Annotated in this window: 49 protein-coding genes and 2 tRNA genes (1 of these 51 cut by a window edge); 20 read left to right on the top strand and 31 right to left on the bottom strand. The window is 64.5% G+C overall.

Annotation, left to right across the window (positions count from 1 at the left end):
- The 7 genes in view from ACNSTU_RS14310 to ACNSTU_RS14340 are tightly spaced (at most 54 nt apart) and all read right to left on the bottom strand, a layout consistent with a single transcriptional unit that may run on beyond the window.
- Positions 1–411 carry the beginning of a type VI secretion system domain-containing protein gene (locus ACNSTU_RS14310; RefSeq protein ID WP_418212519.1) on the bottom strand. The gene continues 1,065 nt to the left of window position 1, outside the view, so only the first 411 of its 1,476 coding nucleotides appear in the window; its start codon is at positions 409–411; the stop codon falls past the left edge of the window.
- On the bottom strand, positions 408–1,382 hold the full coding sequence (gene tagF / locus ACNSTU_RS14315) for a type VI secretion system-associated protein TagF (RefSeq protein WP_290635676.1): 975 nt from the start codon (positions 1,380–1,382) through the stop codon (positions 408–410). The genes ACNSTU_RS14310 and tagF overlap by 4 nt, the downstream gene beginning before the upstream one ends.
- Before the next feature lie 54 nt (positions 1,383–1,436).
- Complete coding sequence (tssM, locus tag ACNSTU_RS14320) at positions 1,437–4,985, bottom strand: type VI secretion system membrane subunit TssM (protein ID WP_418212520.1); 3,549 nt, start codon at positions 4,983–4,985, stop codon at positions 1,437–1,439.
- A gap of 16 nt (positions 4,986–5,001) precedes the next feature.
- Complete coding sequence (gene icmH / locus ACNSTU_RS14325; RefSeq protein ID WP_290636892.1) at positions 5,002–5,721, bottom strand: type IVB secretion system protein IcmH/DotU; 720 nt, start codon at positions 5,719–5,721, stop codon at positions 5,002–5,004.
- Between the two features lie 17 nt (positions 5,722–5,738).
- On the bottom strand, positions 5,739–7,091 hold the full coding sequence (gene tssK / locus ACNSTU_RS14330; RefSeq protein ID WP_418212521.1) for a type VI secretion system baseplate subunit TssK: 1,353 nt from the start codon (positions 7,089–7,091) through the stop codon (positions 5,739–5,741).
- Positions 7,091–7,648 carry a type VI secretion system lipoprotein TssJ gene (tssJ, locus tag ACNSTU_RS14335; RefSeq protein ID WP_290636780.1) on the bottom strand — a complete coding sequence of 186 codons (558 nt, stop codon included), beginning with the start codon at positions 7,646–7,648 and terminating at the stop codon, positions 7,091–7,093. The genes tssK and tssJ overlap by 1 nt, the downstream gene beginning before the upstream one ends.
- Complete coding sequence (locus ACNSTU_RS14340) at positions 7,645–8,226, bottom strand: hypothetical protein (protein WP_290635463.1); 582 nt, start codon at positions 8,224–8,226, stop codon at positions 7,645–7,647. The genes tssJ and ACNSTU_RS14340 overlap by 4 nt, the downstream gene beginning before the upstream one ends.
- Positions 8,227–8,488: 262 nt before the next feature.
- Here ACNSTU_RS14340 and soxR point away from each other — a divergent pair, with 262 nt between their 5' ends.
- The 3 genes from soxR to phbB all read left to right on the top strand — a co-directional run bounded on the left by soxR (position 8,489) and on the right by phbB (position 10,583).
- Positions 8,489–8,959: a redox-sensitive transcriptional activator SoxR gene (soxR, locus tag ACNSTU_RS14345; RefSeq protein ID WP_290635461.1), complete on the top strand. Its 471-nt coding sequence runs from the start codon at positions 8,489–8,491 to the stop codon at positions 8,957–8,959.
- Between the two features lie 161 nt (positions 8,960–9,120).
- Positions 9,121–9,852, top strand: a complete 732-nt coding sequence (locus ACNSTU_RS14350) for a Crp/Fnr family transcriptional regulator (protein ID WP_290635459.1) — start codon at positions 9,121–9,123, stop codon at positions 9,850–9,852.
- An 8-nt stretch (positions 9,853–9,860) separates the two neighbouring features.
- Positions 9,861–10,583: an acetoacetyl-CoA reductase gene (gene phbB / locus ACNSTU_RS14355; protein WP_290635469.1), complete on the top strand. Its 723-nt coding sequence runs from the start codon at positions 9,861–9,863 to the stop codon at positions 10,581–10,583.
- Positions 10,584–10,654: 71 nt separating this feature from the next.
- On the opposite strand, the gene ACNSTU_RS14360 is transcribed toward phbB, so the two are convergent.
- Entirely contained in the window at positions 10,655–11,086 is a 432-nt protein-coding gene (locus ACNSTU_RS14360) for a phasin family protein (protein WP_290636781.1), read from the bottom strand.
- A gap of 212 nt (positions 11,087–11,298) precedes the next feature.
- Here ACNSTU_RS14360 and ACNSTU_RS14365 point away from each other — a divergent pair, with 212 nt between their 5' ends.
- The 3 genes from ACNSTU_RS14365 to ACNSTU_RS14375 all read left to right on the top strand — a co-directional run bounded on the left by ACNSTU_RS14365 (position 11,299) and on the right by ACNSTU_RS14375 (position 13,884).
- Positions 11,299–12,798, top strand: a complete 1,500-nt coding sequence (locus ACNSTU_RS14365) for a PAS domain S-box protein (protein ID WP_418212522.1) — start codon at positions 11,299–11,301, stop codon at positions 12,796–12,798.
- Positions 12,795–13,403: a response regulator transcription factor gene (locus ACNSTU_RS14370; RefSeq protein ID WP_290637001.1), complete on the top strand. Its 609-nt coding sequence runs from the start codon at positions 12,795–12,797 to the stop codon at positions 13,401–13,403. The genes ACNSTU_RS14365 and ACNSTU_RS14370 overlap by 4 nt, the downstream gene beginning before the upstream one ends.
- A 106-nt stretch (positions 13,404–13,509) precedes the next feature.
- Positions 13,510–13,884 carry a response regulator transcription factor gene (locus ACNSTU_RS14375; protein WP_290635315.1) on the top strand — a complete coding sequence of 125 codons (375 nt, stop codon included), beginning with the start codon at positions 13,510–13,512 and terminating at the stop codon, positions 13,882–13,884.
- A 56-nt stretch (positions 13,885–13,940) separates the two neighbouring features.
- Here the strand turns inward: ACNSTU_RS14375 and ACNSTU_RS14380 are convergent, their stop codons facing one another.
- Together ACNSTU_RS14380 and ACNSTU_RS14385 are read right to left on the bottom strand one after the other, a co-directional pair.
- On the bottom strand, positions 13,941–15,971 hold the full coding sequence (locus tag ACNSTU_RS14380; RefSeq protein WP_290635313.1) for a CocE/NonD family hydrolase: 2,031 nt from the start codon (positions 15,969–15,971) through the stop codon (positions 13,941–13,943).
- On the bottom strand, positions 15,968–17,278 hold the full coding sequence (locus ACNSTU_RS14385; protein WP_418212523.1) for an ATP-grasp domain-containing protein: 1,311 nt from the start codon (positions 17,276–17,278) through the stop codon (positions 15,968–15,970). Before ACNSTU_RS14385 ends, ACNSTU_RS14380 begins: the two co-directional genes overlap by 4 nt.
- Positions 17,279–17,493: 215 nt before the next feature.
- Between ACNSTU_RS14385 and ACNSTU_RS14390 the strand changes: the two genes are divergently transcribed.
- Entirely contained in the window at positions 17,494–18,522 is a 1,029-nt protein-coding gene (locus tag ACNSTU_RS14390; RefSeq protein ID WP_290637003.1) for a D-alanine--D-alanine ligase family protein, read from the top strand.
- A gap of 19 nt (positions 18,523–18,541) precedes the next feature.
- On the opposite strand, the gene ACNSTU_RS14395 is transcribed toward ACNSTU_RS14390, so the two are convergent.
- Together ACNSTU_RS14395 and ACNSTU_RS14400 are read right to left on the bottom strand one after the other, a co-directional pair.
- Positions 18,542–19,309 (bottom strand): gamma-glutamyl-gamma-aminobutyrate hydrolase family protein, encoded by a 768-nt coding sequence (locus ACNSTU_RS14395; RefSeq protein ID WP_418212524.1) that lies wholly within the window; start codon positions 19,307–19,309, stop codon positions 18,542–18,544.
- Between the two features lie 57 nt (positions 19,310–19,366).
- Positions 19,367–21,211: an AMP-dependent synthetase/ligase gene (locus tag ACNSTU_RS14400; protein WP_418212525.1), complete on the bottom strand. Its 1,845-nt coding sequence runs from the start codon at positions 21,209–21,211 to the stop codon at positions 19,367–19,369.
- A 138-nt stretch (positions 21,212–21,349) separates the two neighbouring features.
- Here ACNSTU_RS14400 and ACNSTU_RS14405 point away from each other — a divergent pair, with 138 nt between their 5' ends.
- The gene (locus ACNSTU_RS14405; RefSeq protein ID WP_290638042.1) at positions 21,350–24,232 is read left to right on the top strand and encodes an AMP-binding protein; all 2,883 of its coding nucleotides are present in this window, start codon (positions 21,350–21,352) and stop codon (positions 24,230–24,232) included.
- A gap of 63 nt (positions 24,233–24,295) precedes the next feature.
- Here the strand turns inward: ACNSTU_RS14405 and ACNSTU_RS14410 are convergent, their stop codons facing one another.
- The gene (locus ACNSTU_RS14410; RefSeq protein ID WP_418212526.1) at positions 24,296–24,967 is read right to left on the bottom strand and encodes a TVP38/TMEM64 family protein; all 672 of its coding nucleotides are present in this window, start codon (positions 24,965–24,967) and stop codon (positions 24,296–24,298) included.
- 265 nt (positions 24,968–25,232) lie between these two features.
- Here ACNSTU_RS14410 and gabT point away from each other — a divergent pair, with 265 nt between their 5' ends.
- Entirely contained in the window at positions 25,233–26,522 is a 1,290-nt protein-coding gene (gabT, locus tag ACNSTU_RS14415; protein ID WP_418212527.1) for a 4-aminobutyrate--2-oxoglutarate transaminase, read from the top strand.
- A gap of 17 nt (positions 26,523–26,539) precedes the next feature.
- A complete protein-coding gene (locus ACNSTU_RS14420) occupies positions 26,540–27,220 on the top strand; it encodes a SagB/ThcOx family dehydrogenase (protein WP_418212528.1) in 681 nt (226 codons plus the stop codon).
- Positions 27,221–27,227: 7 nt separating this feature from the next.
- On the opposite strand, the gene ACNSTU_RS14425 is transcribed toward ACNSTU_RS14420, so the two are convergent.
- From ACNSTU_RS14425 to ACNSTU_RS14455, 7 genes are all read right to left on the bottom strand, one after another.
- Positions 27,228–28,472, bottom strand: coding sequence for a thioredoxin (locus ACNSTU_RS14425; RefSeq protein ID WP_418212529.1), 1,245 nt, complete (start codon positions 28,470–28,472; stop codon positions 27,228–27,230).
- Positions 28,473–28,562: 90 nt separating this feature from the next.
- The gene (locus tag ACNSTU_RS14430; protein WP_290633197.1) at positions 28,563–29,456 is read right to left on the bottom strand and encodes an MBL fold metallo-hydrolase; all 894 of its coding nucleotides are present in this window, start codon (positions 29,454–29,456) and stop codon (positions 28,563–28,565) included.
- Positions 29,457–29,575: 119 nt separating this feature from the next.
- The gene (locus ACNSTU_RS14435) at positions 29,576–31,006 is read right to left on the bottom strand and encodes an RtcB family protein (protein WP_290637268.1); all 1,431 of its coding nucleotides are present in this window, start codon (positions 31,004–31,006) and stop codon (positions 29,576–29,578) included.
- A 5-nt stretch (positions 31,007–31,011) separates the two neighbouring features.
- Positions 31,012–31,449 (bottom strand): archease, encoded by a 438-nt coding sequence (locus tag ACNSTU_RS14440; RefSeq protein ID WP_290633201.1) that lies wholly within the window; start codon positions 31,447–31,449, stop codon positions 31,012–31,014.
- Between the two features lie 44 nt (positions 31,450–31,493).
- Complete coding sequence (locus ACNSTU_RS14445) at positions 31,494–31,961, bottom strand: CBS domain-containing protein (RefSeq protein WP_290633203.1); 468 nt, start codon at positions 31,959–31,961, stop codon at positions 31,494–31,496.
- Between the two features lie 35 nt (positions 31,962–31,996).
- On the bottom strand, positions 31,997–32,563 hold the full coding sequence (locus ACNSTU_RS14450) for an HPF/RaiA family ribosome-associated protein (protein WP_418212530.1): 567 nt from the start codon (positions 32,561–32,563) through the stop codon (positions 31,997–31,999).
- 92 nt (positions 32,564–32,655) lie between these two features.
- On the bottom strand, positions 32,656–34,530 hold the full coding sequence (locus ACNSTU_RS14455; protein WP_418212531.1) for an adenosylcobalamin-dependent ribonucleoside-diphosphate reductase: 1,875 nt from the start codon (positions 34,528–34,530) through the stop codon (positions 32,656–32,658).
- Positions 34,531–34,717: 187 nt separating this feature from the next.
- On the opposite strand from ACNSTU_RS14455, the gene ACNSTU_RS14460 reads away from it, so the two are divergent.
- Positions 34,718–35,167, top strand: coding sequence for a host attachment protein (locus tag ACNSTU_RS14460; RefSeq protein ID WP_418212532.1), 450 nt, complete (start codon positions 34,718–34,720; stop codon positions 35,165–35,167).
- A gap of 76 nt (positions 35,168–35,243) precedes the next feature.
- Here ACNSTU_RS14460 and groL read toward each other — a convergent pair whose 3' ends face one another.
- From groL to ACNSTU_RS14495, 7 genes are all read right to left on the bottom strand, one after another.
- Positions 35,244–36,863 (bottom strand): chaperonin GroEL, encoded by a 1,620-nt coding sequence (groL, locus tag ACNSTU_RS14465; RefSeq protein ID WP_290633673.1) that lies wholly within the window; start codon positions 36,861–36,863, stop codon positions 35,244–35,246.
- Positions 36,864–36,920: 57 nt separating this feature from the next.
- Entirely contained in the window at positions 36,921–37,427 is a 507-nt protein-coding gene (locus ACNSTU_RS14470; protein WP_290633672.1) for an Hsp20/alpha crystallin family protein, read from the bottom strand.
- Between the two features lie 152 nt (positions 37,428–37,579).
- The gene (locus ACNSTU_RS14475) at positions 37,580–38,479 is read right to left on the bottom strand and encodes a universal stress protein (protein ID WP_290633671.1); all 900 of its coding nucleotides are present in this window, start codon (positions 38,477–38,479) and stop codon (positions 37,580–37,582) included.
- On the bottom strand, positions 38,463–40,883 hold the full coding sequence (locus ACNSTU_RS14480) for a Lon protease family protein (protein ID WP_290636806.1): 2,421 nt from the start codon (positions 40,881–40,883) through the stop codon (positions 38,463–38,465). The genes ACNSTU_RS14475 and ACNSTU_RS14480 overlap by 17 nt, the downstream gene beginning before the upstream one ends.
- Positions 40,873–41,325: a hypothetical protein gene (locus tag ACNSTU_RS14485; RefSeq protein ID WP_418212533.1), complete on the bottom strand. Its 453-nt coding sequence runs from the start codon at positions 41,323–41,325 to the stop codon at positions 40,873–40,875. The genes ACNSTU_RS14480 and ACNSTU_RS14485 overlap by 11 nt, the downstream gene beginning before the upstream one ends.
- Positions 41,326–41,463: 138 nt before the next feature.
- Positions 41,464–42,117, bottom strand: a complete 654-nt coding sequence (locus ACNSTU_RS14490; RefSeq protein ID WP_290633669.1) for a VTT domain-containing protein — start codon at positions 42,115–42,117, stop codon at positions 41,464–41,466.
- A gap of 44 nt (positions 42,118–42,161) precedes the next feature.
- A complete protein-coding gene (locus tag ACNSTU_RS14495) occupies positions 42,162–45,257 on the bottom strand; it encodes a hypothetical protein (protein WP_418212534.1) in 3,096 nt (1,031 codons plus the stop codon).
- A 321-nt stretch (positions 45,258–45,578) separates the two neighbouring features.
- Here ACNSTU_RS14495 and ACNSTU_RS14500 point away from each other — a divergent pair, with 321 nt between their 5' ends.
- The gene (locus ACNSTU_RS14500) at positions 45,579–47,354 is read left to right on the top strand and encodes a hypothetical protein (RefSeq protein ID WP_290636804.1); all 1,776 of its coding nucleotides are present in this window, start codon (positions 45,579–45,581) and stop codon (positions 47,352–47,354) included.
- Positions 47,355–47,530: 176 nt separating this feature from the next.
- Here ACNSTU_RS14500 and ACNSTU_RS14505 read toward each other — a convergent pair.
- A tRNA-Ala gene (locus ACNSTU_RS14505) sits at positions 47,531–47,606 on the bottom strand.
- Between the two features lie 43 nt (positions 47,607–47,649).
- The gene (gene gltX, locus ACNSTU_RS14510; RefSeq protein ID WP_418212535.1) at positions 47,650–49,062 is read right to left on the bottom strand and encodes a glutamate--tRNA ligase; all 1,413 of its coding nucleotides are present in this window, start codon (positions 49,060–49,062) and stop codon (positions 47,650–47,652) included.
- Between the two features lie 125 nt (positions 49,063–49,187).
- Between gltX and ACNSTU_RS14515 the strand changes: the two genes are divergently transcribed.
- Positions 49,188–49,262: transfer RNA gene (locus tag ACNSTU_RS14515), tRNA-Val, on the top strand.
- A 156-nt stretch (positions 49,263–49,418) separates the two neighbouring features.
- A complete protein-coding gene (locus ACNSTU_RS14520) occupies positions 49,419–50,537 on the top strand; it encodes a tyrosine-type recombinase/integrase (protein ID WP_418212536.1) in 1,119 nt (372 codons plus the stop codon).
- 285 nt (positions 50,538–50,822) lie between these two features.
- Here the strand turns inward: ACNSTU_RS14520 and ACNSTU_RS14525 are convergent, their stop codons facing one another.
- Positions 50,823–51,011 (bottom strand): ribbon-helix-helix domain-containing protein, encoded by a 189-nt coding sequence (locus ACNSTU_RS14525; RefSeq protein ID WP_418212537.1) that lies wholly within the window; start codon positions 51,009–51,011, stop codon positions 50,823–50,825.
- A 175-nt stretch (positions 51,012–51,186) separates the two neighbouring features.
- Between ACNSTU_RS14525 and ACNSTU_RS14530 the strand changes: the two genes are divergently transcribed.
- From ACNSTU_RS14530 to ACNSTU_RS14555, 6 genes are all read left to right on the top strand, one after another.
- Positions 51,187–52,338, top strand: a complete 1,152-nt coding sequence (locus ACNSTU_RS14530) for a tyrosine-type recombinase/integrase (RefSeq protein ID WP_418212538.1) — start codon at positions 51,187–51,189, stop codon at positions 52,336–52,338.
- Entirely contained in the window at positions 52,331–52,615 is a 285-nt protein-coding gene (locus ACNSTU_RS14535) for a hypothetical protein (RefSeq protein WP_418212539.1), read from the top strand. The genes ACNSTU_RS14530 and ACNSTU_RS14535 overlap by 8 nt, the downstream gene beginning before the upstream one ends.
- Positions 52,606–53,553 (top strand): TraI domain-containing protein, encoded by a 948-nt coding sequence (locus tag ACNSTU_RS14540; RefSeq protein ID WP_418212540.1) that lies wholly within the window; start codon positions 52,606–52,608, stop codon positions 53,551–53,553. Before ACNSTU_RS14535 ends, ACNSTU_RS14540 begins: the two co-directional genes overlap by 10 nt.
- 290 nt (positions 53,554–53,843) lie before the next feature.
- Entirely contained in the window at positions 53,844–54,257 is a 414-nt protein-coding gene (locus ACNSTU_RS14545) for a hypothetical protein (RefSeq protein WP_418212541.1), read from the top strand.
- A 27-nt stretch (positions 54,258–54,284) separates the two neighbouring features.
- The gene (locus tag ACNSTU_RS14550; protein ID WP_418212542.1) at positions 54,285–54,908 is read left to right on the top strand and encodes a hypothetical protein; all 624 of its coding nucleotides are present in this window, start codon (positions 54,285–54,287) and stop codon (positions 54,906–54,908) included.
- 335 nt (positions 54,909–55,243) lie between these two features.
- Positions 55,244–55,708 (top strand): hypothetical protein, encoded by a 465-nt coding sequence (locus ACNSTU_RS14555; RefSeq protein WP_418212543.1) that lies wholly within the window; start codon positions 55,244–55,246, stop codon positions 55,706–55,708.
- A gap of 302 nt (positions 55,709–56,010) precedes the next feature.
- On the opposite strand, the gene ACNSTU_RS14560 is transcribed toward ACNSTU_RS14555, so the two are convergent.
- Entirely contained in the window at positions 56,011–56,442 is a 432-nt protein-coding gene (locus tag ACNSTU_RS14560; protein WP_418212544.1) for a PIN domain-containing protein, read from the bottom strand.
- Between the last annotated feature and the right edge of the window lie 225 nt (positions 56,443–56,667).

Below are 56,667 nucleotides of genomic sequence, written 5' to 3' on the forward strand. Positions count from 1 at the left end.
CCGGTCGCCAGCGAGGTCGAGGAACGCCACCATGCGATCGTGGGCCAGCCACTCCAGTGCCGACACACGCCCCTGGAGCCGCTGTGGGTGAATGGTCTCCCAGTACTGGTTCACGGCCGCGTGCACCGCACCCAGCCCCTCCCGCAAACCGGCAAGCCCCCGCTGGTGGAGCTCAGCCAGGCAAAGGTAACCGAGCACCCGCAGGTCTTTCCCTTCGTGCGCCAGCCGCTCCGCGGCGAGTTCACTGACCCGCTCGTAGTCATTGCCGCTAAGCTTCTGCACTTCCTCTTTCAGCGCGGCGAACCGGATGCCGTGCTTTGGATCATCACCGGCATCACCGGAGTCATGATCCGGCAGCGGGGCAAGCACCCGGGCCGACAGCCTTTCCACGTCTTCGCGGGCGTCTGTCACGACGCACTCCTTGTGCTCTGCAGCACGGCGAGCAGCCCGGACAGGGTGTCCGGCGCACGCAGCGAGGCGACGCGCTGTGCCGGAACCCCGTCGGGCAGCAATGAGGCGAGGGGCGTCAACGACAAGGCCTCCGCGCGCTGCTCCGGATCGAGAAGGTGGGTCATACAGGTCGTCGGCGGCAGACCGACGAACGCCGCGATGGCAACGTCATCCGCGGAGCCGTGCGGCACCATTGGCCAGACCAGACTCAGTGGCGGACACCGGTCCTCGCCGGAGACGGCCTCAATGGCCCGGACCCAGAACAGTGCGCCGGTCTCGGCACCTGCGGACGTCGCGGGCAAGGCCAGCCCGCCCCGCCGGCGAACCATGGCAGTATCGCGCAGGAGGTCGAGCCGCCGGCGCAGGTCCTCCATCAGAGCCTGACCACCATTGGCGGCCCCGGCGCCGCTCAGGGAAGCACTGACGTCAGCGAGGGGACGATCCGCGAGCGCACGCCGCCAGTTTCCGCGCACGGGCCGCTGACCTGGAGTCAGCGCCTCCAGCTCCCGACGGACCCCGTCGGCATCCAGGGTGGCGGTGGCCGCCTCGGCGAGCCCGGACAGGGCAGGGAAGAAGTCCAGTTGCGCCCCAAGGATCTCGGATGGCAGATAACCGGACCCCTGACCGGGAACCACCCGAAACACGACAAAGGGGTACTCGCGCCCGGTGCGATCCACTCCTGCACGCAACAGGCCGAGCACGCTCTCGCCGGTGTCCCGTGGCGACATCAGGAAGCACACCGGCTGGCAACGCCCGAGCACGGCGCCACCGTCACCCGCGGCGGCGGAACGAAAGCCCTGCTCGAACCAGCGCTCGACGGCGGTCACGGCAGCGCCAACCACGTTCCAGCGAACGAAGTCACCGTGCGAGGGCAGTTTCCCGAAGTAGCCCGTGGTCACACTCTGCGGGCCATTCGCCGATCCGTGGCTCAATGGAGTCATTCCCTATTACACTCCCTTGCCCATCAAATGGCCCACTCCAGGGCCTTACCGTGTCATGTTCCCCGGAAGATCGAAGCGCGACAGATCGCCCCAGTGCAGGACCGGGCTTCGCCGCTGAGTGCGTATCTCCAGTTCGAACGGGCGGTGCTCGGCTGCGTTGTCGTCATGCAGATTCCACTGCCCCACGAACTCGGAACCGCTTTCCCGCTCCAGACTGTCTGCCTCGACAAGCAGCCGGAACAGCGCCCAGTTACCGCGGAAACGCAGCTCGGCCGACTCACCGGTGACACCGGATACCACGGCAAGCCGGGCGCCACGATGGTCGCCGTTCCCCGGCCACTCGAACGCGTGCCAGGACTCCGGCTCGTTGCGATACCGCAGCTGGTGGCCATTGGCGTGCAGCCGCATGTCGGTGAGGTCGGGGTTCGACCCTGGCAATACCGTGTACGACAGATTCAAGTGCGGCTCATCGCCGAACAGCGTCTCTGTGATGTCCTCCGCCTGGGTCAGGCTATACAGGAACCGGGAGGAGAACCCGAGCCCCTGCCCAAGCCACGTCCGGCCCTGCCAGCCTCCCCCGCTCCGACGCACGAACGCATCCAGATCATCTTCGACGAACGCCCAGAGCACGCCGTCACCGGGCCGGAAGAATGATTCGAAGTCGCCGGTGGCGACGTCCGAGCCCTCGCGACTCAGCGGGAACCGGTTCTGCAGATCACTGCGGTAACGCGCGACCACCTGCTGCTGCCACCGGTCCTCCAGGTGACTCCGGGACTGCGCCAGAACGCGACGCCATGTGCGCTCCAGGGGCATGATCAGGGCCGGTTGCATCGCCACCCGCACATCGTGGGACACGTCGGCCAGAATCCGCCCGGTTTCACGGTAGGCATCGTATACCCCGAGGCCGACCCCGTTACCGGCAATCACATTCGCCGCGTACTCGGCGCTATCCTCCCCGGGATCCGAGGCGACCGAGAGCACCTCGACCTCTTCCTGCAACGATTCCACGCCCGGGGCATAGCGACCCAGCGCCTCGGGCATGCCGTGATCCTCGTTCTCGCGCAGCAGACGCAGCATCTCCATGCCGCGCATGTCGTGGCGGAACCGGCCCGTTGCTTCCATGCCTGCCGCATCGGCAGACACTTCCGCGAGCCCGGAGGGCCCATGGTTGGCGACATGCTGGTAAATGCCCTGGTACAGCGCAGCCAACGGACCATCGTCACGTGACAGACGGTCCAGCCGGGAGGCGACATCCCGCAACGATCCGAAGCCACTTGGCGCGACACTCTCGATGAAATCCAGCCACGCGCTGACGAAATCCTCGATGTAAAGCGCCTCGATGGACTCACGGATGTCGTCTCGGCGGGCACGGCTCATCTCGCCGGCATCATCGCGGGCGGTCACCCAGTCGCGCTCGGCCTGGTCACTCAGGAGTTCGTCAATGCGCGCTTCGAAGAAGTCATCCCAGACCCCGCCCGCGAACGCCCCTGAGACCCGCTCGTCGGCGTCCCAGAACGCCCTGCTGCGGCCGTCGACCAGGTCATGCAGGCCCACCGGGTCGTGCCGGTTCCCCGCCTCCCCGAGAATGCGGTGGTAGAGGTCCCCCGCCCGGGTGCGCACGGCCAGGTCACGCCGTGCATCATCGACAAGGGCCTCGTCTGCCGCCATCCAGCCTTCGCCCGTCACTGCATCAAGCAAACCACCTTCGAGCGTGAGCACGAGGCTGTCCTCCAGCGCCCGCAGCTGTGACCGGCGCAGTTCGAAACCCCGGCTTGCCGCCCAGTAGACGGCCAGGCGTGGGCCGGCCAGGTCGGGGTCGAGCCGCTTGGGCTCCGAGGACATCATGAGATGGGCGGCGAGCGTGTCACGGTAGCGTTCCCTGACCGCTTCCCGGCCGCTGTCATCGAGCGTGCCCCAGCGGTCGTTGAGTCGGCCGATGCCGGCAACCAGCTCCGCAGTCGCGTCGTCGAGGATGACGTCGACCACCATCCGCCGCATGAACGGCTCCAGGGTGGCGAGCTGCCGCTCCAGTGTCCCGGCGCGCAAGCGGTCCCGCCAGCGCGGTTCATCCCGCAGCGACCGCAGCTCCGCCCAGTGGCTGTGCAGCCCCGCCAGCGCCGCCATGACTTGGCGTTCGCTGGCCTGTTCATCCAGCATTACCTCACGCGCCTCCTCGACCCGTTCGCGGCCGACCTCCGTCATGGCTGCATCGCGCTCCGCGGCCACGGCGAACAGACCGAGAGCGCCTGCGACCACCGCACCGCAGGCACAGAGCGTGGCCCCCTTGAGGCTGCGCTGGGTCAGAAGACGGCGCCGGTCAGGGCGAACCAGATTGGCAAGCGGCAGCACGGCATCGGTGAGCAGCCCCTTGATGAAATACGCGCGGGTATCGTTGTCGGCCCGTTCAACGGTCTCGTCGGCATCCTCCATGAAGGCGGATTGCAGGCGCCCGTGGATTCGGCGCAACGGGGCTCCACCCTGGGTGCCGCTGGTGAGGTATACGCCCTCGAAGTGCGGGACCTCGCGGTACGGATCCTCGCGCACCAGGAGGTCCAGCAGTTCGCCGAGCGGGGCGCAGGCGGACCGGAACTGAGCCGGGAACCCGAAGGTGTCGATCCGGCGCGCCAGATTCCGTTGCATCGACACCTTGCGAAGGCGCAGCGCACATAACCGCCTGTGCAGAGCGCCAAGCACGGCGCCGACCGCAGACTGGCGATCCGCGCTCTCGCCCGGTGCGTGCGAGAGAGACACGCCCCAGGCCTGAGCGCGCTCCTCCTCGGACAGATCCTCGAAGAAGGGCTCAAAGCCCTCGATGCGGTCCGCCTGCGTCAGGACCAGATACACGGGGAAACGCACCCGCAGCGACCGGGTCAACTCATCCAGCCGATCCCGCATGATGGTCGCATGCCGCCGGATCCCGTCGCCGTCGGCAGTCAGCAGATCGGGCAGCGGCAGCGTCAGCAACACCCCGTTGATCGGCCTCCTGGGGCGGTGCTGGCGCAGCAGATCGAGAAAGGCAAACCACTCCGGGCGATCATCCGGCTCCGAAGTGTAACGGCCGGCGGTATCCAGAAAGATCGCCTGATCGGACAACCACCAGTCACAGTTGCGCGTCCCGCCGAACCCGCGCTGGCGCAGGGCCTCCTGGTCGTCGTAGGGGAAATGCAGGCCGGACTCCCGGATCAGCGTGCTCTTGCCCGCCGCCGGTGGGCCGATGACCAGATACCATGGCAGCGTATACAGCCCTTTGGCCCAACCGGAGGTGCCGAGGCGGCTGGCTTTCAGTGCCTGAACACGCTCGTCCACCTGCCGGGACAACAGTTCGATGTCCGCTTCCTGCTGGGACGGTGCCTGCTCGCCCATGGCGTCGACCATGCGTCGCCCACGGCGGTGTTTGACCAGAGCAACGATGCCGGCGATGACCGCCCCGGTCACCAGGACGACAGCCACGATCACACCCCGCTCCACCAGGCCGGGGAATCCCGCATGGGGGAGGACGAACCACAGGAGCAGACCCGCGAGCACGAGCGCGATCAACACGCTGCCGGCCGCCGAGAGGAGAAACTTCTTCAGATTGCGTGCGATCCATGCCATGACGTTTCACCGGCGCTCAGCCGTCCTCCCCGCGCCCGAAGAGTTCAATGTGCGTTTCGCGGATGTCCTGTGCCGCCGCCTCCACTTCACTGGCCGTGGCACCCAGGTAGTAGAGATGGCTCAGCCCGACTGCCGCCACGGTCGCCACGGCGATGGCCCAGTACGGCACCCGTGCGCCCGCCCGCCCCACTTTCTGGGTGAACGTGAGCCGTTCCGGGGACAGGCGGGGATCCGGTTGCCCACGGACGTCTTCGATCTGTGCGTGCAGATCCATCTGCAGCACCATCAGCCGTTCCGGCTCCTGAAACGCGTAGGCGCCCTCGAAACCAAGGTGCAGACACGCGCAGTAGACCTCGATGAGAGCAATGTTGCGCTCGGGCTCGCGCCGTAGTTCGCCCAACCGGTCGAAGAACTTCTGCCCGGCCGTCTGCTCGCCGAACAGTTCCAGCTGCAGGGGGTGAGCCATCCATTCGGCGCGCCCGTCCCACTCCGAGGCGATCACCGCCTCATCGACATATGCCACCACCGCGAAACGCGCAGACTCGACATCCGCGAGCGCAAGCCTGTTTTCGAGCCCGCAGCGGTCAAGGCCATGGAGTGCCTCCACCACGGACGCACGAAAGGCATCAAACGGGCCGGCCCGATCCGGCCGCGTGCGCAGCGGCGCCACCATGGCGAACACGTCGCTGGCCGCGTCGAGCAGCGGATTCACCGCGTCCCGATCCTGCTGGTTCATGGTCACCTCTCCGTGGTCTAGCCTTCGTGCACCGACACCATCTCGACCCGCGCATCACGAAACGCTGCGGGCATGTAAAGTGCGAGGGAACCGGCCTCCCTGGCCCGCCCCCAGAACTCGCCGGATTTATCCAGGCGGAAATACTCGTACCCGGTCTTCACCGGCAGCCGGTTGGGGGGGCGCTGAACGTGGATCAGTTGCACGCCCGGCAATGCGGACGCAACGATGCGCTCCAACTCCGCCCGCGCCCCGACCTTGACCTGACGTGGCAGATCGTCGATCCAGGTCATGGAGGTGGCGGCGTCAAAGCGCACCGCCAGGAACAGCGTCTGCTCGTCAAGCAGGCGGGACTCCACGCCTTCGACCTGAAGAATGGACTCGGACTCCCGCACCAGCTGGATCGACGCCAGGTGCTGCGGCAGCGCCGTGCCGATGAGGTCGTCCACTGCACGATCCAGCGCCTGCATCACGGCGTGCAGGTCACCATGGTCGTACACGGGCGGCTCGGGCACGGCGTTATCATCATCCATATCGGAGAAGATGCGCAGCCCCGCGACCAGGCGGGACAGTACGTCGTACGCCTGCGAAGGGTGGCTCCCGGGGTTCGCCCGTAGCGACCGCAGCGCCGCCGCGGCCGGCTCCAGGGTCTGCAGAAGCAGAAGACTGGCCACCTCACTGGGCCCGAACTCCTGCACACGCCCGGCCGACGCCTGCTGACGGCGCACCACGGACACGCGGGCCGAGACGCGCTCGAGATTCCGCTCGACGAGATCCATGAGCGCCGGCGCCGCACCAATACGGCAGACCGTGGGCACGAACCGCGCCGACAGTCGAAAGGCCCTGTCGTCCAGGCGCTCCACTTCGGCAATCTTCACGCTGACCGCCCCCGACTCCGGTGGCTCGCCCGCGCGCAGACTGGCATTGGGGCTGCCAAGCATGACCTCGCGGCTGCGTTCGCCGTCGTGGGCATCCGCCATGTCCACGAACCGCGGCCGCCACCCTGCACCCGTACCCGCTGACGCATACCCGGGCAGGTCCTGGGCCTGGTCGTTGGCGGGCATTGCCAGATGGATATCGCCGCCACGCGCGGGGAGTCCCGTCAGGTCCGCTTCGACCGCACCGTCGACGCGCTCGTCCAGCACGATCAGGCGGCCGTCCGGGAGGACGGCTTCACAGTACGTCAGTCGACACGTTCCCAGTGCCAGCGCCTCGGAATCGATAACCAGCGTCAGCAGGCCCCACAGGTGCGGGGAGACGGCCGAGGCGCGCAACACCTGGGCCGCCTCGTTGTACCGGTCCCACGCCTGGAAGTGCTGCTGCCCGAGTAGTACGCCCTCGGCCCACAGGGGCCTATCCGCTCTGCGCTCCATCACCGCCACCCCCCGCGTCCGCGCGGCTGGTTCCTTTGTGGGGTCGGGCGATCTTCCACAAAGCGCATGTGTACGGCGTCCGCGTCATCCCCTTCCAGCAGCGCATTGCCCGAGAGGCCGAGCCGCAGCCCGGAGGAACCGCGGAGGCCGAAAAAATCCCCGGGCAGCGCCTCAATGACCCGCCAACGATCGCTGTCCGGCCGGCGATAGAGCACGGCCACGGCGGCGTGGGTCGCGTCTTCTTCCATGTCCACGGTGACGTTCTTCTGCTCATCGGGGCGAACCACGTATTCCTCGCGCGCCAGCATGGCGTCACCGAGGGCGTCTTCGTCGCCGGCGAGCAGATCGTCGAAGTCCGCTTCAAGGAAAGGGGTGTCATCATCGAGCTGGTACAGCCGTACAACCACCGACAGCGGATCACCGGAGGGCGCCGGATTGATCTCCGGGGTTGCCGCCATGGAGAGGTCCACCCGCGGGGAGCAGCCCGCCAGCGCGACCAGCAGCACCACCGTGGCGACCACCAAGGGCATGCGACCGGGAAAGGAGGAGGTCATCATTGCTGCGCATCCCCTGCCTGCGCCATGTCTGTTTGCGGTGCGGACGGGCCAACCGGACCGGACTGCCGGGGGGCCTGCGTTACCGATGCAAGTGTCGCCGCCGTGGGACGGTGTCGCAGGTAGGACCAGACGTACACTGGCACGGCGATTTCGAGTAGCTGCCGCGCCTTGGCCGGACGGCGGAACCAGGCCACAAGACCGCGCCAACGGCCTCTCAGACGCCGGCCGGCAGGCCACCGTCTGGCCGCAGCGGGCAGGCGCCCTTGCACGGCCGCGTCGCTGGCGTCATCCAGCGCCATGACCATGGCGGCGTGGTCCCGTGCGAGCAGTTGCAGAAACGCGCGCAGGCGTTCGGCCCCGTCCGGGGACGCGGCGAGCCATTCGTGAAAGGTCTCTTGCGGGGAATTGGCGTCGAGAAGCTCAGGACATTCGGCAAACACCTGCCGCAGCGGCAGACCGAATTCCTCAGCGAACTGCTTCTTACTGTGCACGAGTTGTGCGAGGCCGATCGCGAGCTCACGCTCGACGTCGCCCACGGGCGACTCGCTCGCCCCGGCATCCATGCGACCCTGCTCCATGGTCAGGCAGCTCCCTTGCTTGGCTACACCATCCCTTGTCCGCCGCGTCCTGCAGCGGGGCTCCGCGCGCTTCCAGCGCTTCGGGACACCCACCTGTTCCCGATCAAGCCGAGTGAATACTGCCTGCTTTCCCGAACCCTTTGCAACCCTGCGTGTCGTTGTCCGGCGTCGCCACAACAATCCGCTGGATACCTCAACTTTACTTCAGGCCAGACCCATGGTTCGATCACCGTCTCGACAGCCACTGAACGGAGAGCAGTCCATGCCGGCCGAACCATCCTCTCGCGGACACAACAGGGACGTACTCAGCGTTGGCCAGGTCGCCAGGCGCAGCGGTGTCGCCGTCTCCGCACTGCACTTCTACGAGACCAAGGGACTGATTTCGAGCTGGCGAAACAGCGGCGGCCAGCGGCGCTTCCCGCGGAGCGTGCTTCGGCGCGTGGCCGTCATCAAGGCCGCACAGCGGATCGGCATCCCGTTATCGGAGATCGCAGACGCATTGGCCGCCCTGCCCGACGGCCGTTCACCCACGGCCGCCGACTGGCAGAGGCTCTCGGATCAATGGCGGGCGAATCTCGATGAACGCATCGACAAGCTGGTCAAGCTGCGGGATCACCTGGACGGCTGCATCGGCTGCGGCTGCCTCTCACTGGAGAGCTGCCCGCTGCGCAACCCGGAGGACATCGCCGCCAACGCGGGCCCTGGCGCGCGGCTGTTCGACCAGACCGACTGAAGAACGCGGGAGCGGTCACCAGCCACACGGCATTACGGGCCGCAGCCATTACGACTAAGGGGATCCCCTTACTCCACACACATCCGCCACATCTATACTTTTCCCAGCCGTCCTTTCTGAGGATGCGGCAGTTGTGATCCTGTCTCCCGAAGGAGAGGCTGATGCGCGCACACCGGATACCACTTGACGGACTCTCGCTTGAATCGCGGCACTTCCCGGCACAAGCCGCCACCCGGACGCCATACCACCATCCCGGACGCCTCCTGTCCAAGGGCGAGTACCTGTACCACGCCGACGACATCCTCAGGACCCCGCAGATCGTGACATCCGGTGCATTGAAAGGCTTCAGCATCGATCCGGACGGAAATGAGTGTGTGCTGCGGCTGTATTCCGAAGGTGATCTGATTGGTCTCGAGGCGCTCGCCCGACGACCGGCATTGATGTCGGTCATCGCCCTGAGCACAGTCCGGGTGTCGACGCTCAGCGAACACGCCGCCAGCATCACGGAAAGCGGCACTCAACCAGGGACGGACGCCCTGCTCACCTGCGTCTACCAGGAGCTGCGGCAGGCCACCCGGATCCTGGAGATGAACCGAGGCCCCACCGAGGCCAGGCTCGCGCGATTCCTTCTCCAGTACGGTGACAAGCAGGCGCTGCGCGGATGCAAGCGCCACGAGTTCCTGCTCCCGTTCGGCCGGCGCGATCTCGCCCATTACCTGGGGCTTGCCACGGAGACCCTGTCGCGGGTCTTCGCACGCCTCCAGAAACGGCGAATCCTGGATGTGGACAGTCATCATATCGTCGTCCTCGACCTTGACGCTCTGAGACGAGTCGCGTCCGAGAGCACGTTCACGACGGCGGCAACCGTGGAACGCCACGCATCAGGGGAGTGATCATGACCATGGCACGAACGGCGCTGGTGACGGGCGGGACAAGGGGTATTGGCGCAGCGATCGCGAGAAGCCTTGCCGCGGCAGGTTACCGTGTCGGGGTCACATATCAGGGCAACGATGAGGCCGCTGCGGCATTCCGACAGGAGACGGGCATCGCCACGTTCAAGTGGGACGTGGGCGATTTCGAAGCCTGCATGGTGGGCATACAGCAGGTGACCGATGCGCTGGGCCCAGTAGAGATCCTGGTCAACAACGCGGGCATCACCAGGGATGCAACCCTGCATCGCATGACCCCCGAGCAATGGAGCGCTGTCATCCAGACCAATCTGACGTCAGCCTTCAACATGGTGCGGGTCACGATCGAGGGGATGCGCGACAGAGCCTTCGGGCGCATTGTTCAGATCGCATCCATAAACGGGCAGAAAGGCCAGGTGGGCCAGGCCAATTACGCCGCGGCCAAGGCCGGGTTGCTGGGGTTCACGCGATCGGTCGCGCAGGAGAACGCGCGCAAGGGGATAACCGTCAACGCGATCGCGCCCGGATACATTGCCACGGACATGGTGTCAGCCGTGCCCGGTGATGTGCTCGAGCGCATCGTCGCGCAAATTCCCGTGGGGCGACTGGGTCACGCGGAGGAGATCGCCCAGGCCGCACTTTACCTGGTGAGCGATGATGCTGCATTCATCACGGGGGCGACACTTGCCGTCAACGGCGGACAGTACATGGCCTGACCCGTCACCTGACGACGAGGAAAAACCGAAAGCCGGCCCGCGCGCCGACTCCGGACAACGACCTCCCCGGCTCATCCGGCCTGACCGGCCACGCCGGATGCGCTCCTGGCGTTCTGTTCGGCAGCGCTGATGAGCTGTCTCACCCCGTCTTCGGCAGCCCTGGACATGCTCCTGGCACTCTCTCCAGCCACCTCCTGGGCCTTCAGAACGAATGTCTGATTCAGTGATGCCACTGTATCGGCGTCGTTCTTCGCGAGCTCGCTCAACTTGCTTGCGAGACGCCGCTGATTGTCCACATAGGCCTGAATATCGGTGGGATTGCTGATATCCAGGGCGGCTCGCGTGCACTCCAGGCTGGCTGTGGTGTACGCCCTGGCGGCCTCGCACTGGAGTGTCCAGAGTTGCTCGAAGTGATCGAGCATTAGGCCACTGCAGATGCGGGCTGGCGAGGCGATCATGGCATCGAGCTGCTTCTGGATCTGCGTAAGGGTCTGATCTGTCACGGTCTCCTCCTTCTCTCAATTGGCGGTGCTCCATTCTGGTCGTGCCGGCGCGGCAACGCATTGACGCGCGTCAGGACCAACGTGGATCGGCCCGTTTCAGACGGCGCGATCCCATATGGATAGTTCACGCGCCAGGCACTACCCTTAAAGAGAGAAATACGGGCACAGTCGTTTCGGGGTCAGGGGCCGCGCCCGGCCTCAGAGGCGGGGACGTGTCGACCGAGAACAATAACGCCTGGCTGAATTCCATGACGGAGGAGCGGGACACCAAGCTTCTGCGGGCGCTGCTGGATGAGCCGCATCTGTTGGTCATCGTTGTGAGCGAGGATGGCCTGATGGAGGTATTCAACCGGGGATGCGAGCGCCTCACCGGCTTCAGCACCGACGACATGATCGGTCAACCGCTGGAGGCCGTGTTGCGGATGACCAGCGACGAAGAACAGTCCGCACCGATCCTGTGTCACGCCGGCCGAACGCAGCTTGTGAACTGGCGGCACCGGTGGCTGGGCCCCGACACGGATGGTCGTCGCCGCAGGCTGATTGTGGGTCGCTTTCCGGAAGGGGTCGGGCAGTCCACGCCGGTCGATTGGCTATTCGGTGACGGCCACATTGCCCGCGTTACCATCGAGAATGCCATCGACGGCATTATTGCCATCGATTCCAACGGGACCATCTGCTCCGTCAACCCCGCGGCGGAACGACTCTTCGGGTATCGGGCCGAGGAAATGCAGGGCCGCAATATCGGCATGCTCATGCCCGAGCCGCACCGCAGCCAGCATGACCACTACATCCGGCGTTACCTTGAAACCGGCGTGCGACGCATCATCGGTATGAGACGGGAACTCACCGCACATCACCGGGACGGCACGCCCATCGAGCTGGAACTCAGTGTTGCCGAGGGCATCGCTGGCGGGCAACAGTACTTCATCGGTTTCACCCACGACATTACCGCGCGGAACCGCGCCGAACGGGAGAGTCGCCTGCACCTGTCGCACCTTGCTCATGCCACCCGCATCCATGCCATGGACGAACTGGCCAGCACCCTGGCCCACGAGATCCGACAGCCCCTGACGGCCGTGCACACCACGGCACAGGCCGCACTGATCCAGATCGACGGGGGCAAACGGGTGCCGGAGGAAATCGAGGGACATCTGGCGCAGATCACGCAACAGGCTCGCCGTGCCAGCCAGATCATCGATCAGCTCCGCCGCTTCCTGCGACGCGACGACCCCCAGGACCTGTCCGATCACCACCCGTCGGTGCTCGTGGAGGGTGTTCTCCTGCTGCTGACACACAGGATGCAGAGCCTGGGGGCCGAAGCACACCGCAGCTACAACGCGGCCGAGTGCCGGGTACAGGTCAACCGCACCCAGATCGAGCAGGTGATCTACAACCTGATGGACAACGCCCTGGATGCCATGGAAAGCGTTGACGGCCCGCGGGTGCTGGCCGTCGCCACCTGCCTCAGTGGCCGCAACGGGTACTGTGAAATCAGCATTCAGGACACGGGACCGGGAATCCCGGACGAACACATGGGCGACCTCTTCACCCCCTACTTCACCACAAAGGACCGCGGCATGGGCCTCGGTCTGCCGCTGTGCCGCTCCATCGTGGAGAACCACGGAGGCCAACTGACGGCGGAGAACCGCCCGTCAGGCGGCGCTGCATTCCGGGTCAGTCTGCCGATCCTCCCGGGAGTCCGGCACCGATGAACAGCGCCGGAACAGTCTTCATCGTCGATGATGACGCCGCTATCCGGGACAGCTTGTCGTGCCTCATCCGCTCCGCCGGTTTCCGTCCGGTGGCCTTTGGCAGCGGCGAGGAATTCCTGAAGGCCGCCAAAGCCGACGGGCCCGCCTGCGTACTGCTGGATCTCAGAATGCCGGGCATTAGCGGCACGGAGGTTCAGGCCATGATGCAGGCGGAACGCTGCCTGATCCCGGTCATCTTCCTGAGTGGCGACGGTGACCTCCGGACGGCCGTGCGAGCCGTCAAGGAAGGCGCCATGGATTTTCTGCAGAAGCCGGACTTCGAAGCCGGGGAGTTGATCGATCTGGTGCGCGACGCTGTCGCGCACCACGAGCGGCGCATCGCCACGAGCCGGCAGGAGGCCGCGTTCCGTCAGGGCCTGGACCAGCTCAGTGGCCGGGAGCTTCAAGTTGCCAGGCTTGCGGCCGCGGGTAAGGCCAACAAGGTCATTGCGGCCGACCTCGGCATCAGCGAACGCACGGTGGAGGTGCACCGCGGCCGTGCCATGAGGAAGCTGGGGCTGCGCTCGGCGCCCGAACTGATCCGGCTTGCGCACCTGCTCGACTGACCGCATCGGAATCACGAAACCATGACGGCGGTCACGGACGACCACGATCCTCTGTGTTCATTTTGTTACGAGAGTCACCAATCCCTGTGTGGCATGGGCAGACAACATGGCGCACCCGGTCGTCTATATCATCGACAACGATGAAGCGGTACGCAGCGCCCTGGGGGCACTCATCAAGGCCCATGGCTGGAGCGCACGATCATTCGACTCCGCCTCGGCGTTCCTGGAAGCGGGCATCCCGGCCGAGGCGTCAGCCACGTGTCTTCTCGTCGATGTGGAGTTGGACGGAATGAGCGGCGTTGAGCTTCAGGACCACCTCCTGGAGCTTGGGCATGCCTTGCCCACGGTCATCGTCACCGCGCGCCCCGACCAGCCCGTTATCCGCCGCAAACAGGCCGGTGGCGCACTGACCGTACTCGGCAAGCCGTTCGAGGCGGACGATCTCATCCAGGCCATTGGTGCCGCAATGGCGTCGACCTAGCCGCCCAACCGCCGATAGCGCCCTGGAACAGTCTGGAGGTGCCCGGGCAGCCGATGTCATACTAGGTCGCGCGGAATGGTCTCGTCCCAGTCCCTGGAGAATACCCGGATGCTGCCGTGGGGAAATCGCTCATAGGCATCCAGGTTGGCGTGCACGACGAAAGCGTCCTCGGTCGACGTCACCACGGTCCTCATAGTGGTGCGGATCTCCCACTCACCGCGTTGAAGCCGCCGCTCTGCAACAACCTCGGCCCGCGCAGACTGAAAATCATCGCCCTGGCTGGAGTATGTCTCCACTGTCCGCGATCCGGTGACCAGATCGATGGCTTCCAGGCGCTGGCTGCCGGCATCATTGATCACTTCCAGCGTGGACTGGTCGGTCGCCAGATCGCGATGCACCAGCCAGTTGTGATGGGCGGCATCGAGACGGGAGGCGCTGGGCGCCGGAGTCCCCTCGGGTGCCTCGAAGTCACGCAGATCGGCGTCGGAAGCGCGCGGCGGACGGATCGGCAGAACCACCCTGCTTCCTTCGCCGAAGACACGCAGACGTACCGGACCGGGCGGTGGCCACGCCAGGGGCCAGTACGAGGTGGACAGTGACAGCCGTAGCCTGTGCCCCGCGGGGAAGGCCTGCGCGATGCCGTTGAGCTTGACCTGCACCCGATAACGCCGGCCGGGCTCCAGGGGCTCGGGACTCTCGCTGCTCTCACGGTGGGTCAGATTGAGCAGACCATAGGTCACCCGAGTCGCCTTGTCGTCCGGCGCCACGTCCGACAGCCTTGCGGCCACCATGGCGACGGGGCGGTTGGCGGCGAGTTCGAGTTCCACACAGGGCTCGCCCATGAGTTCGAACCCCTCATCCAGCACACCACTTTCGAACACCATCGCACCGCCGTCTTCCTCCCTCTGGTCGTGCGCCAGATCAGGGCCTGCCGCATACGAGCACCATTTGCCCGCGAAGAGCCCGAGGGAGAGCGGTGATTCCACCGTGCGCTCGAAGGCTTCTTCGCCATCGTCACCGGGGAGCAGCAGTTGAGACGGCCCCAGCGTGTACACGCACTCCTGGACGTGATCGCTGGGCCATTCCGGCTCCGCGACCCAGCGACCCGGGCGCTGGCGATAGTAGGTCGTCGGCGGCACGCTCTCCTGCATCCAGACTCGCAGCATCGGCTCGTCCATGATCCCCGTGTCCCGGCCTTTCAACCAGTAATCCCACCAGCGGAGGAGTTCCTGCAGGAAGCCAATGGCCGGACCGGGGACGCCCAGGTGCGGATACTTGTGGCTCCAGGGGCCGATCAGCCCCTTGCGGGGTCCCGGAAGATTGCGCATCAGACGGAAGACAGCGTTGGAGTAACCATCTGCCCAGCCACTCACGGCGTACACCGGACAGCGGATCCGGCCGTAATCCTCGCGCACTGATGCGTGCTGCCAGTACTCGTCACGCCGCTGGTGCCGCAGCCACTTCTCGATCCAAAGTCCGCTGCCCTGCAGCCGCTCGAACCACATGTCACGCCAGCGTTCGCCCACCAGTTCGGGGTCCGGCGGCAATGAGTTGTAGGCGAACATCACGGACGCCCAGGAGATATTGTCTCCCAGCAGACAGCCACCCATGTGATGCACGTCGTCGGCGAACCGGTCATCCGACGCGCACACCGCGACCACCGCTCTGAGTTCCGGCGGTTGCAGGGCGGCGATCTGAAGCCCGTTGAAACCGCCCCAGGAGATGCCCATCATTCCCACATCGCCGGTGCACCAGGGCTGCTGCGCCAGCCACCGCAGCACCGCGCAGCCGTCATCAAGCTCCTGCTGCAGGTACTCGTCCTCCAAAACACCCTCGGACTCACCGCTGCCCCTCAGATCAACCCGGACGCAGGCATACCCGTGACCGGCCAGGTACGGGTGGGTCACTGCATCCCGGGCCGTGGTGCCGAAGCGCTTGCGGTAGGGGATGTACTCCAGAATCGCGGGCACCGGCTGCTCATCCCGGGGCCGCCAGATCCGGGCGGCAAGGCGGATTCCGTCGGGCATCGGGATCCAGACATTGGGTTCATCGATGAGTTCGCAGGGCAACACGTGCACGGTCTTCATGGGGCAGTCTCCGGAGCCAACGGGCGAACCTGAAAATCCAGCAACAACAAGGCGTCACTGTATTTCTGCAGCAGCGCCTCCTCGTTCTCGGCGCCGAGAAATATCTCTGCGATCTCGTAGCTGTAGCTGTCCTGCAGTCGCAGATCTCCGAGCCGCGTGCCCGCGGGCGTGAGCACGCGCACCCAGGCCTCCGGAAAAGCCTCCTCGAATCTGCGGATATCCGCATCCGTGGGAACGCGCTCCAGCACACCGTCACTGAACTGGCGGACCATGAACTTGGCCGCAACATTGTGCCCGCCCCCTCGGTGAGGAAAAGTCGGGCAGCGGCCGAAGGCGAGATCAAGCGGGACAGCCTGGTTCACCTCGCCATCCACCATCAGGAACAACGCAGAATGCGATCTGGAGATACGCGCGTTGACCTCCAGCACACTGACGCTGTCGTCATCCGGATTCCAGTAGAATTCGATGTTGAACGCGCCACCGTCGTAGCCCAGGTGACGGATCAGCTCGCAGGCGGCGGTTCGCAAACGCGACTGCACCGCTTCCGGCAGCACCGATGGGTACTGATACCGGGAGAAACAGGAGTCGTAACGGCCGGTGCGAAGCGAGTCGACAACCCCGTAAACCTCGGGGCTGCCCCGCCACGAATACCCCTCAAGCGTGCACTGATGGCCACCGGAGATCAGTTCCTCGGCAATACAGTGGTAGCCGTCTATCGATCGCAGCTCTGCCGGCATATCGATCTGAGCCAGAAATTCGTTGAACGGCTCCCCCATGAACCCGATACGCTCACGGATCACCGCCAGCCTGGCCTCCAGCGTCTCCGGGGTGTCGATATAGAAACCGAGGAATGACGAGTGCGCCTTCACCGGCTTGATCCAGAATGGGTAATCCAGAGTCATGGCCCCCACTGCGTCGGCGGCGAACGGATCAACCGCCTGGAAGCGGGGCACCCAGTCCGGCAGGACCTTCTGCTGCTCCAACCGTGACCAGTACTTGTGCTCGCAGCGGGCCACCGCTTCCAGCGTTGGGCCGGGCAGCCCCAGACGGGTCGCGAGCAACGGCACGAGAACGCTGGTGGGAAAATCCCAGTAGCCGAGGATGCCGTTCTCCTGGCCTTCAAACCCGGCTATGCGCCGAGCTCCTTCGTCCACCAGTTGCATCAGCGGTGGATACGATGCCTCCGGCGGCCGCACGATGGTCCCGTAGTCGAACAACTCCAGGAATCGGCAGTCCTCGGCGCTGGAGATTGTTCTCAGCAGGCGATGGCCGAATGGCTCCAGCCCGGCGACGAATACATTGCGCACACCGCACGACCTCCCGGTAGCAAGCACCCCGCCACGAACGCAGCCAAAGGTGAGGGGCGCCACCTCCACTGCCGGCACCACGCCCGAAGATCTCTGAGGAACCGGGCCAGAAAGACGCCGCTCGACTATAAATATAGTACTGAACAGCCGTTCCAGCGCCGCGACTTCACTCCGCGAGACCGGGCTGCAGGCGCATTGCCATGGAGACCAGTCCATTGAATTACATCAGCGTGCTGCTCGGCGATCCACGCCTGCCCTACCGCTACAACCTGAGCAATCGCTTCGAACAACAGGACTACGACGCCGTCGAGCACCTGCGGCAGGCCCTGGGTACGCTGGACGCCTACCGTTTCCAGTTCCTGGACAACCATGCCCAACTCTGGCGGACCCTGGAAGGCGAGCGGCCATCGCTGGTGCTCAACTTCTGCAACACCGGCTACCGCAACGACCCCGCACGCCAGCATCACGTCGCCGCCATGCTGGACATCCTGGATCTGCCCTACGCCGGAGCGGGACCGGAGACCATCGTTCTTTGCCACCACAAGTTCCTGGTCTACACGCTGGCCGCCGACCTCGGTGTGCCGGTGCCTCGGCAGGTACTGGCGCAGACCGGCAACACGGCGGCCTGCGACAGGGCGTGCTACCCGGCGTTCATCAAACCCAATGGCGGCGATGGCAGTACCGGTATAGACACCGGTGCCGTGGTAAGTGACCCGGGCGAGGCACGGCGATACCTGCAGACCCTGAACGCACTCATGCCCGGCCAGGACATTCTGATCCAGGAGTACCTGCCAGGCCCCGAGTACAGTGTCGGCGTGATCGGCAACCCCCACACCGGCTACACGGTCCTGCCACCGCTGGAGATCGACTTCTCGGCCCTGGCCCCCGGGATGCCCCCCGTGCTGACCTACAACTCCAAGGTGAATCCGGCCTCGCCCGACTGGCAGAAGGTACGCTTCGTACAAGCACGCTCCGAAGCAGCCACCAGGCAGATGACCAGCCATGCCGGACTGCTGTTCGAGCGCCTGGGCTGCCGTGACTATGCACGCATGGATTTCCGCACCGACGTTCGGGGTGAGCCTCGCCTGATCGATCTGAACGCACATCCGATGTGGGGGGCGGGCGGCATGCTGGCGACCATGGCCGGCTACCTGGGCCAGAGCTATCCGGAGTTCCTGCAGTCGATCATCCAGGCAGCAACCGTCCGTTTGCATGCCCCACCTGACCAGGCTTCAGGGAACTGACCGTGCCGGAAGGCTGGTGTCACGCGCCGACAGATGCCGCCCGGGTAGCCGCCCGCCGGCGGCACGCCGCCCCGAATGCCCTGAACAGCGCAAGGGAATATGGATTCTGATCCGCCTGCCACTCCGGGTGCCATTGCGCACTGACGGCAAACGCCGGGGCATCCGTCACACGCGTCGCCTCGATCACGCCGTCGTCCGCCCAGGCTTCCACAGTCAGCCGTGGCGAAAGGCGATCGACCGCCTGCCAGTGAAGCGAATTGACTTCCAGATGCCCACAGCCGAACAGATCTGCAAACAGGCCGTCCGGTGCCAGATGGACGGTATGCACGGGCTCGTAACGCTCGTCCTTGGGCACCGAGGCGTCCTCGCGATGGTCCCGCCGGCCCGGCTGTTCGTGGATGAACTGATGCAGCGTACCGCCGAGAGCGACGTTCAGTTCCTGGTGACCGCGACAGATCGCGAGGAGCGGAACGCCTGTCTCCACGGCAAGACGCAGCAGCGGCAGGGTCGTCGCATCGCGATCTGGATCCAGGTCGTTGGGCGCCTGCCTCGAGCGGTCCCCCCCGTACAGATCCGGCTCCACACCGGTATCACTGCCGGTGGCCAGCAGCCCGTCCAGGCGCTCCAGCAGGCAACGGATATCCAGGTCTTCGCCGAGAGCGGGGATGAGGACGGGAATGCATTCGGCCGCGACCGCAACGGCGCGCGCATACTTGTCCCCGACGCAGTGACTGGCAACGCCGGCAATCGTCTCGGAACACGCTGAAATACCCACCACCGGCCGCATGACAACTCCTCGTCCGGACAGGTCTACCGCTTTGAGTATACGCGTGTTTCAGCGGTATCACGCCCTGGCACTGGCTCTGACCGGACCGTCCTTTTCGTACAGACGACTGATCTGCGCCGACAGCCGCTCCTCGATCACCGGGCGCTTCAGCTTCATGGTGGGCGTGATCATGCCGTTGTCGATTGTCCACGGCTCAAGCGTCAGATGAACTGCCGGAATCCGCGCATAAGCCGGAAAATCCTGTAGCGCGGCGGTGATCTTGCCCTTGACCAGTTCCAGCAACGCTGGCGCCTCAAGCGACTCCGGCGCTTTCGGCTCCAGACCGAGGGACCGGGCCACCGTAGGCCACGTGTCCGGATTGAGCACGATAAGCGCCACGAGATGGGATCGCCCCTCTCCGGTCACCAGCGCCTGGTCGAACAGCGGATCGTCGGTCAGCGCCAGCTCAAGGTCGCCCGGCGGGACCTTCTCGCCGGTGGACATGACGATGATCTCCTTGAGCCGTCCGGCGATGTGGACATGCCCCGCATCATCAATGCGCGCGATATCACCGGTGTGCAGCCAGCCCTCGGCATCGATGGTCTGCCGCGTCTTCTCCGGATCGTTCCAGTAACCCAGCATGATGTTGGGCCCGCGCACCAGCAGCTCGTTGTTCGCCCCCAGCCGCACCTCCACCCCCGGCAAAGGCATACCCACAGACTCGGGCAGGTTATCCGGCAACGTGTTGGCGGTGACGATAGGCGATGTCTCCGTGAGGCCATAGCCCTGCAGCAGGGGCAGACCAAGCCCGATGAAGCAGCGTGAGAGCTTGGGCGCCAGCGGGGCGCCGCCGGAGATGGCAAGGCGCAGGCGCCCACCCAGGCGCGCCAGGATCTTGTGGGCAACCAGCCGCTCCAGCACCGGCCACGCGAGCCGCCCCATCACCCCCGGCGGCTGAGCGCGCCCCTGGTCCGCCTGGAAGCGGGCCCAACCGACCGTCTGTGCCCGCTCAAAAAGGGCCTTGGCGAGGGCGCCCTTGCGGCTGAGCTGACCCTGCAACCGATCGTAGACCCGCTCGTAGACACGCGGCACAGACACCAGCACCGTGGGCTGCACCGTCACCAGGTCGTCGGGCAGATCCGGCACGGAACGGGCGAACGCCACCGTGCTCCCCGCCATGATCGGAAGGTAGTAGCCCACCGTGCGCTCGAAGGCGTGGGACAACGGCAAGAACGACAGGTAGACATCCTCCACGTAACCGGGAACCAGTTTCAGCACCGCTTCGACGTTAGACAGGATGTTGTGGTGAGAGAGCATGACGCCCTTGGGTCTGCCCGTGGTGCCGGACGTGTAGACGATGGTCGCCAGACCATGGGGATCAATATCAGGGAGATCGACCTCTCCGGGCTGCGGCACGAGCCATTCGTCCAACGGGATCAGCGGGAGCTCGGCGGTGGCTGGCGTATTCACGCAGAGCACTTTCGCCAGATCGGGAAAACGGTCCCGCAGCGGTGCCAGTGCCTGCCAGTCGGCGGCATCGCCCACCAGCAGCAGGCGGGCGCCGCAATCCCCCAGGATGTAGGCAATATTGTGCGGATTGTCCGTCGTGTAAAGCGGCACCACCACCAGACCGAGAGATTGCGCGGCCTGATCCATGCAGACCCACTCGACGCTGTTTTTCAGCAGAATGGCGACACGCTCCCCGGCCTGGATACCCTCATGCAGGAGCGACGCCTGCCACCGTGCCGCCAACGCCCCCGTCTCCCGCCAGCTATAGCTCTCCCAGCGCTCCGCCGAGGCGTTGTACTGCCGGTAGGCCTCGCCGTCCGGCGTGCGTCGGCACCGCTCCAGGAAGAGGCCCGGCAACGAACCCGCCTCCGTGCATGCGATCAGACTCTGACTGAAGCCCTTGTGGATGGTCATTGGCCACTCCTGAGCGGACATTTGCCCCAGTCTCCAGCAATGGGGAGGCGCTGGGCTTGACGCTCGTCAATCCCGCGAGCGATTACCGGAGTAAGCTGCAGGAACAGGCCGAGTCGACACACATGCGGGAACCCTGGAATGCTCGAGCGTAGTGGCCCACCGGAGCAGCCGGAGGCCCTCGAATCCGCACTGCTGGATGTGCTCCGGGAACTGGTCGCCGAACTTCGGCGGGAACCAGTCTCCGCCGTGCGCGTGGATCTGGATAGCACTCTGGAGACGGATCTCGGGCTCGACAGCCTGGCGCGCGCCGAGGCGATCCTGCGCATCGAGTCCCGATTCAGGATCACGCTGCCCACCCGAACGCTGAGTACAGCCCGAACCCCCCGCGATCTAGCTCATGCCGTGCGCGATGCGCACACGGATGGCGCCAGCCACGGCGCAGCCACAACAATCCCTGCGGAGACAACCTCCGTGATGGCGGGCGACGATCACGGTCGACCGGACGCCGCCCGCACCCTGCTCGACGTGCTGGACTGGCACGTGCGCACACACCCGGACATGACACAGCTCCTGTACCTGTCAGAGGGCCAGGAAACCCCCATCAGTTATGCCGAGCTGCGCGTGCGCGCCGCCTCGGTGGCCGGTCGGCTGCAGGCAGAAGGCCTGGAGTGGCAGCAGTCGGTTGCCATCATGCTGCCCACGTGTCCGGAGTATTTCTACACGTACTTCGGCGTCCTTCTGGCGGGCGGTGTGCCGGTACCGATCTATCCCCCGGCGCGCCTTGCCCAGGTCGAGGACCATGTCAGACGCCATGCCGGCATCCTTGCGAACGCCGAGGCAGTCGTCCTGGTCACCGTGGGCGAGGCCATGACCGTGGCACGGCTGCTGGAATCATCCTGCCCAACCGTGCGTCGCGTGCTGACCGCCGATGCCCTGGTCAGTGGCAAACCGGGGTACACCCCGATCCCGGTGTCCCCCGAAGATATTGCCTTCATCCAGTACACGTCGGGCAGCACCGGCAGCCCGAAGGGAGTGGTGCTGACCCACGACAACCTGCTGGCCAACATCCGGGCGATCGGGGAGGCAGTCGAAATCACCCCGCGGGACGTGTTCGTGAGCTGGCTGCCGCTGTATCACGACATGGGCCTGATCAGTGCCTGGCTTGCCAGTCTGTACTTCGGCAATCCCCTGGTGGTGATGTCGCCGCTGGAATTCCTGGCACGCCCGGCCAACTGGCTCTGGGCCATTCACCGCTATCAGGGCACGCTGACGGCGGCTCCCAACTTCGCTTATGAGCTGTGCATCAAGCGCGTGGACGACGATGCGATCCAGGGGCTGGACCTGAGCAGCCTGCGGATGATGGCTAACGGTGCGGAGCCGGTCAGCCCGGACACCCTGACACGGTTCACACAGCGATTCTCCCGCTACGGGCTCCGGGACGACGCCCTGTTGCCGGTCTACGGTCTTGCTGAGGCCACGGTCGGGCTGCTGGTGCCGCCGCTGGGCCGCCCGCCCGTGGTGGATCACATCCAGCGGGAGCGGTTCACCACCGAGGGAGAGGCCGTGCCTGCCGAACCCGACGACCCCAACCCGTTGCGGTTCGTTGCCTGCGGCCGACCACTGCCCGCACATGAAGTACGGATTGTCGACGCCAGCGGGAGGACGCTGGATGAACGCCATGAGGGCCGCCTGGAGTTCCGTGGCCCATCGGCCACCAGCGGCTACTTCCACAACCCGGAGCAGACACGGAGCCTGTTCGACGGTGACTGGCTGGATTCCGGTGACCGCGCCTACGCCGCAGACGGCGAGTACTACATCACCGGCCGCGTCAAGGACATCATCATCCGTGGCGGTCGCAACCTCTACCCCCACGAGCTGGAGGAGGCCGTAGGTGCAGTGAAGGGCGTGCGCAAGGGGTGTGTAGCGGTGTTCGGCAGCGCCGACCGGCACACCGGCACGGAACGCCTGGTGGTCATGGCTGAAACGGGGGTCACGGCCGCACGGTCACGGGCGGCACTCCAGGACGCCATACAGACCGCCGCGCTGGACATGCTCGGCGAACCCGCTGACGAGGTTCTGCTGGTGCCGCCACATACGGTGCTCAAGACCTCCAGCGGCAAGATCCGCCGCGGCGCTACGCGGGCGTTATACGAGTCCGGGGAGGTCGGCAAGGGCCCGCGCCGGGCCTGGTGGACCTATGTCCGGGTGGGCGGGCGGTCGCTGCTGGCACAAGCGCGCCGTGTCCGCACCAGTGCGGGCACCTGGAGCTACGGGATCTACATGTGGGCAGTGCTCTGCTGCATCGGGCCGCCGGTCTGGCTTCTGGTGGCCGCCACGCCCAGACCCGCGGTCGCCCTGGCCATCACGCGCCTGGCTGCACGCATTCTGGTCAAGCTCTCGGCAACCCCCGTCCGGGTGGCAGGCCTGGCAAACCTTCCCGAATCGGGCGCGGCCGTCTACGTCGCCAACCATGCCAGCCTTGTGGATGGCGTGGTCCTCCTGGCGACGCTGCCGCGTGATTTTGCCTTCGTCGCCAAGCGCGAACTACTGGACTGGTGGCTGACGGGAGTATTCCTGCGCCGGCTCGGCACCGAGTGCGTAGCCCGGGCTGATGCCGCAAAGGGCGTGGAGGAAGCGCAGCACCTGATGCGCGCGGCAGCCGGGGGCAAGTCACTGTTCCTGTTTCCGGAAGGCACTTTCACCGATCGTCCGGGACTGTTGCCGTTTCATCTCGGGGCGTTCGTGGTGGCTGCGAACGCACGCGTTCCGGTGGTCCCCGTTGCCATTAGCGGCACGCGCACGGTGCTGCGAGACCGGCACCGGTTGCCACGTCGGGGCCGCATTCACATCACCGTCTGTCAGCCGGTGAACAACAGCGAAGTCAGCGACGACAGGTTCGGCACGGCGGTCCAGCTGCGCGCCGTGGCCCGGGAGCGCATCCTCGAGCATGCCGACGAACCGGACGCCGCCGGGCCGGGCACCGGTGTGCCGCAGCACTACGGCAGAACGCACCCGGAATAGGACGGTTGCCTCAGCCCCATACCCACCGGCGGGGCGAGGCACTCGGTTCCCACCCGTCGCCTCCTACTCCAGGCGGCGCCACAGGGACCTGCCCAGAATCCACGCCCCGCCCAGCAGCACAACCGTGAACAACAACGCCCAGAGGGCCTCAGCGGTCGTTGGCATCCGCGCGAAATGCAGCAGGATCTGCGTGATTACCACAATGGCCAGCGTTGCCGGGAGCAGGCCCACAGCCGTCCCGAGCAGGAACTGGCGGAACCGCAGCCGGGTCGTTCCCACGGCCACGTTAATCACCACATGAGGAAGCAGCGGGAACAGGTTGACTACCATCACGCTGAACACCCCCCGCCGGGCCAGGGCACGGTTGAGACGTTCGACTCGTGGGCCGGCACGTCGCTGCAACAGGTCCTCGCCAAACAACCAGCCGACGAAATAACCGAGTACAGCCCCCAGGAGCGTCGCCGCGTACACGATGACAAAGCCTTGCCAGGCACCCAGCAGCAACACGCTGAGAGCCACCAGCAGCAGGTGCGGGACAGCGAGCTGTTGCGCGGCAATGGTGACCAAGAGGATTAGCCACGGAAACCACGCCGCGTCCCTGAAGCGTTCACCTACGGCCTGAATCCGCTCGGGCTGCCAGCCCTCGCCCGGTGACAGGAACCACCATAGCAGGGCGAGCGCCACCACCGTGACCAACAACCCCACCAGCAAGCGTGTACATTTACCGACTGTCATCACACCACCGGCACGAAACGTTCCCGATATCGGCAGGATGGCGCTTCGCCGACCCGGCAATTTCGAGCACTCTATCACCGCCTGGCAGGCGCAAATCGATGACGACGGTCAACGTGCCCTCCAACAGAAATGGCTAACGTTATCCTACGTAAGGACCCTCATCATGCGCGACGGGTAATCCTGAACCGGCGCCTCATGCCCTGACAAAGCACTGCAGCCAGTTCATCCCTGCCCCGGCCAACACTCTCTCGTGGAGCAATTCCCAATGAACAACGCACAGCTCAACCAGCTCAAGGAACGCTACGTGGCCAACGGTTGTGCCAGCCCGGCTACGGAATTCGCCGAGCGCGCCGAGAACGCCGAGATCTGGGACGCGGACGGTCGCCGCTTCATCGATTTCGCCGGTGGCATCGGGGTGCTCAACCTCGGCCATCGCCACCCGCGCGTGGTGGAAGCAGTGAAGACGCAGCTCGACCGGCTGATGCATACCTGCGCGGTCGTCATGCCGTATGCACCCTACGTGCAACTCGCGGAGAAACTGGCCGGGCTGACCCCCATCAACAGCGATCAGGCCAAGGTCATGCTGATAAACTCCGGCGCCGAAGCACTGGAGAACGCGGTGAAGATCGCCCGCTCGGCAACAGGCCGCAGCGGCGTCATCTGCTTCGACGGCGGCTTTCACGGTCGCACGTTCATGACCCTGGCCATGACCGGCAAGGTCCTGCCCTACAAGAACGACTTCGGGCCCATGCCCGGGGACGTGTTCCGCGCGCCCTTCCCCGTCCCCTATCACGGCGTCACCGAGGAGCAGGCGCTGGACGCACTGGCGATGCTGTTCAAGACGGACCTGCCACCCCATCACACCGCGGCCATTGTCATCGAGCCGGTGCTCGGTGAAGGTGGTTTCTACATCGCGCCACCCACGTTCCTGCAGGCCTTGCGCGAACTCTGCAACGAGCACGGCATCATGCTGGTGTTCGACGAAGTGCAGTGCGGCTTCGGCCGCACCGGCAGGCTGTTCGCCTGCGAGCACAGCGGCGTGAAACCGGACCTCATGACCATGGCCAAGAGCCTGGCGGACGGCATGCCGCTGTCCGCCGTGGTGGGGCGCGCAGACGCCATGGATTCCTCTGGCCCGAACTCTCTGGGCGGCACCTACAGCGGCAACCCGCTGTCGTGCGCCGCCGCGCTGGCGGTTCTGGACGTCATCGAGGAGGAAGACATCCTCGAACGCAGCCGGGCCCTGGGCGTCAGGCTGGCGAAGCGCTTCTCCGAGTGGGAACAAGCCTTCGACTGCGTGGATAACGCCCGCAACCTGGGGTCGATGGCCGCCTTCGAGCTGGTGTCCGACAAGGCCCGGCACACTCCAGATGCGGAACTCGCCGGCGCCATCTGCAACAGGGCCCGGGAGCAGGGCCTCATTCTGCTGCCCTGCGGGCTTTACGGGAACAGCATCCGCACGCTGATGCCGATCACCATCGAGGACGATGTGCTCGAGGAGGGCCTGACGATCATCGAGGCGGCGCTGCGTGACCTCACGGGCGGCAGCGTCTGAGCGAGGAGATCACCGCCATGCGACCAGGACTGGCGAGCGCTGTGGTCGTGATGCTATGCGCTGCTGCCCTGGGCGCCCCCGGCCAGGCAGAAAGCGGTGACGTCATTCGCCTGCCCGAACCGCAGCGCACCGGTGCGGTATCCGTCGAGGAAGCCCTGGAGGCGCGTCGCTCGGTGCGCAGATATGCGTCCGTACCGCTGGAACTGGAGACCATCGGGCAGCTGAGCTGGGCGGCCCAGGGCATCACACGACCAGGCCCGGGTTACCGAACCGCCCCCTCGGCGGGCGCCACCTTCCCCATCGAGATCGACCTTCTGATCCATGGCCTGGATGAGCTCGAAACCGGCGTCTACCGCTACCTTCCCGAAGAGCATGCCTTGCGGAAGCGCTTTTCCGGTGACCACCGCAGCGCCCTGCGGTGGGCTGCACTGCGACAACGCCAGGTCGTCGACGCCCCCGTTGTCATGGTCATCTCGGGCGTCACGGCACGGACCGAGGACCGTTACCGCGGCCGGGCCGAACGGTACGTGTACATGGAGGCCGGACACGTGGCCCAGAACGTCTACCTCCAGGGCGTCTCACTCGGCGTCGGCACGGTGGTCATCGGCGCTTTCTGGGATGCACAGGTCAGCAGAGTCCTGCGTCTGGAAGACGGCGAGGCGCCGCTCTACATTCTGCCGTTGGGCAAGATGGACTAGCGTCGGGTTACTCATCTCCGATGCGCACACCCATGGCGGGCAGGACCCATCGGTGCAACACGATCAGCAGCACGGCCGCGGCAAGAGCGCCGAGGAAAACAGCCAGGGTGCCGCCAACATCCTGCATCAACTCGGGCCTGATCAGCAGAACGGCAGCAAGCGCCAGCATGATCAGCCCGCCCACCAGCTTCAACACACGTCCCTGCCGTTCCTCGAAGCGCTCAACGCGGAAGGTGATCAGCGCAGCGGCAAGGATCACCAGCTCGATTGCCAGGTAGATCAGAAGATACAGCCCCAGCAGGAGGGCAAAGTAGCCCCAGTCAACGTCGTGGGCAGCGACCAGGCCGCTCCAGATCACCGGAAAACCGGCGGTACAGGGGAGCTCGATCAATGCGATCCCTGCCGCCATCACGATCGTGGCCAACACCAATGCAGGAATCGAGCGCCCTTCACCGAGCAGCCCACGCATCTGCCTGAACATGCCGGGTTTGTGTCGGTCATCAATGGTGAACGACAGGCCGCGCTTGTACCAGAAGTAGTCCTTGACATTGACCAGGCCGAACACCAGCGCAAAGCCCGCAACCAACCAGTAGATCCAGCCGAGGTAGAGCATGTAACCGAGGATTCCGAACACACCGCTGATGAATACTCCATAGATGGCGGCGGTCACGGAAAGAAAGGTCACGCCGATGATAAGCACGCGCAGCCGGGAACCGGAATGAATCACCAGGGCCAGCAGGATGGTCAGCACCCAGAGCGAACAGGGGTTGAAACCATCGACGAAAGCGATCAGCGCCGTGCTGAACAACAGGGACTGCACATGAAGGTCAACCGGGCCATACAGGGGAATATCAATCGTGGATGTGCGATCGGGCTCAACCTCTGGTGCCGGGCGCTGCTCCAGAGTGGCCGACTCCGGGCATGACGCCACGTGCAGGCAATGGTCGACCCAGGCGATAATCTGGGCCCGGATGACCGGGCTGTCGCCGACCCAGACCCGGCCACCCACGAAGATCATTGGCACCGAGCCCGGTGTAATCCCATGCCCGGCGGCCATGTGCCGAAGCCGCTGATGATGCCGGTCCGTGCGCAGGACTTCGAATGTCTCGATACGCAGCCGGGCGTTATCCGCGTCCAGCTTCTGCAGGAACGGTTTCTGAGCCTCGCAGTGCGGGCAGTCGACACTGGCGAAGACGTACATATTGAGGGTCTCGTCGGCCGACACCGCAAACGCCAGCAACAGACCGGGCAAAAGGAGCAGAATTCTTATGCCTGGAATAACGCGTTCCCGTAACCGGGGCGGGCACATCTCCTCGCGTGGCCAGGCCTGCTGGTGCACGGCTCAGTCGTGACCGGTGCGCTCCCCCGGGGGCCTGCCGAGCAGGTTGACGGGGACCTTCAGGTAACGGGTCTGATTGTCCTCGGCGGGCGGCAGTCTGCCGGCGCGCATGTTGATCTGGACCGAGGGGATGATCAGTCGCGGCATGGGCAGGCCGGCGTCACGGTCGCGGCGCATGACCACGTACTCCTCCCGCGACCGGCCGCCGCCGACGTGAATGTTGGTTGCGCGTTGTTCGGCGACGGTGGTTTGGCAACGGGGCGCTCTCCCCTCGGGCACATAGTCGTGGCAGACGAACATGCGGGTGTCGTCCGGCAATGCCAGCAGTTTCCGGATGGAATCGAACAACAGGCCGGCGTCGCCACCCGGGAAGTCCGCCCGTGCAGTGCCCACGTCCGGTGGAAACAGCGTGTCGCCGACGAAAACGGCATCCCCGATCAGGAAGCTGTTGCTGTCCGACGTGTGCCCGGGCGTGTGGAGTACCCTAACCTCCAGACCTGCGGTATGGATGATCTCGCCTTCTGCGAGCAGCCGGTCGAAATCGTCTCCTTCGGGCTGCTGCTCACCGGCCAGATTGAACACCTTGACGAAGCGTTCCTGCACCTGGCGAATACCCTCGCCGATCGCCACCTTCGCGCCCAGTTCCCTTTTCAGGTAGGGGGCGGCAGAGATGTGGTCCGCATGGGCGTGTGTCTCCAGAATCCACTCCACCCGGTAGCCGTGCTCACGCACGAAGGCGAGCAACGTATCCGCCGTCTCGGTCCAGGTGCGGGCTGCCTTGTAGTCGAAGTCGAGTACCGGGTCGATGATGATCGCGCTGTCGCCCCCCGGAGGGGCAACGACGTAGGACCAGGTACTGGTGTCGTCGTGGAAGAAGGGGGTAACGTCCGGGCGCATGGCGTGTCTCCATCGACGATGGCGTGTCACCTACAGCTTAGGCACAGCCGTGATACCGACGACATGACGCGCGTCAATGGGAGCGGCCTCGTGGCCCTGCCTGGTGCGGTTCCGCCGGATCACCCCTTGATGCACACCATCGGCACCAGTCGCGCGACCTTGCGCGCCAGGCCGGCGCCTTCGGCGGCGTCGACCACGGCGCTCACGTCCTTGTAGGCGCCGGGGGCTTCTTCCGCCACACCGCGCGGGCTCGGGCTGCGGATGACAATCCCGCGCGCGGCCAGGTCGTCGATGAGCTGCCGCCCCTGCCAGTGACGCGTGGCCTGGCGCCGGCTCATGGCCCGACCTGCGCCATGACAGGCAGAGGAAAAAGCCAGAGACTCGCTGGTCGACATGCCGGCGAGCACGTAGCTTGCGGTTCCCATGGACCCGCCGATGAGCACGGGCTGCCCGGTACCGGAGTACGCACCGGGGAGCTCTGGATGGCCAGGCCCGAAAGCGCGCGTGGCACCCTTGCGATGGACGAACAAGCGGCGGCGTTGCCCGTCGATCTCGTGGACCTCTTCCTTGCAGGTATTGTGCGAGACGTCATACAGCAGCGTGAGGCGCGCCGCCGGCAGGACCCCGGCACAGACCTCGCGCGTCAGGTGGGTGATGATCTGGCGGTTGGCCAGGGCACAGTTGATGGCCGCCCGCATTGCTCCCAGATACTCCCGCCCCAGATCGGAGTTGATGGGCGCGCAGGCAAGCTCCCGCTCGGGCAGGGAGATGCCGTACTCGTGGGCAGCCAGCGCCATGCGCTTGAGAAACTCGCCGCCGACCTGGTGCCCGAGGCCGCGTGAGCCGCAATGGATGCTGATGACAACCTCGTCCCGGACCAGGCCGAAGGCCGCGGCCGTCGGTTCGTCAAGGATCTCCGCGACCCTCTGCACTTCCAGATAGTGGTTTCCGGAACCCAGCGTCCCCATTTCGGCGCGTTGCCGCTTGCGTGCCTCCGCGGAAATGAAGGCAGGCACCGCTCCGGCCATCATGCCGCGTTCCTCGATGCGCTCCAGATCCCTCTCCTCGCCCCAGCCGCAACGCACCGCCCAGTCGGCGCCACCGGACAGCATCGCATCCATGGCGTTCTCGTCGAGCCGGATCTCGCCGCGGCTACCCAGGCCGGCCGGAATCGCCGCGAACAGGGCATCGGCCAGTTCCGCCTTGTGCGCCTCGACCTGCTCGCTATCCACACCGGTCAGCAGCGTTCGCACGCCGCAGGAGATGTCGAACCCCACACCGCCTGCGGAGACCACCCCGCCCAGTTCGGGATCGAACGCGGCCACGCCGCCGATGGGAAAGCCATAGCCCCAGTGCGCATCGGGCATGGCGTAAGAGGCCTTGACGATGCCGGGCAGGCGGGCAACGTTGGTGACCTGTTCGAAGACCTTGTCATCCATGCCTCCCACCAGCGCCGCGTCGGCGTAGAGCACGCCCGGGACGTACATGCCCCCTTCCGGTGCAATGTGCCACTCCCACGGGCCCTTACGGATCAGTCGATTGGTATCCATGATACTCAGACATCCACCACGCATTCGGCCACGCAGGCCCCGGCGTCATCGCGGCAGACGCGCAGGCCGGTCAGCGTGGCACCCTTGATCTCCACCGCCGGCTGGTGGCGGGCGATATCGATGGGCTCGCCCCACACCCGGGCGGTCAGCCGCAGATGGTCAATCACGACGTCAAACCCGGAGAACAGCATGCGGCGGGTCGCCATGGCGTAGACCAGCGAGTCGATCCAGTTGATCAGCAGGAACTCCTCGTCGGGTCCCTCGCAGGCCAACGTCACCTCGGTCACGGGACGCACTCGGGAGGGCTCGCAGATCACCGCCGTCATGGCAATGGCTGCCTGCTGAAAAGCGGAGGCCAGGTCCGGCCCGACACCACGGATACCGATATCGGCGTCATGATGAAAGTGCTCCCAATGCGCCCGGATCGCGCTACCAGGCGTCACGGGATCCCTGCCGGTGCAACTGGCCATGGCGTCGGGTCCCGTGATCAGTCCACGCCCGGGCGCGAGGGCCGACGGCGAAACTCGAGATCGCGCTGCCGTTCGACCATCGCTGCCAGATCATCGAGCAGCTCCGCCAGCAGGCCGATCACGTCATCTGCCGTGATGATCCCCACGAGCACCCCGCTGCCACTGACCACCGGGACACGGCGCACACCCTTGCGCTGCATCTCCTCGAGGGTATCGAACAGACTGTCGCCCTCGCGAGCCAGGACCGGTGGATCGGTGATCAGGTCACCCACGGTAATGGCGTCGGGATCGAGTTCTGTCGCCATGATCTCGACCACGAGGTCACGATCGGTGACGATCCCGACGGGGTGGGACTGGTCCTCCCGCTTCTCCACCACGACTACGGTGCCCACGTGGTGGCGACGCATGAGCACGGCCGCCGTGGTAGCCGTCTCATCGCCCGTCACGATGACGACGTTTCGGTTGCAGTGATACCCCACGTTCATTGCCTGTGACCTCCATCGTCAGACGGACTGGAGCGTCAGTCCGGCGGATACTGCTTGCCGAGACGGTAAACCGTGCTCGCGACCGGGCCCTCGTCACCAACCGCTTCCGCGAAGCGAACGCGGTCCCCCGTGCTGAGATGCTCGAACGCCTGATCCACCACGCTGTTGCGCCAGAACGCAATCTCCCGCCCGTCGGCGGTTTCAATGATCCCGCGCCCGGCGCCGTGGTCGATTTCGCGGACACGGCCGACCGGTGCTGGTTCGTGATGCTTGACGTCCTGGCGTACCCGCCGCGCGTGGTCCTCCAGCTGCCGAATGAGCGCGCGCAACGCGTCCCGGAAGGCCACGTATGGGTCTTCATGGGCGTGATCCCGTTCCGGGTCACGACTGGCAACCAGTTCCGCACCCGGCACTGTCACCGCAATCCGCACGTGATAGACGTTGCCCCGGTGATGATGCCGGTGGCGGGCCTCCACCGCCACCTGACAGCTCATGATTGGCTCGAAATGGCGTTCCAGCTTGCCCACACGCCGTCGAATCCGGGCCTCCAGCGCCGGTGAACTGTCCATGTTGCGGAACGTAATCTGTACTGGTTTCTGCAAGTGTCCGTTTCCCGGTCGATGCAATGTTGTCAACTGCGGCGGCCAACCGAGAGTCATCTCCGGGGGGCGAGATGATCGTCGAAGGGCTTCTCTCAGGCCTGGAGCGCGCCGTGTGTCACCAAGGATAGTGGGGAAGCCAAACCCGGCGATGAGGGGATCCCCGTATCGAAAGACCGGCACGCTGCCGCTTGGCCCCAAGGGGTCAGCACCGCACCAGTGACCGGATTGCGCCGGTAGGTCGTGCAACCCTTCAGGCCCAGTGCATGGGCCCGCTGATACAGATCCCGGAAGGCAGCGAAAGAGTACGCCTCGGGCAGGTTGATAGTCTTGGAGATGGCGTTGTCCACCCATGGCTGCAGCGCCGCCGCCATGGCGAGCTGGGCCAGCGGCTTCACCTGCAGCGCATCCACGAAGTATGCCGGCGGCGTAGCGTCGGGGTAGCGCTGGCGCCAGAGGCGGTGGGCGTAGTCCGTCAGGTAGAAGGCACGCCGGCGCGCGGCCGCGTCCAGCACCCAGCGCCGCTGCCGGAACTGATGGACGGGCTCCACGCCGCTGGAGATATTGCCGGCCAGCAGGCTGATGGAACCGCCGGGCGCAATGGCTGTGAGATGGCTATTGCGCATGCCGTGGCGGGCAATCCCGGCACGGATGTCGGCAGGCAGCCCCCGCACGAACGGACGCTCCAGATAGGCCCGTGCCTCGAACCGGGGGAAGGGCCCCTTGACGCGGGCGAGCTCCACAGATGTGCGATAGGCGCTCAGGCAGATGGTTTGCATCATCCTGGCCGCGGTTCTTCTGGCCTTGTCGCCGGCATAGTGCAGGCCCAGCATGATGAGCGCATCACCCAGCCCTGTGATGCCCAGACCAATTCGCCGGTCCCCCCGGGCACGCTCGGCCTGTTGCGGCAGCGGGAACCGGGACACGTCGATAACGTTGTCCAGCATCCGGGTCGCCGTCGCGGCGATGGTTTCCAGCCCCTTCCAGTCCATCTGCGCATGCCCGGTGAACGGTGCCCGCACGAAGCGGGTGAGATTGACCGAACCAAGATCACAGGCACCGTAGGGCGGTAGCGGAATCTCCCCGCAGGGGTTGGTGGCGGTGATGTGCTCACGGTTGCCGAGGTTGTTCCAGTGGTTCACCGTGTCCACGAAGAGCACACCCGGTTCGGCATGCTTGTAGGTGGCGCGCATGAGACGCTCCCACAGTGCGCGGGCTGAAACCCGGCGCAGAACGCGGCAACGCACCGGGTGTTGGTGCCCGGTCCACTGCCTGTCAACGCATTCCCCGTCATCCGGGGTGTGCCGGGCATCCGCGGGGAATACCAGGGCCCAGTCAGCGTTGTTCTGGACCGCTTCCATGAACGCGTCCGTGATCTGCACGGAGAGGTTGAACCGGGTCAGTACCCCGGCCTCACTCTTGGCGTCGATAAAGGTCTCGATATCAGGATGATCGCAACGCAGCGTCGCCATCATCGCGCCACGCCGCGCACCGGTGGACTGGATGGTGGCGCACATGCTGTCCCAGATCCGCATGAACGACACGGGCCCCGACGCAATGGCGCCACTGCCAGGGGCAACGCTCCCCGCCGGGCGCAGGGTGGAGAAGTCGCAGCCGATGCCGCCGCCGCGTTGCATGGTCAGTGCCGCTTCCTTGAGGTGGTCGAATATCCGCTCCAGGTCGTCCTCGATGACGCCCATGACGAAGCAGTTGAACAGGGTCACGTCGTAATCGGTGCCGGCACCCGCCTGAATGCGCCCACCGGGAAGAAACCGGAATCCCCGGAGGGCCTGCAGAAAACACGTGCTCCAGTAGCCGGCATCGGCCTCGGGGGCCGCCAACGCCGCGGCGATGCGATCCCAGCTGGCTTCGATGTCTGCTTCGGCAGGCCGCCCGGCGGGTCGATAACGGTACTTGCTCGCCCAGATGTAGCGCGCTATATCGGTGTCGAACCAAGCGCTGGTCACCATTTGCGGCACCTGTCCGTCGGCCGGTTAGTGGCAGCCTGTCGATCCCGGCGGTCGTCCTGATCCGGCCTGTTCGGCTGTCATTGGCTTGAGCGTAGTCTCTGCCCGCGCCCCGGCATTGACTTCCGTCAACACCCAGGGCCGCAAAGCGGCGTAGATTGGTGGGATCTCGGAGGGGAGGAGCGGGCCAATGGATACGATCTGGGTAGTGGTTGCTGATCAGTCCCGCGCGCGGCTGTTCTCCATGGAAGGACGCTGGAGCGCGCTGGAAGAGGTGGACAACATCGTCCACCCGGAGGGACGCCTGCACGACCAGGATATCAACGCGGACCGGCCAGGGCGAAGCTTCGACACGATGGGTGAAGGACGCCACGGCATGAGCAAACAGCACTCACCCAAAGAGACGGCCGCGACGCGTTTTGCCACGGAGATCAGTCGGCGCGTTACGTCGGCACACCATGAAGGCGCCTTCACGCAGCTGGTTCTGATTGCCCCTCCGCGGTTCCTGGCCCAGTTACGCGAGCATCTTCCGCCCACTGTAGCCCGGAGCGTGATCCTCGCCGAGAACAAGAACCTAACCCAGGAGAACTCCAGAGCGATCCGCGAACACATCGGCAGCGCCTGGGGCAGATCACGGTAGCCCGGTACAGCGGACTCTATGGCGTCCTGATTCGGCCAGGGGAGCACCGCGACCCGTTACCCTGCCCGCCGCCGAATCAGACCGGAAGATCGGTATCTCGATCGTGGTCCGGCCGGGCCACGATCTCGGTCATCGTGGCCTCGGTAAGAAGCAGCACACTCGCCGCGGAGACGGCGTTCTCCAGAGCAACCCGAACGACCTTGGTCGGGTCGACGATACCGGCCTCCATCAGATCCAGATAGCGTCCGGTGGCGGCATCCAGCCCGAGGTTGCCATCACTGGCAAGCATTCGCTCGATCACCACGCCCCCGTCCACCGCCGAGTTTTCCGCGATCTGCCGGGCGGGCGCCTGGAGGGCGTGCTGCAGGATGCGCAGCCCGGTGCGCTCGTCCCCCTCGGTACGCTCGGCTTCCGCACTGATCGCCGGCGTGCATCGCACCAGGGCAAGCCCACCACCGGCGACGATGCCTTCGGCGACCGCCGCCTTGGTGGCACTGATGGCGTCGTCCAGCGCTTCCTTGCGGGACTTCATTTCCGTCTCGGAAGGCGCACCGGCGCGTATGACGGCAACGCCACCGCTCAGCCGCGCGATTCGCTCTTCCAGCTTCTCCCGGTCGTAGTCACTGGTACTCTTATCCAGCTCGCGGCGTATCTGCTGTACGCGCCCCTGAATGGCGTCCGCACTCCCGCCGCCGCCGATGATGGTGGTATTCGCGGAGTCGACCACCACGCGGGCGGCACGCCCCAGTTGCGACAGCGACAGTTCCTGCAGCCGCTGGCCCAGCTCGTCCGAGACCACCGTCGCCCCGGTGACTGCCGCCAGATCCCCGAGCATGGCCCTGCGGCGGTCACCGAACCCGGGAGCCTTGACTGCCACGCAATGCAGAATGCCACGCAGGTGATTGACGATAAGCGTCGCCAATGCCTCGCCGGCCACGTCGTCGGCGATCACAAGTACCGGACACCCCGCCTCCGCCACCTGCTCGAGCAACGGCACCAGCTCTTTCGGGTTGGACAGCTTGCGATCGGTCAGGAAGATGGAGGATTCCTCGAGAATGGCCTCCATGCGCGTCGGCTCGGTGACGAAATAGGGGGAGATGTACCCGCGGTCAAAACGCAACCCCTCGACCACTTCCAGCACGGTCTCGGTGGTCCGGGACTCCTCAACAGTGATGACGCCATCCTCGCCGACCTTCTCGATGGCTTCCGCCACCAGCTCTCCGATCTCCTTGTTGCCGTGGGCGGACAGGGTGGCGACCTGCGCCCTCTCGGCCCGCGTGGACAGTTTCCTGGAGCGGCTGGCCAGATCGTCAATTGCCGCCCGCAGGCCCCGCTCCAGGCCGCGCTTGAGATCGATGGCACTGGCACCGGCCACCACGTTGCGCAGCCCTTCCGAGAAAATCGCGTGCGCAAGGACGGTGGCGGTACTGGTGCCGTCACCGACCAGGTCTCCCGTCTTCTCCGCAGCCTGGCGCAGCACCTGGACGCCGAGGTTCTCTTCCGGATCCTCGAGCTCCAGTTCCCTGGCAATGGTGACCCCGTCGTCGCAGACCAGCGGCTCCCCCCAGCGCTTCTGGATCAGCACCGCCTTTGACTTCGGTCCCAGCGTCACGCGCACGGCATCCGTCAACTGCGTCGCGCCGGACAGCACCTTCTCGCGCGCGGCCGACCGGAAGAGAACACGTTTCGCAGTCATGGATTCGCTCCCGGTGGCCGGCGGGCCACAGCCGGCGCGGCGCAGGATTCCGCCACCCTATTCCACCTTGATCTGGCGGCGTCGGACCTCGTTCACTTTCGGCAGCGTCAGCTCGAGGATGCCGTTCTCGAACCGCGCCCTGGCCTTGTCGGCATCGACCTCGCTCGGCAATGCAACCGTGCGCTCGAACTCGCCATGGCTGATCTCCCGGCGGAAGTACACGCCCTCTTCCTTGGTTTCCTCGTGGTGTGAACGACCGCGGATCGTCACCAGGTTGTCCGCAACCGACACGTCGAGGTTCTCCCGGTCAACGCCAGGGATCTCGGCGCGAACAACAAGCTGCTTGTCCTGATCGACCACATCCACTTTCGGCATACCTGGGTGGCGTTGCGGCCAACGGCCGCGCAACGACTGCTCCGGCAACCCCGACCACCAGCGCCGCGGCAACAGATCGTCAAACCAGCGATCGTAGTCGTCGAACAATGACGGCCACTTGTTGCCTGGTTTCGTGACGCCCGACGGAGTCTCCTCCTGACCTTTGCGCAGACCCTTCTCCTGAACCATCACCGGACCTCCTCGTGTTTGTTCCCTGTGCAGCAGACCGGCGACGCCGGCATGCCCTCGATCCTTGATATCACCGCAGGAACGGCAGGGTCATTGACGCGCGTCATAGGGAGCGGGGAACAGCGTACGGAAAGCCTGACCGGGTGCGTTGCTCACGGGACAACCACCACCGGCATCATTGCATCCTCCACCAGGTCGGCCGGTTCACGGGAGGCCTGAAGCCCCCACTGGCGGGGAATGACCAGCCGCTGTGCCGACTCTTCCCGGAGCACCTGCAGGATGCTGTCCGCAGTGACACTGCGGATACTCTGCACCCGGGCAAGAATATCCGTCTCCTGCAGCAATGTGCGCACGGCGTGTTCGCGCTGGACGCCACCGCCGACGCCCTCCCGTGGCAACAGGACCGCCAGCGACGCCCCGTTCTCACGGGTCATGGCCACCGCGGCCTCCAGCGCACGGAGCCCTTCCTCACCGGCTGGCACCACAACGGCGACCACCGCAGGCGAGGCGGACCTGACAGGAGGCTCGTAGATCATGACAGGCCCCGGGGCGCGGGCCATCAGCTCTCTCGCCGTTGAGCCCACCCGCAGCCCCAACGCACGGCCATACCCCACCTTGCCCAGCACGAGAAAATCGTGCCGCGTGGATTCTCGCAGAACGGTCTGGATGACCCGCCCCCGGTAGACCTGCAACCTTGCCTGCAGCCCGTGCGCTCGCGCGATGCGCTCGAGATCAAGGCGCATCGCCTCTGCGCGGTCGCGCAGGCGCTGTTCCACCTCTCCCGGCTGCATCGGCCGCACGGCGCCGGAGGCCCCCACTTCCCGCGCCCAGGGGTAACCGGCGCAGTGGACCAGCGCGTCCTCCGCCACGAACCAGCCCACGAACTCTACCCGGCTCGCCCTGGCGAACGCCGCCGCGGCATCCAGCGCCGCCAGACTTCCCCTGGAGGCGTCCAGCAGGACCACCACGCGGCGGACGCCCACCTGCCCGACAACCAGACCACTGGAATCGGGCTGCCCCCCCCTGCTCTCGCGGTCATCCGGCCCTGTCATCACCCGCAGGCTCCTCCTCCGACCGGCTTCGCCGCTGATGCACGACGGCAAACGCCGCGAGTCGATCGGCCACGGCACGATTCAGGCTCTCCTCGGGCCAGGCACCGTCCTCCAACCGCGCGCCCGGATCCATGCCGGTCGACAAAGCCAGGGCATCGTCCACATGCTTGAGCGGATACAGCTGGAAGCGGCCGGCAGCCACGGCGTCGCGGACGTCCCGATGCAGCATCAGGTGGGGCACGTTGGCAGCCGGGAGCGCGACGGCCTGGGTGCCGTCCAGACCCGCCGTTCGGCAGACCTCGAAGAAGCCCTCCACCTTTTCGTTGACACCACCCACGGCCTGGACCTCACCGTGCTGATTGACGGAGCCTGTGACGGCGATTCCCTGGCGCAGGGGCACACGACTGATCGCCGAGATAAGGGCACAAAGCTCGGCAACCGAGGCGCTGTCTCCGTCAATGCGCCCGTACGATTGCTCAAAGGCCAGGCTCGCCGACAGGGAGAGCTCGCTGTCCGGTGCGTAGCGGCTGCCGAGGAATCGCGCCAGAATCATCACACCCTTGGAGTGGACCCGCCCACCGAGCTTTGCCTCACGCTCGATATCCACCAGCTGGCCCCGGCCCGGCCGCGCCGTTGCTGTGATGCGGGTAGGCTGGCCGAACGCATAGTCACCGAGTTGCAGCACGGAGAGGCCGTTGATGGAACCGACCTGGTCTCCTTCGGTGGCAATCATCTGGATGCCCCGGCGCACCATGTCGCGGCTGCGCTCACGCACCCTCGACGCCCGATACTCCTGCGCCTGCAGGGTCTTCTCGATATGATGGACACCCACGCATGCGGCGGCGTCTCGCTCGGCGTAATGGCTTGCCTCGGCCATCAGGTCCGCCAGCTCACGCCCTCGGGCGGACAGGCGTTCACTGTCCGCTGCCATGCGCCCGGCATGCTCGATGACACGAGCCACGGCGGCGCGGTCCAGGGGGTGCAGGGCCTCGCGAGCCACAATCGTTGCGACCATCCGTGCATAGAGTTGCCGCGCCTCCGCATTTGCGGGCAGATCATCCTCCAGGTCCGCCTCCACCTTGAACAGGTCCGCGAAGTCCGGGTCGTGGGCGGCGAGGAGGTAATACAGCAGCCGATCACCAATGAGAATGACTTTTACATTCAGCGGCACGGGCTCCGGTTCCGGGCTCGCCGTGGTCCAGAAACCGTAGGTCTTCTCCAGCGACTCCGGCCGTATCTCCGCGGCGAACAGGGTGCGCTTCAAGGTCTCCCAGGCGAACGCCTGCGTCAGCAGTTTGCGCACATCCACCAGCAGATAACCGCCATTGGCGCGATGCAGCGCCCCCGGGCGAATCTGTGTGAAATCGGTAATCAGGGCGCCGTGGTGAACCAGATACTCGATACGCCCAACGAGGCGCTGGTGCGTCGGCATGTCCTCGTAGATGACTGGCGCGCCGCTCTCATCCGCCTCGGAATGCACCAGCAGATTGGCCTGGTAGCGGTGCAGAAGCAGCTCGATCTGCTCTCGCTCCCCGGAGCGGAACACTTCGAAGTTGCCCACCAGGTCGTCGCGAACCGCGTCCAGGTGGGCCACGCCGACGGGAAGCTCTCCGTAGCGCTCGCGCAATTCCTCAATGGGGCGCCCGATCGCCAGGAGGGTCATCTCCTCGTTGAGCTGGCGTACGGCCTGCTGCGCCTCCTTCTGCCATTGCGGGAACTGCTGAAACAGCTCCTGCAGCTGATTCTGCAAGCTTTCGATGATCTGCTGGAAACGCTTGCGCTCGTCTTCCGGCAGCTGCTGGAACGCATCCGGCGGGATGACCTCACCACCCTCGTTCATGGGAGCGAACGCGAATCCGGTGGGCGTATTCAGAAGCGCAATGCTGTTGCGCTCGGCCTCGTGCTGCATGCGTTCGAAGGCCTGCCGGTGGCGCCGATTGTGTTGGTGCTGCAGCTCCTGCAGGCGGTTCTGATACTCCTCGCTCTCGAACGTGGCCGGTATGGACGTGCGCATGTCGTCGATGAGCCGCTCCAGATCCCCCCGCCACTGCTGCCCCTGACCCGGAGGAAGCTTCAGGAGGCGGGGTCGGTCCGGTTCTTCGAAATTATGCAGGTAGCACCAGTCCCAGGGCAGCGCCTCCGACCTGGCCACCCCGCTGAGGAACCGGCGTGTGATTTCGAGGGTATCCGCCCCGGGCGGCCCCATGACAAACAGGTTGAAACCGGGGCGACGCACACTGGCCGCGAGGCTGATCGCATCCAGGGCGCGCTGCTGCCCTGGAGGCCGCTCAACCAGCTCCAGCTCGGCCGTGGTGTCGAACTGGAGTTCGGCCGGGTCGCATATCCTGTAGAGCGCCTCGGGAGGCAGGGGCTGGGGCGGTGTGACCCCGCCCTTACCAGCCATCACCCGACCGAGGCTCGACCGACGCCGGCGAATCCGGCGTTGCTTGCCGCGGCGGCCAGCGGACAGTCACCTGCGCAGGATGAAGGTGGCAGTCGATGGCCTTCTCATGGGCCTTGAGCGCATCCGGGAATCGCAAAGGCGCTCCGTCCTCGTGGGTCAGACGGCACCACAGAGGCGCAGGCGAACCCGGCGGCATCAAATGAACCCATACCAGATACCCACCCTGGCCATCACGAGGTGGCGCAATGCAGGCCCGAACGATTTCCCGATGCCGGCGACGCACCTCTGCGGGGGTCAGCAAGTCATCGACGGATCCGGCAACAGGCGTATTGGCCGCAGCTCGTCGCTGTCCGAAGGATGTTGCGCCGCCGCTGGCATGGGTGTCGCTTGTCTGGAGGAAGTCGTGGCTGGATTGGTCGTGCAACCGGGTGTGTTTGTGCATGCGTCTCCCCTCGCGTCCCCGTTTACGTCCTTAGGTTGTTAAGGTGTGTTTTGTGCCAACCAAGAATAGTGGCGACGTCCGGGGCCGCGATGAGGGGATCCCCGTATAATGCAAGTGCGCCGTGTCGGCGCCCAGCGCTTATCGTGATCCCGCTGTCCGCCGTTTCATCCACGCCGCGACGACCATCAGGACAGCAATCCCGCCCATCAGCATGATGGTCCCGCCATCAACGCCCTCACCCCGTCGAATGGCATCAATGGCACCGTAGACGGCAGTGGCATACAGGCTCCACTTAATGCCGAGACCAATAACGATGGCCACCACGAACCCCGGCAGGCCAACTCGCAGCACACCGGCGGCGTAGTTGACCGCCGCATGGGGAAAGCCCGGCAGGACGCGCAGGGCGCACTGGGAGAGCATATCGCTGCGCTTGCGCATGAACGCGATCACACCCGCGGCGCTGCGGGCATTGCGCAGCCGGGTGCTAAGGGCCGAGGCGACCCAGTAGGCGCCCAGGCAGCCGGGCAGGCTACCGGCCAACAGCATGGGCACGGCAACAACGGGTGGGTGAAACGGCGCAATCAGCCAGAACACCAGGCTGCCCGGCAGGGCGAAGACGAAGAACACCGCAAGCAGAACGACGCTCCCGACCATGGCCCAGGGCTTGCGCGCGTACTCCTCGCCGGTGGCCACCAGTGTCTCCAGTGACACGGGCTGCCACAGGGCGAGCACGAGGCCGACACCCAGCAGCACAACCAAGAGAATGGAACGCCAGGCCAAGCTGTGCCTCACTCTGGACTCCTGTGCCGGAAACGCTGGTTCAGACGATCATCATCTCACAGGAGACGCCGGGCATTCTCCAGCTCCCCTAGCAGGGCGTCAGGCGGTGGCTCATCCAGAACGGTGGAGAACGCCTGGTGCATCTGGCCGGCAACGCGCTCCAGAGCCCCACCGGGGCCAACCCGGGCGGCGCATCGCAGAGCGACACCCCAGAGCGTTTCATTAAGGTTGGTCTGGGCAAGCGCATCCAGGCAGAAACGCAGCGCTTCACGGGGGGCCTCTTGCTCGAGCCGAACGGCCAGGGTTTCCGCAAGCTCCTGGTGTGCATTGCCCACTTCGGTGGCGATAAAATCGGACTCCAGTTCGTCAGCGCCGGCGAGTTCCGGGGGGCCCTGGCAGCAGGCAACGGCCTCCTCAAGGGTGTGGCGATCGCACGCCTCGGACTGGCGTGCCAGCACCACCACCTCCCAAGCGTCCACCCATACCCGGCCAGTGGCAAAGGCGATGCGGCCGCCTTCCGCCACCACGGCACCGGGATCACCGAGTTGTTCCCGCAGCCGATGGCAGGCCACATTGAGGCTATTCATGGCGCGATCCCGGCGACTGCCGGGCCAGAGGCGACGTGCCAGCGTATCGCGATCCAGCCCCTTCGGCCCTGCCGCCACCAGCGACGACACGAGGGCAACCTGCCCCTGGCTGCTGAACGGCCGGGTCGCGGACTCACAGTCCCTGCGCTCCACGCACAGCCCGCCCAGGGTACGCAACCGCACCGGCCAGGGCCAGGCAAGGCGAAGCCCGGGGTCCGGCGGCGGGGCAAGATCCGCCCTGGCAATCAGCCAGCGAACGTAGTCGGTCTCGATGCCGGCCTGGAGCGCCAGGCCACAGAGTGCCGACAGCTCCCGGCGGCGTATGAGAAACGGGAAGAACAGGTACTCCCGGGCACCGGCGGCGAACAGCCGCCGCAGATAGGGCAAGGCACGATGCGGCTGCCCCCTCATCAGAGGGATCCGCGCCAGCGGGGTGTACAACAGCATGTCCAGAAACGCGCTGGGGAAGCCCACTCTCGCCCGCCGTGCCGCGGCAGCCTGGCGCAGGGCCTCGGCATGTGACCCGGTGTCCGCAAGACAGCCCGCGAGCACCGCCCGGAACCCGGCCGACAGCACCGGCGCGCCCTGGTCTTCCACGGCCACCAGGCTGTCGCGGCTGTGGCTGACGGCGGCATGGGCATCCCCGTTCAGCCACGCCTCACAGGCGAGGAAATGGGCATGAAAGGTGTCGTAGAAGGCCTTGTGGGCCCGGCATTCTCCACGCTGGAACCACGGCAGCCACTGCCGCAGCAGCCCGGAATCCTCGAAACACAGGGCGGCCTGCAACGGCGGAACACCGCATTCCCAGCTACGCAGCCCATACTGGAGAATAAGCTCACGGGCTTGCAGGGCACCCCGTTCGCAGGCTTCCCGATCCGCCTGGAAAAACAGGGCGTAAAGGGAGGTGAATGTCAGCCAGACACTGCGAGGCAACGGCGACGCCCGCTCCTGCGCCTGCGGATGCTCACGCATCAAGCCCATGACACGCTCGGCGCCGGCGCGCCGGCCGAGCTGCCAGGTGTAGACGAACATGAGCTGGCCGGCGAGCATGAGACGCTCGTCATCGGGCATCTCGCCGGCCAGAGTGGAGAGTGCTTCACGCTCCCAGCGCGCGAATACAGGATCATGGGGGCGGCTATGCCCCAGGGCCGCCACGATCCCCCGCAGAGCGGCGAACCAGAGGTCCTGCGGGAGCTGTTCACGGAACGCGGTCTCATGGCCGTGGAACGCTTCGATCCAGCAGTCGTAGAACGCGACGTGCTGTTTCTCCATCCAGGCACTGTCGATGATGCCGGTCCAGGCAATGGCCATCCGGTCATACATCCGCCGCAGCTCCAACCCTTCCCATGCATCCATCAATAGCGTTCGTGCCCGTGTGGAGTCGTGCAGGATCAGGCAAACGCCTTCCCAGAGGATCAGCTCCGGATCCGCCTGCCGGGCCGTCTCCGGGATCTCCTCCAGCCAGGCGAGCAGGTTCTCCCGTCGCCCGTCCTGGATCAGGGCCGGGGCCGCATGCTTCAGGCCCGTGGCCAGCATTTCCAGATCATGCGCGTCAGCCAGTAGGCGGGCACCGGTGGTCCAGTCTCCCCACTCCCAGAGCACGCGCCCCCAGTGCGCGGCCAGCGTGCGGACGCCCGGAACGCCACGGTCGCGGGTCAGCTGCCGCCGCAGGAACGCCCGGAACAGGTCGTGCAGCCGCACCTGTGGCCCGTCCACCGTTGCTTCCAGGTCGACGAAGGCGTGTTCGCTGACCAGCCGGTGCAGACGTTCCTCGGCATCCGCCGTTCCGGAGCCCGCGGCCGCACAGGCCATGGGAAACCGGCCCGGCACCGCACAGCTGCGCAACAATGCCAGATCAGCCGCCGCCATGTGTCTGGTCACCTCGGTGGCAAACCAGTCGTCCAGGGACCCCTGCAGCCGGACTTCCGGAAGGACGTCACCGTGCCGACGCCATTGTTCCAGGGCCAGCATCAGGCCGGCCGCCCAGCCACCGGTCCACTCATGGAGGGCAAGGGTCCGGTCATCCGCGCCATCACGCCCCAGCAGGGCGGCCACCTCGTCCGTCGTAAACGCAAGCACGGATTCATCCAGGACATGCAGGCGGCCACGACCCCGCACACCAGCCCATGCCGCGGAGGGCTCGCTGCGGCTGGCGACGATGACCTGCACCCCCTGCGCCGCGAGTACTTCGAGCATGATGGGCAGCAGGTCGGCGGCTTCCCCCGGTTCCAGGTTATGCAGGTCATCGATCAGCAATGCGAATGCATCGCCCATGGCTGCGCCCAGGTTCCAGGCCAGGCGTCTGCCGAAATCGAGCGGCGATCCTGAGTGGGCAGGCGTATACACAGGCAGTTCCACGGGCGTGCCGTCCAGCACCGCGAGCGTCCGCGCCCGCAGCAGACGGAAAAGCTCCCCGGTGGTCCACCCGCTCTCCGGGACGGGCAACTCCACAAGGCATCGGCGCCTGCGTCGCGCAAAGTCACGGGCCAGGGTGGTTTTGCCATAGCCACCGGCCGCGGCCAGCCAGACGACGCCATCGTCACCGGCTGCTTTCAGCGCAGCCATTGCACGCGGGCGATTCACAACCTGCTCGGCTGGAAGCGCCGGTGATATTGCCGTCTGCGACAGCGGTGCGGCACTGCTCGGCTCGCGCCTTGAAGTCATTGTTCTCGTTGAAGTCCCGCGCAGTTTTCTGGATGCCCTTTCAGGAGAACGTACCACGGGGGATGGCGGGCCGACGACCGGAAGATCGCGCCTGCGGACGATGGGCACCCGAACGGCTCCCCTGGTTTCCCTGATGCCACAGACTGCTGTAAGGCGACTGTAAGCAGAACCGTCAACGATGCGGGAACCCAAGGTGGGCAAGATGACAACAGGAGTCCGGCAATGAACCAAAAGAATGCTTACCTGGCCGCCATTCTGTCGGCGATTTCCGTGGCACTCGGGGGCTGCTTCGGCGGGAGCGGGAGTAGCAGTAGCAGCGATAGTGATGACGGCGGGAGCACCGAACCACCCACGGTGACAGACCCGATCAGGGACGTCAGCGGCGCAGAGTCCCTGCTGTACTTCACCACCGGCGCCACCAGTGGCGAGACGAAGACCCTGTCTGCCCTGGATGCGGACAGCCCGGATCATCAGGTGATCGTCGCCGACGAGATCGCCAACAACTACCAGGCGTCCGGGCGCACCTCCAGCGGGAGCTCCCCATCCAACCATCACCCCAATGCTCGCAACCTGCCCCTTGGGCTCTATACCGCGGACGTCGGCTCGGACGGGCTGGACGGTGAACTCACCGACGTTCACCACCCGCTGGTTGTCTACAACACCCCGGACGGCCACCTGTACCGCGCGAGCGCTACGGGCAACGACCCCGACCCGCAGCGAATCTCCAGCGAGACAGACGCGGGCGTGGTCTGCGGGGCGGCGCTGGTGCCCGATTTCGAGGAGCCGCTGGACGCGGTACTGCTGTATCAGACGGCGATCGAGGACCCGGACGGAAACAAAACCTGTGACGCAACATCCGAACCCTGGCGCGAGGGCGAGTGGAAGGTCGTCCGCGTGGGGGACGACGATACCGTACCCCCCTGGGAAGTGTTCGACCATCCCGCCGAGGAGACCTACTCCATCGTCCCCTTTCAGGACTGGGACGACGGCTCTGCCGAAGGATTTCTCATCTCTGCTGATGTTCCCGACGGTCCTGGTGAAATCACGAAATGGTTCACCGCCGACGGCACTGCTTCCGGAACAATTGACCATCCCGCCAGAGACTTTGAAGTAGTAGAGCGCGTCGGCCCGAACGGCAAGCAAATCGTTAACCTAGGCGGGTTAATCTACACGTACACGTTCGGCGAGGACGACTGGGATTCGGTCGGCGGTAACCGGTCCGTAGGGTCCTTCGACGGGGCTCAACATGCCGTCCGCGTCGACAACGACGTAATCATGGTTGCCAGCGACACGGGCCAGCTGCTTCGAATCGACGGCGAAACGGGCCAGTCGGACCAAATCCATGAGGTTAGCGAGTGGGCAGGCGCAACCCGCATCGTCGGTGCCACGGACGACCGCATCGCCCTGATTTCCACTGTCGACGAGGGCGATGGGACAGGCCAGAACTACGTCGCCAAGCTCTGGAGCTTCGGCCTCAACGACAGCAGCGTCAATGAGCTGACCACGCTGGAGAACGAGGACAGCACGATCTTCCCCCCGGTACAGGTCGACCGCCGCTTTCCCATTGCCTCGGAGCGGGCACCCGAGGGGTGGATCTTCATCTCCGACTTTGCCGAGAGGGAGGCCGTGGCCATTCACATGTCGGGAAGCGGCGAGTACCGGATCCCGAACGCCGAGTGGTGGGGCCAGACGTGGGCACCCGACATTTCCGTCACCGGCCGGGAAGCCCAGCGGGTACTCCTCGCCGATATGGAGGCCGGAGCACTGCGCTCGCGCGCCGCGGACGACCCGCGCGTGGGGACGGAGGTCACGTTCAATACACCGGCAGACCTGAGCCGCACCGACCTGGTGGGCGGTTTCGACAGCCGTACCCTCGCAGGCATGACCACTGCCGATTCGGACCGTGACATGCTCTACCTGGACGGAACGGACGGGAACTCGCTGACCCGACTCACGGATACACCAGAGGGACTGGCTCGGCCGGTGCCGTTCTTCTGACGACGTCAGACCGCCGGGCAGACGATGCGAGTCGCCCGGCGGTTCAGCTCGCTGTCCACGGCCTGCGGCAGACGTGCACTCGAGATGGCCCGGTCAAGGTTGCTTCGGAGTATTGCGGGGAGGGTCAGAAGAATTGGACAAGGCCACCTTCCGTGGCAGCCTCAAGTCCTTCAATATGGTGGAGCCAGGCGGGATCGAACCGCCGACCTCCTGCATGCCATGCAGGCGCTCTCCCAGCTGAGCTATGGCCCCGATGTTTCGAGGATGCGTATGATAGGCAGCCGATCCTGCCTTGTCAAACGCCCTCCCGTGAGTCGATGAACGCTAGCGCTGCGTCGATTCGCGCAAGGCTGACATCCCGCCCCAGCAACTCCAGGGTCTCGTCGATGGGCGGCGACACCGGCCCGCCGGACAGCGCCACACGCAAAGGCTGGGCCACCTTGCCGAGCTTCAGTTCCAACCGCTCCGCCACATCCTGCACCGTCTGGTGCAGCGCACCGCGCTCCCATTCGGCAACGGCCGCCAGCGCCTCCCGCAGCGCAGCCAGCGCTGGACGCGTCTCATCCTTGAGGTTCTTCTTCGCGGCCTTCTCGTCGTAGGCCTCAGGCATGCGGTAGAAGAACGCGCTGTTGCGCGCCATCTCCTCCAGCGTCTTGGCCCGCTCTCTCTGGGAAACCACCACCGCGTCCAGCGATGGCCCGTCAGACGGATCGATCCCAAGCTGCCCCATGTGCCAACTCAGGTGCCGCGCCACATGGGCAGGCTCCAGCGTCTTCATGTAGTGCTGATTGAGCCAGTCCAGCTTCGAGACGTTCAGCGCCGACGCCTTCGCGTTCAGGGAATCGATATCGAAGAGCTGCACCATCTCATCCAGCGAGAATACCTCCTGGTCACCATGGGACCAGCCCAGCCGCACCAGGTAGTTCAGAACGGCCTCGGGCATGTAGCCCTGGTCGCGGTAGTTCATGACGCCCACCGCACCGTGACGCTTCGACAGCCGCTTGCCGTCCTCACCGAGGATCATGGGCACGTGCGCATAGACCGGCGGCTGCACACCCAGCGCCTGGAGGATATTCACCTGCCGCGGCGTGTTGTTCAGGTGATCGTCGCCGCGGATGACATGGGTGATCCCCATGTCCATGTCGTCCACCACCACGGTGAGGTTGTAGGTGGGCGAACCGTCTGTGCGGGCAATGATGAGATCATCAAGCTCGCTGTTGTTGAACGCCACGCGCCCGTGCACGCGGTCGTCCACCACCACCGCACCCTCCTCCGGGTTACGGAAGCGAATGACGTGCGACGTATCAGGCGCGGGCGGCTCCTGCAGATCACGGCACTTGCCGTCGTAGCGGGGCTTCTCCTTGCGCTTCTGCTGCTCCTCGCGCAGGGCATCAAGCCGCTCCTTCGAGCAGTAGCACTTGTACGCCTTGCCCTCGTCCAGCAACTGCTGGATCACTTCCCGGTACCGGTCGAACCGCTGGGTCTGATAGAACGGCCCCTCGTCGTACTCCAGGCCGAGCCAGGTCATGCCCTCGAGAATCGCGTTGACCGACTCCTGGGTGGAGCGCTCCTGGTCGGTGTCCTCGACGCGCAGCACGAAACTGCCGCCGTGCTTGCGGGCGTAGAGCCAGGAGAACAGCGCGGTGCGCGCACCGCCGATGTGCAGATAGCCCGTGGGGCTTGGGGCGAAACGAGTCTTCAGCGTCATACGGCCGGGTCCTTATACTCCGTCACCTGTAAGTTGAGGTGGCGTATGGTAGCAAAGCCCGCCCTCCGGAGGCACCGCGACGTTGACAGCCTCCAAGCTTGCACCTAGAATTTTGCAACTCGATCGGGCGCGTAGCTCAGCGGGAGAGCACTGCCTTCACACGGCAGGGGTCGCTGGTTCAATCCCAGCCGCGCCCACCATACAAATCAACGACTTAAAGCCGTCGCTGACCGAAAACCCTTCACTTCACGGACCTTTGCAGGGCGTTTGCAGGGCCTGAAGGTGAAGGGTTTTTTGCGTTTGGTGTTATCGAGGATCCCTTCCCTTCTGTATTCACCTGTATATGGGAGGGTTCCATGGGAACCATCATCAAGCGCAAAGGACCGGACGGCCAAGCCGTTTACCAGACCCAGATCCAAGTCAAGAACCCCTACGACGGCAAGCGTCACAGACACGCACGGACCTTCGACACCCGACGCGAGGCCAAGGCTTGGCTCCGCGACCATGAAGGCGAGATCCGCCGGGAGCTGAAGGCCAACCCACAGGACGCTGGCGTATTTACGCTGGCCGAGGCGTGTCGCCGCTACATCACGGACATCTGCCCCACCCTCAAGGGAGGTGAGTCTGATACGGGCCGACTGGAGCGGTGGATTCGCCGCCACCCCCTGCGCAGTGTGCCACTGGCCGAACTCCACCGGGGCCAACTCTCGGACTGGCGCGACGACCGCCTGGAGGAGGTCAAACCCGGCACGGTGAATAAAGAACTCGGTCTCCTCAGCCGCGTCATCGAAGCGGCCATCCAGGACTGGGGATACGACCTGAGAGAAAACCCGGTCAAGCGGATTCGCAAACCGAAATCCAACGATGCCCGAGATCGCCGCCTTCGCGGCCCTGAAGAGGAATACCTCCTGAGAGCCGCCCGCCCCGCACAGCAACGCGGCTACCACAACCACCCGGCTCGTAACACGTCCATGGAGGCGATCCTGATCCTCGCGATCGAGACGGCAATGCGTCGCAGCGAGATTACGCGACTACAGTGGCAACATGTATTTGAGGACGAGGGCTACGCCCTCTTAAAGGACACGAAGAACGGGGACGGTCGCGAGATCCTGCTCACCGGCCGGGCTTCGGAGACGCTCAAAGGGCTACGGGAAGCCAGCCCAGGGGAGCACGTCTCGCCCTATACCAATGAAGCGATCCGACAAGCCTGGCCCCGCATTCTCACACGGGCACGCCAGACGTACCGTGCCGACTGTGAGGCCAATTGCGAAGAGCCTGACCCAACGTTATTCACGAACCTCACCTTCCATGACCTCAGGCACGAGGCGATCTCGCGCATGGCAGACAAAACGGGATGGGATCCGAACCGGTTGGCAACGTTCTCGGGCCACCGGAGTCTGACGTCCCTGAAACGCTACGTGCACAACAGCCGCGATCTATTGATCAGGGAACTGCGCGCCTTTGAAAGTAAGTGACATACCCGGCCCTGGGGGCCACGCCGCCGCCAGGGCTCTCTCTTCCCTGTGGAGGGTGGGGAAAATCGGGTTCCTTCGCGATCTGTGTGGGTAGTCGGCATTTTCCCGGGGTAGCCGCTCATGGGGTGACACACTATGTCGCGGTGGTGCTCAACCAGCTGAGCTACGCGCCTGTTGTGATTCCGGCGAGGCTTCGCGGCCCCGAGACTTCCCCGTGTCAGAGCGGGCACCTGAGTACCACCCTGCCCCGGCGCCACCCCTGCGCCCTTCTTATGACAGTGCCCCTCACCCTGACTGGTGCGGGGTTTTCCCGTGGCGCCCGAGAAACTCCTCGATCGCCTTTCGAACGACATCTGAACGCGTCGGGATACCACCGAAATCCGCCCTCTGCTCAGCCCTGCATTCATCAATGAGCTCCAGGGTCTTATCGTCAAGTCGAATGTTGATCTGCTTCTGTTGGGTACGACTCGCCACGGTTCAGGCTCTCCTCGTTGCCGACCATTAATACCTAACGCTGAACCAGAGAATACTGGTCTGCACCCCCCACGTATAGCCGCATCTTTGTATAGCCGATTGACAGGAGCGTATAGCCGCTATACATTGATCCAGAACGTATAGCGAACACACACGTATACAGGAGCAGCTACTGATGACTTACTTGACGGCAGACGAACTCGCCAGCCGACTGAAATTCGATCGCCGATACATTACGAACGTTCTGTGGACGAAATTTCTCGAGGACGGGAGCCACTACGTCCGCCCGTTCGGCGTACGAAAGATCCTCTACATCTGGGGAAAGACCCAAGACGACATGCACGCGCAGGCGGACATGTCGATCCCGATGGCCACCGGGGGTATCTGCAAGGAGTTCGCGGAACAGTGGTTTCTAGAGCAGGAGGTGGGCTGGAAGCGCTCGTACCGCAACAAGCTGCGGGATATCTATCAGCGCTACCTCCAGCCCACCTTTGGGGATGAGGTGGTCAGCGACATCAAGAAGTCCACCATCCTGCAGTTCCGTGCCCAACTCGCCAAAGTGACGCACGGACAGGAAAAGGCTCTATCACCCTCATGGATCAACCAGGTCTTGAATCTGCACAAGCAGATCCTCGACGAAGCCGCTGACCGACTTGACTTTAACACGCCCTTCCGCGGCATCAAGCCCCTGAGGATCGGCCGCACGGAGGTCGACCCGTTCTCACTGGATGAGGTCCAGACGTTCCTGGACACGGTTGATCCTTCGTGGCGCCCATACTTCATCGTGCGCTTCTTCAGCGGCATGCGCACCAGCGAGATCGACGGGCTGAAATGGGAGTACGTGGATTTCGACCGCGGCGAGATCATGGTGCGCGAAACCCGCGTGCACGGCGAAACCGAAATCACCAAGACCGACGGCTCGGCGCGGGACATTCAAATGTCCGGTGTTGTCTGCGCTGCACTCAGGGAGCAAAAGGCGCTGACCGGGCATCTGAGCGAGTACGTCTTTTGCACCCGGCATGGGTATCCGCTGACCTATCGCAACGTCAACAACCGTGTCTGGTATCCGACGCTGAAGGAGGCTGGCCTCAAGCGCCGAACCCCCTACCAGACCCGGCACACGGCGGCCACGCTCTGGTTGGTGGCCGGCGAGAGCCCCGAGTGGATCGCACGCCAGATGGGGCACGCGAACACGAAAATGCTGTTCACGGTCTACTCCCGGTATGTCCCCAACCTCACGCGCCAGGATGGCTCCGCGATGGAGCGGCTCCTCCGCTCGCGACTAGGCGCCAGCCCTTCCGAGAGCGAGGAGGTGTCGGATGCGTAATGCGACCCCCCTCCCCGTTCACAACTCAACGGACAAGGCGGACCTCTACTGGCAGATCACCTCCGCCCTCCACGCCGCCTTCAACTTACCGGAAGGCACCGGACTTCGCCATGCGCTTGGGGCCCCGGATGCGCCCAATAACAAACATGCGTTGTACACCTGGGTGGAAACACAACTGATCAGCGCGGACGCCAAGGTCTGGACCCCAGTCATGAACGAACTGGTTACCCGCCTCCACGATGAACTCCAACGGCAGGAGCAGTTGCTATGGGTATGACAATCGAAAGACTACTCCCGCTCCTGGAACATCCCGAGCTGCATCCGGATGAGCCGATCGCGGGAACCTACGGCTTGGAGCCCATCAACACGGGGCGCGGATCCGACGGCCAACACTACGCCCGCGTTCGTGTCTTCGACTACACCGGCGCGACCAGCGTCTTTCTTCGCCATGCGGAATGGCAACCACAAACGACAGGGCTCACCCCGCAGCACGAATGCAACATGGCGTTCACCTTCCAGCGTGGGCGGCACGGCAACATGGTGCCGTTGGCCGTCCCCGCGCACGGGCTGGCCGTGCCCCAGCGCTCCCCCCTGGAACTCCTCCCGGGCCATGTCACGCCGGACCTCAACGATCTCGCGCACCTCCTGGACCTGGCCAAGTCGCTGCAGACGCCCGGGCTGCGCTGGTTTCTGGAGTCCGTGTTCTCTAATCGGGATTTCGCCAAGGCCTTCGTGACCATGCCCGCCGCGAAGAAATGTCACCATGCCGTTCCCGGAGGGCTTCTGAGCCACAGCCTCGAAGTTGCCACCGGTGTCAAAGTCGTCGTCAACGCGATGCCGAGCAACCGCATCATGGACGACGCTGCCATCGTGGTGGCCTTACTCCATGACGTCGGCAAAGTCACCCTGGCTCAGGACAACGAGAACCGCGTGCCATGCCTGGCCCGGGACCATGGCAGCCTGATCCAATACGCCCTACAGGACTCCCTGGCATACATCAGCCGAGTGGACCGTGACGCCCACGATGCCTTGTGGCGGATCATCCAGGCGTACCAGACCGGACAACACTACGACGTACCACTCGCAACCCTGATCAAGGCCGCCGACAGCGTCAGCGCCCAGGCGGACGCCCTGAGCCGGGGGCCGCAGGAAAAAGACCGCTACTGGCAGACGGCCTGCGGAGGAAAACCTATCTGGCGCCCCCCGCAGTACTAGCCCAGATCCGAAATTGAGAGAACAACGGCCGAGCACAACCGCTCGGCCGTTTCTGTTTGTGACACGGCTTCACGACGCCGCCAGCTCCAGCCCGTCACCACCCGTGCCCGTCGGATTCCGACCCGTTACCGCCCCTCCGCACTCTGTACTTAGCTGTCCGTTTTTCCCGAAAAAAGAAATGTGATTTTAGTCACAGCCTGTACGGCTCAGTAATATAAAATTAAAGGCTATACCTAAAAAAAAGGACGGCAAAACCGTAAAATAAGTTTTCTAAAAAATGAAGAGTAAATATGGTTAAAAAATCCTTATTATCAGCAATTGTTTTTCTATCGGTGATTTTGGGTTTTAACGCAAACGCTAAAGAAAAAAATGAAATCCCTGTTTACATACAGTCATCGACTTCTGGTCCTGTAAGTAGCTTTGAAAACCGGGTTGTTGGGGTGATTAATAATCACTCGTCTTTCTCTGTTCTCTCAGAAAGAGTTTACGATAGGCCCATCCTCGTTATTACAACATCGGGGCTTCATGCTGGACAAGCCGGGATAACGGCATTGTCAGTAACTTTTAGTGTTTGGATCCCGGGTGATGAGTTTACGCGTTTTATAAATACTGAAACGTTCTTGTGCAGCCCTAATCAGTACGGCAGGTGCGCAAGAAATGTGGAAGGAAGTCTTAGTCATGCAAAGGGCATATTTGGTCACTAGTTTTTATAAAACGTTAGGAGAAAAATTATGATAAAGAAGGCGATTGCCGCAGCTGCCCTGGCCCTTTTCAGCGCCAGCGGCTTCGCAACCCAGACGGGTAGCGAAGGTAACCTGGATCGTTCTATCGACCTCCAGTGGGGTGTCGGTGGTGGCACCGCCACGGAGCTTTCGTATGCCAACTGTGTTGAGGACGGATCGATTCCGCTTGAACATCGCATGTGGAATGCCCGGTTCCGCGATCTCGATGGCTTCCCTGGTGTTGACGGGGTGTTCGATTACCTCGCGGGTTCGGATATCGTCCAGTCCGCTGCCGGCAATGTTCTCCTCGCCGGCGGCCTCTACATGCGAGTCGCTGAGGACATTTGGGAGGATCGCATTGAATACGGAGCCGTTGGCGCCGCTCGCTACTACGTCTTCCCAACCGAGCGACTTGAGCTGGGGATCGAGGGCCGGTATTACCAGGCGCTGAACGAGTCCAGCTACAACGATCTCGGGGTTACGGAATCCGGGCTGACCAGTGAGGTTTACGTCTCGTTTCGAGCGTTTGACCCTGAGTCCAGCCTGGCTGGCTTTCGCGTTTCGCACATCATGGACGTCAATGACGTCAATGGCGGCGATTACACGACTGTTGGCATCTACCGCAACTTCTGAAGGACTCAAAGCCCTCAAAGTTCGCACATTGTGTGTTCTTTTGGGGCGCTCGCATGAGGTATCTCTTCATCGCTTTTACTTACGCTATTATGACGTCAGTTTTCTCGTAAACTTTTCCTTAGTCGCAGGCATCGGCTTTTAGGGCTATCACGCCAGCATTATTCGACCACATAGTCTAGAGTCCGACGCGACTCGAAAAAGAATTAGCGCTGCGTATTTATACAAGCAACTGACATAAAATGTGGTAGCCGGACGGGTCGCTCTTTATCTGATTGGCGTATCCAATTAGGACGGTCAAGGTGATGACGAGAAAAGTCGATAGATAGGACATCAATATGATTTGGTTGGTTAAAGAGATTGCAAAGGAATTTTTCAAATCTTTACCGGAGGATAAAGCTAAAACAGAGAGTGAAAAAGCGGGGAATAAGGACCAGGATGAGAGCAGTAAAATAGAGCAATCTAGGTTGCAAGAAGATCCGGATTTTTCCGCATCGCCAGCGGGTAGAGCCCGCGCCGCAAAAGCCGCAGGCATGCGTTTGTTTCAGATCGAGCTGTCTCTTAGCAGAACCAAGGCCGAGATAATCCCGCTGGACGGAGCATACGCACATACTCAAGAGACGGAGGATTATATCCAAGCACTTGAGTCGATTGAAAAGGAAGGATGGAAGCTTGAGCACGCCGGGTATGTAAGCCGGATAACAGGTAGCGAGTCAAGGCTGAAGTATTGGGGAACGGGCGAGCAGTCGGCTGTCAATGGCGAGATTATTGGCATCTACATTTTCCGGCGAGAGAATGCGTAACGAGTGAGCGACGCTCGAACTTGCGAGACGTCGCGAGAACATGGACAGTCCAGCTCGTAGGCAATTCCCGTAACCAGTCATGACTTCCTCCGATTCTCATTACTTCGAGCAATAGCGGACATCAGAATCGGTCCCGCCGTTGTCCGCACTGGGTCGGACGGCGTCCTTTGGTTAGAGAACGTCTGCGAATTCCCGTAGCCTTTCCGCCGTGACGACAAGCCCCTGCGCTGCGAGGGTGTCGAGGTAGGCATCGACAGGTTTCGGAGGGTTGCGGAGCGCAGCCCGGTGGCGTTTCGCGGTCGTCACAACCGCACCCTCATGCAGATCGAGCTGCTGTTCCACGAACTATCCGGGTGAACGGCCTCAATGCCGTAGGGCGCGAGCGACGGTGCCGGAAAGTCTCTAAGGTTGATGGTCACGATTGTCTGCGCACCGGCGCGGATTGCGGCAGCAAGAATGTGTCGGTCATCGGGGTCTGGCAACGATAGGCCTTCGATCAACGGCTCATAGCCTTCCACAAGGCAGTCGGGTACCGCTTGATCCATCAGTGAGCGCGTTCTCTTGAGCGCGTCAGCCAGGTCAGGACGCGTTGCCAACAGGCTTCGTGTCCACTCGTCATGAATCCGGTCGGTCCATTTGGCAGCGAACAGCCCGGCGGTTGCCAGCCGAACCAGAAAATCCCGCATGGGTGCCGGGTACAGCACGCACGCATCAAACACCACCACGAAGCGCACGTCAGTACCCCATGTCCAGGTCCTGCGCCTGCTTGGTCAGTGCATCCAGGGCCTCTTGGCTGGCGCGGTCACGTTCGGCCTTGTACGCCAGCAGGTCCCCGAGGTTCAACACTTTGGTTCGTAACTTCCTGATTCGCCGAGGGGGCGATTCAAAAAATATCGCTACGCGGCCTCGTTGACCTTCTTCTGGGTCGGGGTTGGCACCTCCAGGGCATCGAAGAGCTC

Origin of the sequence: Aquisalimonas sp. APHAB1-3 (assembly GCF_048323695.1) — a bacterium.
In the GTDB taxonomy this organism is placed as follows: Bacteria; Pseudomonadota; Gammaproteobacteria; order Nitrococcales; family Aquisalimonadaceae; genus Aquisalimonas.

What these genes read in the sequence shown, in the direction of transcription:
- ACNSTU_RS14445 (WP_290633203.1), bottom strand. Translation starts at nt 31,961, where the DNA reads ATGAACGTGGGGTATCACTGCAACCGAAACGTCGTCATCGTGACGGGC.
- ACNSTU_RS14555 (WP_418212543.1), top strand. Translation starts at nt 55,244, where the DNA reads ATGATTTGGTTGGTTAAAGAGATTGCAAAGGAATTTTTCAAATCTTTA.
- tssJ (WP_290636780.1), bottom strand. Translation starts at nt 7,648, where the DNA reads ATGATGACCTCCTCCTTTCCCGGTCGCATGCCCTTGGTGGTCGCCACG.
- groL (WP_290633673.1), bottom strand. Translation starts at nt 36,863, where the DNA reads ATGACTGCGAAACGTGTTCTCTTCCGGTCGGCCGCGCGCGAGAAGGTG.
- phbB (WP_290635469.1), top strand. Translation starts at nt 9,861, where the DNA reads ATGGCACGAACGGCGCTGGTGACGGGCGGGACAAGGGGTATTGGCGCA.
- ACNSTU_RS14475 (WP_290633671.1), bottom strand. Translation starts at nt 38,479, where the DNA reads ATGACAGGGCCGGATGACCGCGAGAGCAGGGGGGGGCAGCCCGATTCC.
- ACNSTU_RS14550 (WP_418212542.1), top strand. Translation starts at nt 54,285, where the DNA reads ATGATAAAGAAGGCGATTGCCGCAGCTGCCCTGGCCCTTTTCAGCGCC.
- ACNSTU_RS14545 (WP_418212541.1), top strand. Translation starts at nt 53,844, where the DNA reads ATGGTTAAAAAATCCTTATTATCAGCAATTGTTTTTCTATCGGTGATT.
- ACNSTU_RS14340 (WP_290635463.1), bottom strand. Translation starts at nt 8,226, where the DNA reads ATGGAGCAGGGTCGCATGGATGCCGGGGCGAGCGAGTCGCCCGTGGGC.
- tssK (WP_418212521.1), bottom strand. Translation starts at nt 7,091, where the DNA reads ATGGAGCGCAGAGCGGATAGGCCCCTGTGGGCCGAGGGCGTACTACTC.
- ACNSTU_RS14530 (WP_418212538.1), top strand. Translation starts at nt 51,187, where the DNA reads ATGACTTACTTGACGGCAGACGAACTCGCCAGCCGACTGAAATTCGAT.
- ACNSTU_RS14405 (WP_290638042.1), top strand. Translation starts at nt 21,350, where the DNA reads ATGCTCGAGCGTAGTGGCCCACCGGAGCAGCCGGAGGCCCTCGAATCC.
- ACNSTU_RS14500 (WP_290636804.1), top strand. Translation starts at nt 45,579, where the DNA reads ATGAACCAAAAGAATGCTTACCTGGCCGCCATTCTGTCGGCGATTTCC.
- ACNSTU_RS14350 (WP_290635459.1), top strand. Translation starts at nt 9,121, where the DNA reads ATGCGCGCACACCGGATACCACTTGACGGACTCTCGCTTGAATCGCGG.
- ACNSTU_RS14480 (WP_290636806.1), bottom strand. Translation starts at nt 40,883, where the DNA reads ATGGCTGGTAAGGGCGGGGTCACACCGCCCCAGCCCCTGCCTCCCGAG.
- ACNSTU_RS14420 (WP_418212528.1), top strand. Translation starts at nt 26,540, where the DNA reads ATGCGACCAGGACTGGCGAGCGCTGTGGTCGTGATGCTATGCGCTGCT.
- ACNSTU_RS14460 (WP_418212532.1), top strand. Translation starts at nt 34,718, where the DNA reads ATGGATACGATCTGGGTAGTGGTTGCTGATCAGTCCCGCGCGCGGCTG.
- ACNSTU_RS14370 (WP_290637001.1), top strand. Translation starts at nt 12,795, where the DNA reads ATGAACAGCGCCGGAACAGTCTTCATCGTCGATGATGACGCCGCTATC.
- ACNSTU_RS14455 (WP_418212531.1), bottom strand. Translation starts at nt 34,530, where the DNA reads ATGGTGACCAGCGCTTGGTTCGACACCGATATAGCGCGCTACATCTGG.
- ACNSTU_RS14470 (WP_290633672.1), bottom strand. Translation starts at nt 37,427, where the DNA reads ATGGTTCAGGAGAAGGGTCTGCGCAAAGGTCAGGAGGAGACTCCGTCG.
- gltX (WP_418212535.1), bottom strand. Translation starts at nt 49,062, where the DNA reads ATGACGCTGAAGACTCGTTTCGCCCCAAGCCCCACGGGCTATCTGCAC.
- ACNSTU_RS14375 (WP_290635315.1), top strand. Translation starts at nt 13,510, where the DNA reads ATGGCGCACCCGGTCGTCTATATCATCGACAACGATGAAGCGGTACGC.
- icmH (WP_290636892.1), bottom strand. Translation starts at nt 5,721, where the DNA reads ATGAACCAGCAGGATCGGGACGCGGTGAATCCGCTGCTCGACGCGGCC.
- tssM (WP_418212520.1), bottom strand. Translation starts at nt 4,985, where the DNA reads ATGGCATGGATCGCACGCAATCTGAAGAAGTTTCTCCTCTCGGCGGCC.
- ACNSTU_RS14535 (WP_418212539.1), top strand. Translation starts at nt 52,331, where the DNA reads ATGCGTAATGCGACCCCCCTCCCCGTTCACAACTCAACGGACAAGGCG.
- ACNSTU_RS14400 (WP_418212525.1), bottom strand. Translation starts at nt 21,211, where the DNA reads ATGACCATCCACAAGGGCTTCAGTCAGAGTCTGATCGCATGCACGGAG.
- ACNSTU_RS14410 (WP_418212526.1), bottom strand. Translation starts at nt 24,967, where the DNA reads ATGACAGTCGGTAAATGTACACGCTTGCTGGTGGGGTTGTTGGTCACG.
- ACNSTU_RS14485 (WP_418212533.1), bottom strand. Translation starts at nt 41,325, where the DNA reads ATGCACAAACACACCCGGTTGCACGACCAATCCAGCCACGACTTCCTC.
- ACNSTU_RS14435 (WP_290637268.1), bottom strand. Translation starts at nt 31,006, where the DNA reads ATGGATACCAATCGACTGATCCGTAAGGGCCCGTGGGAGTGGCACATT.
- ACNSTU_RS14380 (WP_290635313.1), bottom strand. Translation starts at nt 15,971, where the DNA reads ATGAAGACCGTGCACGTGTTGCCCTGCGAACTCATCGATGAACCCAAT.
- ACNSTU_RS14540 (WP_418212540.1), top strand. Translation starts at nt 52,606, where the DNA reads ATGGGTATGACAATCGAAAGACTACTCCCGCTCCTGGAACATCCCGAG.
- ACNSTU_RS14520 (WP_418212536.1), top strand. Translation starts at nt 49,419, where the DNA reads ATGGGAACCATCATCAAGCGCAAAGGACCGGACGGCCAAGCCGTTTAC.
- gabT (WP_418212527.1), top strand. Translation starts at nt 25,233, where the DNA reads ATGAACAACGCACAGCTCAACCAGCTCAAGGAACGCTACGTGGCCAAC.
- soxR (WP_290635461.1), top strand. Translation starts at nt 8,489, where the DNA reads ATGCCGGCCGAACCATCCTCTCGCGGACACAACAGGGACGTACTCAGC.
- ACNSTU_RS14395 (WP_418212524.1), bottom strand. Translation starts at nt 19,309, where the DNA reads ATGCGGCCGGTGGTGGGTATTTCAGCGTGTTCCGAGACGATTGCCGGC.
- ACNSTU_RS14495 (WP_418212534.1), bottom strand. Translation starts at nt 45,257, where the DNA reads ATGGCTGCGCTGAAAGCAGCCGGTGACGATGGCGTCGTCTGGCTGGCC.
- ACNSTU_RS14430 (WP_290633197.1), bottom strand. Translation starts at nt 29,456, where the DNA reads ATGCGCCCGGACGTTACCCCCTTCTTCCACGACGACACCAGTACCTGG.